The organism is Pseudomonas sp. GW821-FHT02H06 (genome assembly GCF_059421525.1).
Genome location: NZ_JBWKVD010000017.1, coordinates 57672 through 108207, shown reverse-complemented (window position 1 = coordinate 108207; position 50536 = coordinate 57672). Strand labels below are relative to the sequence as shown.

The 50536-nt window shown below is 61.0% G+C and carries 44 protein-coding genes (1 of these 44 running past the window's edge); 10 read left to right on the top strand and 34 right to left on the bottom strand.

Annotated elements, in window-relative coordinates; genetic code table 11:
* Window positions 1-196: 196 nt before the first annotated feature.
* The 9 genes from AC07VF_RS22465 to blaOXA all read right to left on the bottom strand — a co-directional run bounded on the left by AC07VF_RS22465 (window position 197) and on the right by blaOXA (window position 11214).
* Entirely contained in the window at window positions 197-1198 is a 1002-nt protein-coding gene (locus AC07VF_RS22465) for a lysylphosphatidylglycerol synthase domain-containing protein (protein ID WP_192174056.1), read from the bottom strand.
* Window positions 1195-2445 carry a cardiolipin synthase ClsB gene (clsB, locus tag AC07VF_RS22460; protein ID WP_495009566.1) on the bottom strand — a complete coding sequence of 417 codons (1251 nt, stop codon included), beginning with the start codon at window positions 2443-2445 and terminating at the stop codon, window positions 1195-1197. The genes AC07VF_RS22465 and clsB overlap by 4 nt, the downstream gene beginning before the upstream one ends.
* 5 nt (window positions 2446-2450) lie before the next feature.
* A complete protein-coding gene (locus AC07VF_RS22455) occupies window positions 2451-3245 on the bottom strand; it encodes an endonuclease/exonuclease/phosphatase family protein (RefSeq protein ID WP_407073251.1) in 795 nt (264 codons plus the stop codon).
* Window positions 3242-4159 carry a DUF72 domain-containing protein gene (locus tag AC07VF_RS22450; RefSeq protein ID WP_495009528.1) on the bottom strand — a complete coding sequence of 306 codons (918 nt, stop codon included), beginning with the start codon at window positions 4157-4159 and terminating at the stop codon, window positions 3242-3244. The genes AC07VF_RS22455 and AC07VF_RS22450 overlap by 4 nt, the downstream gene beginning before the upstream one ends.
* Window positions 4160-4301: 142 nt before the next feature.
* Window positions 4302-4937 carry a CGNR zinc finger domain-containing protein gene (locus AC07VF_RS22445; RefSeq protein WP_495009529.1) on the bottom strand — a complete coding sequence of 212 codons (636 nt, stop codon included), beginning with the start codon at window positions 4935-4937 and terminating at the stop codon, window positions 4302-4304.
* A 107-nt stretch (window positions 4938-5044) separates the two neighbouring features.
* Window positions 5045-8467, bottom strand: coding sequence for a PAS domain S-box protein (locus tag AC07VF_RS22440; protein ID WP_495009567.1), 3423 nt, complete (start codon window positions 8465-8467; stop codon window positions 5045-5047).
* Between the two features lie 262 nt (window positions 8468-8729).
* A complete protein-coding gene (gene glsB, locus AC07VF_RS22435) occupies window positions 8730-9638 on the bottom strand; it encodes a glutaminase B (protein ID WP_192174060.1) in 909 nt (302 codons plus the stop codon).
* A 190-nt stretch (window positions 9639-9828) separates the two neighbouring features.
* Window positions 9829-10326 carry an HIT family protein gene (locus AC07VF_RS22430; protein WP_495009530.1) on the bottom strand — a complete coding sequence of 166 codons (498 nt, stop codon included), beginning with the start codon at window positions 10324-10326 and terminating at the stop codon, window positions 9829-9831.
* 72 nt (window positions 10327-10398) lie between these two features.
* The gene (gene blaOXA, locus AC07VF_RS22425; RefSeq protein WP_495009531.1) at window positions 10399-11214 is read right to left on the bottom strand and encodes a class D beta-lactamase; all 816 of its coding nucleotides are present in this window, start codon (window positions 11212-11214) and stop codon (window positions 10399-10401) included.
* A 294-nt stretch (window positions 11215-11508) separates the two neighbouring features.
* On the opposite strand from blaOXA, the gene AC07VF_RS22420 reads away from it, so the two are divergent.
* Entirely contained in the window at window positions 11509-11961 is a 453-nt protein-coding gene (locus AC07VF_RS22420; protein WP_346625668.1) for a thiol-disulfide oxidoreductase DCC family protein, read from the top strand.
* A gap of 5 nt (window positions 11962-11966) precedes the next feature.
* Entirely contained in the window at window positions 11967-12362 is a 396-nt protein-coding gene (locus AC07VF_RS22415; protein WP_495009568.1) for a DoxX-like family protein, read from the top strand.
* Window positions 12363-12409: 47 nt separating this feature from the next.
* On the opposite strand, the gene AC07VF_RS22410 is transcribed toward AC07VF_RS22415, so the two are convergent.
* Window positions 12410-12892, bottom strand: a complete 483-nt coding sequence (locus tag AC07VF_RS22410; protein ID WP_495009532.1) for a hypothetical protein — start codon at window positions 12890-12892, stop codon at window positions 12410-12412.
* On the opposite strand from AC07VF_RS22410, the gene AC07VF_RS22405 reads away from it, so the two are divergent.
* The 3 genes from AC07VF_RS22405 (at window position 12876) to AC07VF_RS22395 (ending at window position 15759) form a co-directional block, all read left to right on the top strand.
* Window positions 12876-13763: a serine hydrolase domain-containing protein gene (locus AC07VF_RS22405; RefSeq protein WP_495009533.1), complete on the top strand. Its 888-nt coding sequence runs from the start codon at window positions 12876-12878 to the stop codon at window positions 13761-13763. The genes AC07VF_RS22410 and AC07VF_RS22405 overlap by 17 nt on opposite strands.
* Before the next feature lie 180 nt (window positions 13764-13943).
* Window positions 13944-14675, top strand: coding sequence for a carbon-nitrogen hydrolase family protein (locus AC07VF_RS22400; RefSeq protein WP_495009534.1), 732 nt, complete (start codon window positions 13944-13946; stop codon window positions 14673-14675).
* Window positions 14676-14988: 313 nt separating this feature from the next.
* Complete coding sequence (locus AC07VF_RS22395) at window positions 14989-15759, top strand: SDR family NAD(P)-dependent oxidoreductase (RefSeq protein ID WP_495009535.1); 771 nt, start codon at window positions 14989-14991, stop codon at window positions 15757-15759.
* Between the two features lie 33 nt (window positions 15760-15792).
* Here the strand turns inward: AC07VF_RS22395 and AC07VF_RS22390 are convergent, their stop codons facing one another.
* The 14 genes from AC07VF_RS22390 to AC07VF_RS22325 form a co-directional block, all read right to left on the bottom strand.
* Window positions 15793-16656 carry an alpha-amylase family protein gene (locus tag AC07VF_RS22390; protein ID WP_495009536.1) on the bottom strand — a complete coding sequence of 288 codons (864 nt, stop codon included), beginning with the start codon at window positions 16654-16656 and terminating at the stop codon, window positions 15793-15795.
* Window positions 16653-17642: an alginate O-acetyltransferase AlgX-related protein gene (locus AC07VF_RS22385; protein ID WP_495009537.1), complete on the bottom strand. Its 990-nt coding sequence runs from the start codon at window positions 17640-17642 to the stop codon at window positions 16653-16655. The genes AC07VF_RS22390 and AC07VF_RS22385 overlap by 4 nt, the downstream gene beginning before the upstream one ends.
* Window positions 17639-18304, bottom strand: coding sequence for an alginate O-acetyltransferase AlgF (locus AC07VF_RS22380; RefSeq protein WP_495009538.1), 666 nt, complete (start codon window positions 18302-18304; stop codon window positions 17639-17641). The genes AC07VF_RS22385 and AC07VF_RS22380 overlap by 4 nt, the downstream gene beginning before the upstream one ends.
* Window positions 18305-18312: 8 nt before the next feature.
* The gene (locus AC07VF_RS22375; RefSeq protein ID WP_495009539.1) at window positions 18313-20889 is read right to left on the bottom strand and encodes a bacteriophage N4 adsorption protein A; all 2577 of its coding nucleotides are present in this window, start codon (window positions 20887-20889) and stop codon (window positions 18313-18315) included.
* The gene (locus AC07VF_RS22370) at window positions 20886-22994 is read right to left on the bottom strand and encodes a glycosyl transferase family protein (RefSeq protein WP_192174069.1); all 2109 of its coding nucleotides are present in this window, start codon (window positions 22992-22994) and stop codon (window positions 20886-20888) included. The genes AC07VF_RS22375 and AC07VF_RS22370 overlap by 4 nt, the downstream gene beginning before the upstream one ends.
* Before the next feature lie 12 nt (window positions 22995-23006).
* Window positions 23007-25220, bottom strand: coding sequence for a hypothetical protein (locus tag AC07VF_RS22365; protein ID WP_495009540.1), 2214 nt, complete (start codon window positions 25218-25220; stop codon window positions 23007-23009).
* 38 nt (window positions 25221-25258) lie between these two features.
* Window positions 25259-26476: a non-hydrolyzing UDP-N-acetylglucosamine 2-epimerase gene (gene wecB / locus AC07VF_RS22360; RefSeq protein ID WP_423572722.1), complete on the bottom strand. Its 1218-nt coding sequence runs from the start codon at window positions 26474-26476 to the stop codon at window positions 25259-25261.
* Window positions 26477-27353: 877 nt separating this feature from the next.
* Complete coding sequence (locus tag AC07VF_RS22355) at window positions 27354-28151, bottom strand: hypothetical protein (RefSeq protein WP_192174072.1); 798 nt, start codon at window positions 28149-28151, stop codon at window positions 27354-27356.
* 415 nt (window positions 28152-28566) lie between these two features.
* Window positions 28567-29217, bottom strand: coding sequence for a LysE family translocator (locus tag AC07VF_RS22350; RefSeq protein ID WP_495009541.1), 651 nt, complete (start codon window positions 29215-29217; stop codon window positions 28567-28569).
* A 544-nt stretch (window positions 29218-29761) separates the two neighbouring features.
* Window positions 29762-30235, bottom strand: coding sequence for a hypothetical protein (locus AC07VF_RS22345; protein WP_495009542.1), 474 nt, complete (start codon window positions 30233-30235; stop codon window positions 29762-29764).
* On the bottom strand, window positions 30232-31341 hold the full coding sequence (locus AC07VF_RS22340; protein ID WP_282371722.1) for a saccharopine dehydrogenase NADP-binding domain-containing protein: 1110 nt from the start codon (window positions 31339-31341) through the stop codon (window positions 30232-30234). The genes AC07VF_RS22345 and AC07VF_RS22340 overlap by 4 nt, the downstream gene beginning before the upstream one ends.
* 153 nt (window positions 31342-31494) lie before the next feature.
* The gene (locus AC07VF_RS22335; protein WP_495009543.1) at window positions 31495-32673 is read right to left on the bottom strand and encodes an MFS transporter; all 1179 of its coding nucleotides are present in this window, start codon (window positions 32671-32673) and stop codon (window positions 31495-31497) included.
* Between the two features lie 46 nt (window positions 32674-32719).
* Window positions 32720-33418, bottom strand: coding sequence for a haloacid dehalogenase type II (locus AC07VF_RS22330; protein ID WP_495009544.1), 699 nt, complete (start codon window positions 33416-33418; stop codon window positions 32720-32722).
* A gap of 179 nt (window positions 33419-33597) precedes the next feature.
* Complete coding sequence (locus AC07VF_RS22325) at window positions 33598-34725, bottom strand: serine hydrolase domain-containing protein (RefSeq protein ID WP_495009545.1); 1128 nt, start codon at window positions 34723-34725, stop codon at window positions 33598-33600.
* Between the two features lie 144 nt (window positions 34726-34869).
* Between AC07VF_RS22325 and AC07VF_RS22320 the strand changes: the two genes are divergently transcribed.
* Both AC07VF_RS22320 and AC07VF_RS22315 read left to right on the top strand, forming a co-directional pair.
* Window positions 34870-35133 carry a hypothetical protein gene (locus AC07VF_RS22320; RefSeq protein WP_192174076.1) on the top strand — a complete coding sequence of 88 codons (264 nt, stop codon included), beginning with the start codon at window positions 34870-34872 and terminating at the stop codon, window positions 35131-35133.
* 49 nt (window positions 35134-35182) lie between these two features.
* On the top strand, window positions 35183-35422 hold the full coding sequence (locus AC07VF_RS22315; protein ID WP_346631072.1) for a PA2433 domain-containing protein: 240 nt from the start codon (window positions 35183-35185) through the stop codon (window positions 35420-35422).
* Window positions 35423-35586: 164 nt separating this feature from the next.
* Here AC07VF_RS22315 and cysC read toward each other — a convergent pair whose 3' ends face one another.
* The 6 genes from cysC to AC07VF_RS22285 are packed head-to-tail and all read right to left on the bottom strand — an operon-like array spanning window position 35587 to window position 40812.
* A complete protein-coding gene (gene cysC / locus AC07VF_RS22310) occupies window positions 35587-36189 on the bottom strand; it encodes an adenylyl-sulfate kinase (protein ID WP_495009569.1) in 603 nt (200 codons plus the stop codon).
* Between the two features lie 28 nt (window positions 36190-36217).
* Window positions 36218-37000 (bottom strand): class I SAM-dependent methyltransferase, encoded by a 783-nt coding sequence (locus AC07VF_RS22305; protein ID WP_495009546.1) that lies wholly within the window; start codon window positions 36998-37000, stop codon window positions 36218-36220.
* Window positions 36969-38171, bottom strand: coding sequence for a hypothetical protein (locus tag AC07VF_RS22300; protein ID WP_192174080.1), 1203 nt, complete (start codon window positions 38169-38171; stop codon window positions 36969-36971). The genes AC07VF_RS22305 and AC07VF_RS22300 overlap by 32 nt, the downstream gene beginning before the upstream one ends.
* Before the next feature lie 45 nt (window positions 38172-38216).
* On the bottom strand, window positions 38217-38948 hold the full coding sequence (locus AC07VF_RS22295) for an SDR family NAD(P)-dependent oxidoreductase (protein ID WP_192174081.1): 732 nt from the start codon (window positions 38946-38948) through the stop codon (window positions 38217-38219).
* Window positions 38945-39682 (bottom strand): sulfotransferase-like domain-containing protein, encoded by a 738-nt coding sequence (locus AC07VF_RS22290; protein WP_495009547.1) that lies wholly within the window; start codon window positions 39680-39682, stop codon window positions 38945-38947. The genes AC07VF_RS22295 and AC07VF_RS22290 overlap by 4 nt, the downstream gene beginning before the upstream one ends.
* The gene (locus AC07VF_RS22285) at window positions 39679-40812 is read right to left on the bottom strand and encodes a transaldolase family protein (RefSeq protein ID WP_495009548.1); all 1134 of its coding nucleotides are present in this window, start codon (window positions 40810-40812) and stop codon (window positions 39679-39681) included. The genes AC07VF_RS22290 and AC07VF_RS22285 overlap by 4 nt, the downstream gene beginning before the upstream one ends.
* Before the next feature lie 644 nt (window positions 40813-41456).
* Here AC07VF_RS22285 and AC07VF_RS22280 point away from each other — a divergent pair.
* On the top strand, window positions 41457-41999 hold the full coding sequence (locus AC07VF_RS22280; protein ID WP_495009549.1) for a cytochrome b: 543 nt from the start codon (window positions 41457-41459) through the stop codon (window positions 41997-41999).
* Window positions 42000-42031: 32 nt separating this feature from the next.
* Here AC07VF_RS22280 and AC07VF_RS22275 read toward each other — a convergent pair whose 3' ends face one another.
* The 4 genes from AC07VF_RS22275 to AC07VF_RS22260 form a co-directional block, all read right to left on the bottom strand.
* Window positions 42032-43243, bottom strand: coding sequence for a cytochrome c biogenesis protein DipZ (locus tag AC07VF_RS22275; protein ID WP_495009550.1), 1212 nt, complete (start codon window positions 43241-43243; stop codon window positions 42032-42034).
* Between the two features lie 237 nt (window positions 43244-43480).
* Window positions 43481-44596 carry an HlyD family secretion protein gene (locus AC07VF_RS22270; RefSeq protein ID WP_495009551.1) on the bottom strand — a complete coding sequence of 372 codons (1116 nt, stop codon included), beginning with the start codon at window positions 44594-44596 and terminating at the stop codon, window positions 43481-43483.
* Between the two features lie 119 nt (window positions 44597-44715).
* Entirely contained in the window at window positions 44716-46395 is a 1680-nt protein-coding gene (locus AC07VF_RS22265; protein WP_282371710.1) for an MFS transporter, read from the bottom strand.
* A gap of 94 nt (window positions 46396-46489) precedes the next feature.
* A complete protein-coding gene (locus AC07VF_RS22260) occupies window positions 46490-47662 on the bottom strand; it encodes an XdhC family protein (RefSeq protein ID WP_495009552.1) in 1173 nt (390 codons plus the stop codon).
* Window positions 47663-48121: 459 nt separating this feature from the next.
* Between AC07VF_RS22260 and egtB the strand changes: the two genes are divergently transcribed.
* Entirely contained in the window at window positions 48122-50269 is a 2148-nt protein-coding gene (gene egtB, locus AC07VF_RS22255; protein WP_495009553.1) for an ergothioneine biosynthesis protein EgtB, read from the top strand.
* A 245-nt stretch (window positions 50270-50514) separates the two neighbouring features.
* A protein-coding gene (locus AC07VF_RS22250; protein ID WP_192174091.1) for an enoyl-CoA hydratase/isomerase family protein crosses the window boundary here: on the top strand, window positions 50515-50536 show its beginning. It continues 1076 nt past the right edge of the window; the window shows 22 of its 1098 coding nt (coding positions 1-22); its start codon is at window positions 50515-50517; the stop codon falls past the right edge of the window.

Below are 50536 nucleotides of genomic sequence, written 5' to 3'. Positions count from 1 at the left end.
GGTATGCATACCGTGATGCTCCGCGTCACCCGACACCGGCTCCACTGAATGCACTCGATGTTTTTGTAGGACTGGCTTTAGCCGGGAAGGGGCGAGTCCGGGCAACACATATTTTGGACTGAATTGAGCGACTGATTTATTTACGACGCCTCACTGTAAATTCGTCAGTCCCCGAGCTCCCGCGTCACTCTCCCACTCACAACTGCTCTTCATTCCTGAGCCGCATGGCTTTCGCCCGTTTTTCCAAAACAACGTAAACCACCAGCGCAATCATCAGCGGGATGAGGAAGTAGATCACCCGATAGCCAATCAGCGCAGCCAGCAGTTGGCCTTTGCTGAATTGGTGTTGCATGAGGGTGATGAAGACGGTTTCGAGCACGCCGAGGCCGGCAGGGATGTGGGCGATGACGCCGGCGATGCTGCTGATGAGCAGGATCCCGAGCACAGCCGGGTAGAAGGCTTTTTCCGGCAGCAGCACGTAGATCAGCAGCGCCATCAGTCCCCAGTTCAATGCGCCCAGCAAGGCCTGGCGCATGGCCTGATTCAGCGATGGCAGCACAAACTGTTGCTTGCGGATGGTCCAGGTGCGTTTCTTGGAGAAGCGGCAGGCCAGGAAGTACGCCAGGCAGACGGCCAGCAGGACGAAGCCGATCAGTTGCAGCGTGGTGTCGCCGATCTTCCAGCCTTCGGGCAGGTCAACGAAATCACCCGCGAATACAAACCCGGCCAGCAGCATGTAGCCCAGCCAGTTGGTGATCAGGCTCAGGCTGAGGATGCGGGTGATGGTCGGCACGTCCAGGCCGAGCCGCGAATACAGGCGATAGCGAAGCGCGATGCCGCCGACCCATGAACTCAGGTTCAGGTTGAAGGCGTAGCACACGAAGGTCACGGGGATGATCTGTTTGACCGCCAATTTGTGTTCGGTGTAGCGCCGGGCCAGGACGTCGAAGCAGCAATACGTCAGATAACTGCCCGCAGCGATGACGAAGCCCAGCGCCAGGGTGCTGAGCTTGTAGGACTCCAGCGCGTGCATCACCTCGTTCCAGTCGAGGTTTTTCATCAGTGTGAACAACAACACAGGCACGGCGATGAAGAAGAACAGCGTGAAGGCGCGCTTGGCCCACGTCAGCCACGGACGATTCTTGCCCGTGTCGGCCGGTTTCTGCTCGTGTGTGGAAGCTTGGGAGACGCCGGTCATAGGGATTTCTCCTGATCGGCCGGTACTTCATTTTTAAGCGCAGCGGCTTCCGGCAGGGTTTCCGGCGCGCGCAGGGGTTTCAGGCGTGGGCCGTGCACCGGAAACAGGCCGGCAATCGCCGGGAAGTGCCGCAGGAAGTGGAAGCTCAGGAAGATCATCGGCGCGCGCCACCACTGCCCTTTCGCCAGGCCCTTGAGGTTGACTTGTTTGCTGTGGGCCACGGCCAGGTCGCGCAGGTGTTCGTGCAAGCGCTGGTTCAAGGCGTGGTCGCGGATGAACAGATTGGCTTCCAGATTTAGCGCCAGGCTCAGCGGGTCGAGGTTGCTGGAACCGACGGTTGACCACTCGTGGTCGATCAAGGCGACTTTGCCGTGCAGCGCCCGTTGTTTGTATTCATGGATGACCACGCCCTCACGCAGCAGCCAGGTGTAGGTCAGGCGCGAGCACACGCGCACGAAGGGCATGTCCGGTTGGCCCTGAAGAATCAGCGTGACTTTTACCCCGCGTCGGGCGGCGTTGCGCAGTTCACGCAAGAACCGGTAGCTGGGGAAGAAGTAGGCGTTGGCAATGGTGATGCGCTGAGTCGCGTTGCGCATCGCTAGCAGGTATTGCTCTTCGATGTCGGTGGTGTGATGGCGGTTGTCGCGTTCGGCAAGGAGCATGCGAGCGCTGCCAGCCTGACGCGTCACCGGCTTGAGCGGCGTAAAGGTTTTGCGCACGGCCGGGCCGAGCATGCTCAGCGTCGAGCGATAGATGTCGGCAACAATCGGCCCGCGCACCAGCACGGCGTAGTCCTGCTTGGCAGTGATGCCGGTGTCGGCCATGTGGTCGACGCTGTAGTTGATCCCGCCCATGAACGACGTCTCGCCGTCGATCACCACCACTTTGCGGTGCAGGCGCCGAAACAGGTTGGTGCGCATGCCCATCAGTTTCGGGCGCGGGTCGAACAGCTGAATCTGCACGCCGGCTTCGATCATCTTGCTGACGAAGGCCGTGCTCAGGTCACTGGTGCCGTAGTCGTCCACCGTGATGACCACGCGCACGCCACGGCTGGCGGCAGCAATCACCGCCTGCTGCAAGCCCTCGCCCACCCGGTCTTCGAAAATGATGAACGTCTCGATCAGCACCTCTTCGCGCGCCGCACGAATGGCGTCGAAGACTCGGGCGAAAAAGTCTTCGCCATTGATCAACAACTCTACTGAGTTGCCGTCGCGCCAAAGGCCGCACATGGCGCCCATCGCTCTCATACCCCTCATAGCGTTACCTCCACCGCCAAAGGCGCATGATCGGAAAGGTGCGACCAGGGGCGATTGGACATCACCCTGGGCGACCGGATGTGCGCGTTGCGCACGTAAATGCGGTCCAGCCGCAGCAACGGAAAGCGCGCCGGAAAGCTTTTCGCCGGCGCACCAAAGGATTCAACAAAGACCTCGCGCAGCCCGGCAGGATTCAACACGTCATCGGCCTTCTGCCGCCAATCATTAAAATCCCCGGCGACGATCACCGGCGCATCGGCTGGCAGACGCCCCACCAGATCGGCGATCAACTTCAGCTGCTGCTGGCGATGGACCTCTTTCAGGCCCAGGTGCACGCACACCGCGTGCAGCTCGCCAAAATGCGGCACGTCCAGCACGCAATGCAGCAGGCCGCGCTCTTCGGTGCCGTGGATCGAAATATCGAGGTTGTCGTGACGGAGGATCGGGTACTTGGACAGCAACGCGTTACCGTGATGGCCGTGGGGATACACGGCATTGCGGCCGTAGGCGAAATCCTTCCACATGCTGTCGGCGAGGAATTCGTACTGCGAGGTGGTCGGCCAGTTCTTCACGTTCTGCGCATGGTCCTGATGCTCGCCGTGGACTTCCTGCAGGAAGACGATATCGGCGGACACCGAGCGCACTGCGTCGCGCAGCTCCGGGAGGATGAAGCGTTTGTTGAGGAAACCGAAGCCCATGTGCATGTTCATCGTCAGCACGTTAAGGGTGACCGAGGCCGACGCGCTTTGTCGTCGGCCGTTGAGGTCTTCGGGGATCAGGGCACTGGTCACAACGTGGCTCCATGCAAATCGCCTGGCGCAACTTCCAGGTTTTCAGTGAGTTTGAAACGCTCAAGCAACCGGCGCGCGTCGTAAGGGGCGCGGACCTTGATGTCATTGTCGAAATAGCAAAAAACGTCGCGGGACTTCCGCGCGCGCAGGGCTCTGTCCACGATCAGTTGAGCATCCTTGGGCTGCGCGCCCCGTTGCCAGGCATCGATGCGGTCGCCCCAGTGCCTGATCGCCTCGTCGGAATAGCCGCTGGCGTAGAGTTCCTTGTCGCCGTGCAGGCGCACGTAGACGAAATCGGTGGCAAGGTCTTCCACATGGGGCCACTTGCCGGCGGTGTCCGCCACCACCAGCGCCACCTTGTATTTGCGCAACAGCGCGACGAACTCAGGCACCAGAAAGCTTTCATGGCGAATTTCAACGGCGTGACGCAGCTTCAGGCGTGCCGGGATGTCCAGATAACCCGGCTGCTGCAAGCGCTCAGCGCATTTGCTGGCGCAGGCCTTGGCGGCTTTACCGTCGTGGGGCAGCAGCTTCAGAAAATGCTCGAACCGATCGGCGTCGAATTTGAAGTTGGGCGCGAACTGCCAGAGGATCGGTCCCAGTTTTTCCTTGAGCTGGAAAACACCGGAGGCGAAGAAATTGGCGACGGGTTCGTCGATCTCTTTGAGGCGGCGGACATGGGTGATATAGCGCGGGCCCTTGACGCTGAAGACAAATCCCTTTGGCGTGTCGTCGTACCAGCGCGCGTACAGCTCAGGCGATTGCAGCGAATAGAACGAGCCATTGATTTCGATGCTGTTCACGGCTCTGGAGGCGAATTTCAACTCGTTTTTCTGCGTCAGGCCGTCGGGATAAAAATCCCCGCGCCATGGCGTGTAACGCCAGCCTGAAATGCCGATACGAATGTCGCCCATGCCTGTGCTCTCTGATGTCCTGCCGCGGCACCTGCCCCGACACTGGTGAACTAGAGATAAGAAGCTTGAGACCGTGGCAGGTTCCCTGGCTTTTTGCCGGCGTTGCGGCGCAATTTGCCGCAGGCTGCGCCACCCCCTGCCCTCAGGACTCGGCCGAGGCCCTTTTGATCTTTTCTCGCGCGCCGCAGATATTCATCTGGCACCAGCGGCGGCGACCATTTTTTGAGGTATCGAGAAACAGCCAGTCGCAGTCCGGCGTGGCGCAGGCCTTGAGCCGGGCCATATCGCCGGAGGTGAGCAACGTCGCCGCCTGAACCGCGAGACGACCGATAAACCCGGCCGTCATCGAGCTCAGGTCTTCACCGACACGCCAGCGCCAGATCACACCCGCCGGGGTCAACACCAGCAGGCGCTGGTCGGCAGTGTCGGCCAGCGCCTGATTCAACCCATGAAGGCTGGCAGGGTCGGTGTCATGGTCCAGCGCTATGGGCAGCAACAGCCGATACAGCGCTTCGCGAAAATCGATCAACTGTTGAAACGCCGTGAGCGTGTGCCAGGAAGAACGCCCCACCACGGCCATACAGTGCTGATGCTCTTCAGCATCGATAATCCCGGCATGGAAGAACCAGTGGACGATGTCCTCCAGGTTGCTCAGTTTGTCGACAACCTCCCGCAACCCCGTGCCCGGGCGGCGGCCGTCACAGGTATTGAGGTAATCCAGCACAGCCGCCCCGCCGACGAGGCGGATGGCATTGATCTTCAGTTGTCCGATAGACATGGCATGCCCTCAGTGTGCAGCGACGAGGGAATGATGACAGAGAAGTGAGGGGTTGCTTAGGTTTCGGACGGTTGTGGGGTGGGTCGCCGCCACTGGCCTCACCCTCCTTATAAAGACGGCCCTCCGAGCTGAGCAAGGCTCGCCGCCAGCTCGCTCTTGCGGAACGGTTTGGTCAGGCGCGGCAGGTCCGGATCAAGCCCTTCATGTTCGGCATACCCTGAGACCAGCAGGATCGCGGTTCCCGGCCGGGAGTTTCGGACCCGTCTGGCCAGGTCGGTACCACTGATGCCCGGCATGAGGTGGTCCGTGACGATCAGGTCGACGTGCTGCCCGGTGCTCAGCAGTTGCAAGGCTTCCTCGCCGGAGGAGGCTTCGATCACGCGGTAGCCCAGGTCGGCCAGCATGTATGACGTGCTGGCGCGCACCAGCTCTTCATCGTCGACCAGCAGCGCGATACCGCGCAGGGAGCGTCGGTCCGGCGCCTCGTCGATGCGCAAAGCGGCTGCCGGCAGGGTCATGGCGCGTGGCAGCCACAGCTCTACGTTTGTCCCCAGACCCGGCGAGCTCTGAATCGTCAGTGCACCGTTCAGCTGGGACGCCAGGCCATGCACCATCGACAGACCCAGCCCCGTGCCTTTGCCGACGCCCTTGGTGGAGAAGAACGGTTCCACCGCCCGGGCGAGCGTGGAGGCATCCATGCCAATGCCGGTGTCCGCGACGGACAGGCAGAGGTAGTCACCGGTCGGCAGCCTGGAGCGGTGACTCTTGCACACCCACTCGGTGCTCGCCGAGATCCGCATCGTCCCGCCTTCAGGCATGGCGTCGCGCGCGTTCACGGAGAGATTAAGCAGCGCCATCTCAAGCTGGTTCGGGTCCGCAATCGCGGCTGGCAGATCAGGTGGCGCATCGACGACGACCCGGATTTGCGGCCCGGTGGTGCTGGCGACGAGATCGCCCATGCCATTCACCAGCTTCGCCACGTCGACCGACACCGGCTGCAGCGGCTGACGGCGCGCGAAGGCCAGCAACCGCTGCACAAGTGTCCTGGCGCGATCGGCCGATTGCACGGCGCCGGAGATCAACCGCTGCTCACGTTCACCGCCCACGCCTCGGCGCTGGAGCATATCGAGGGTGCCGACGATGGGGGTGAGCAGGTTATTGAAGTCATGGGCCACACCGCCGGTGAGTTGCCCCATGGCTTCCATCTTCTGACTCTGGCGCAGCGCTTCCTGGACTTCTTCCCGCTCGGCGATGGCCTTGGCAATCCGCCCTTCGAGCGTGGCATTGAGTTCGCGCAGCTCTTCCTCGACGTCCTTGCGGGCGGTGATCTCAACCACCGTGCCGGTGACACGCAGGCAGCGGCCGGCGGCGTCGAACACGCCCCGCCCCTTGGCGGCCACCCAGCGAATCACGCCATCGTCCCTGCCGACGGTGCGGTAGTCGACGTCATAAAGCGCGCGGCGTTCGGGGTCGCTGGCTGCCTTGAACGCCGCGATCGTGGCGTCCCGGTCCTCGGGGTGCAAGCCGTCGTAAAAGTCTTGAATCGTGACTGGCACGTCAGCCTGAATGCCGAACATCGCCTTGGTTCTGGGCGGCCAGATCAGCGTGTCGTGAACGATGTCCACGTCCCAAAAACCGATGTCGGCGTGTTCGACGGCAAGGCGCAGGCGCTCTTCGCTTTCGCGCATTCGCACCTCGGCGCCCACCCGCTCCACATGCGCCCAGCAGCGCTCGACGACTTCCCTGACCAGCAGGACTTCCGAGGGCAACCACTCGCGAGGCTGATCCTGATGAACCGCCATCATGGCCGTCAGCCGGCCATTCTTGACCAGCGGGCAGCAGATGATCGCGTCGATGCCAATGCCCCGAAACATCTCCAGGCCCTCGCTGGCGCCGAGCTCTGCGCCCACGTCGCGCACGATCAGCGTGCGGCATTCGCGCATGTCAGCCGCCGCCCGTGGGCCGAAAAGGTCGAGGCTGTAGGTTCCGGCCGAGCTCTGAATGCCAGCCGCGTTGTAGTCGCTGCGAATCCAGAAGCGGTCATTGTCGACGTCGACATCCGCGTAGGCGCAGCGCGACACGTTGAGCCTGCGGCCGAGCATCTCGGTGGCGACGAGCATCGCGTCTTCGGCCCGGCGAATATTGAAAAGGCGGCTGTCGAGCTCATCAAAAAAGCTCAGTCGCGCCGCGCTCTCTTGCAGCGCCGCTTCGGCCTGGTGCTCGGCCGTGCGGTCGCGGAAGATTTTCACGAAGCCGCCCTGCTCCGTAGCCAGCGGCATCATCAATCCGGAGCCCCAGAAGCGCGCACCATTCTTATCAACGTGCCAGCGTTCGTTGATGGCCCGCCCCCGCGCCATGGCGAGTTCGAGTTCGCCCTGGAACACTCGCTCGGCCTGGTCCGACTCGGTGTAGAACAGATCGCCCTCACGCCCCATGACTTCGTCGGCACGGTAGCCGATCACGCGCTGGGCGCCGATGTTCCAACCGGTGACCGCACCTTTCGCGTCGAAGGTGATGATCGCGAAGTCCTCGGCGCCTTCGACGATCTGGCGGTAGCGCGCCTCGCTGCTGCGGATTGCGTCCTCGGCTCGCGCACGGTGCACGACGAGGCCCACCGTTTTGACCACGAAATCGCAGATCTCGAGATCCGCCGATAACGGCTCGCGCAGATCGGCGTGATACATGACAAACGTACCGAGCATGGCGCCCTGCGCCGACCGGATGGGGATTGACGCGCAGACGTGCAAACCGTGGCCGATGGCCTGCGCCCGGAACTCGGCCCACTGCGGGTCGTGGGCAATGTCGGACACGGACGCCAGTGGGTTCGGGGTCGTCGCGCGACTGCCTGAACCAGCACCTGGGCTGACCGTGATGCTTTCAACCGCGTTGATAAATGGAAGGGGCAGGCTCGGTCCGGCGCAATGCTGCAGCTGACCGCCCTCTTCGCTCAGAAGCAGGATGCTGCCCAGGAAGCGGGACGGCGACAGCGCCTCCACCTCGCGGACGATCGCGTCCAGGGCAACATTCAGCGGCGTTTCTTCAACAGCCAGTTCAAGGATACGGTTCTGCGCGGCCCCGAGCGCAGCCGCGCGATTGCGTGCCTGGGTCAGCCGTGCGTTCTCGATCGCGATGGTTGCCAGCCGCGCCAGGCTTTCCAGGCGCTTGACCGTGTCGTCGTCGTGACTGCGGACCTGCGACCAATAAGCGCCGAGCGCCGCGACCGGAACGGGTCGACCGATGGGTGCCATGACCAGGCTACGGACGAAGGTTGGCGCGTAGGCGTCCTGCGGAATGCGTGGATCGAGCCGGACGTCACGGATCGCAATCGTCTCGCCGCGACGCATGACCCATCCCGAAACGCAGTGGTCGGCCGTATAGGTCTGACCCTGCCAGAGCGGCGAGACTGCATCCTCCGCAATATAAGAACAGCGTCCCTCATCCTGAATGATGACCGCAACGCCATCCGCGCCGACCGTGGCACGGGCCACGTCGCGGAGCACGGCGACGACCTCGTCCACTGATTCCGCCATCACCAGCCGCTCACTGGCGTTCAGCACATGAGACAGGCGCTCATCGCCGCTAGGATCGACTGGAACAGTAGTCAAACGGATCTCCCGACATCGCCACGGCATCCCGCAGACTGGTTCGAACTGGACAGGGTAAAGCGGCATTGTATCGGGTAACTCTTCGCCCTCGACACGGCTTGAATCAGCTTTTTCGGAAAAGCGACCAACGCGCGCGCAGGTCATTCTTTTGAATGATTCCGCAAACGTGAAACGACGACGCAGGCTGTCAGAAAACAGACCAACCTATTCGCGAACTCAGCAACTCCAGCGCCGCCATTCCGGCGAGGGAATTCCCGGCGGCATTCAGCTCCGGCGACCACACGCACACGGTGAACTGCCCTGGCACGATCGCCACGATTCCGCCCCCTACCCCGCTCTTGCCGGGCAACCCCACGCGGTAGGCGAAATTGCCGGCTTCGTCATACAGCCCGCTGGTGGCCATGATCGAGTTCACTTGCTGAGTCTGGCGCGGCGTCAGGATCTGCTCACCGCTGTGCTTGCAGAACCCGTTGTTCGCCAGAAAGCAGAACGCCCGGGCCAGATCGAGGCAGCTCATCTTCAGCGCGCAGCAACTGAAATAACTGCGCAGCACGGTTTCGACCTCGTTATGAAAGTTGCCGAAGGACTGCATCAGGTACGCCATCGCCGCGTTGCGTGCGCGAAATTGATACTCGGAATCCGCCACCCGGGCATCGATCAAGACGTGAGGATTGCCCGACAGCCGCCGCACGAAATCGCGCATCGATAATGTGGGGGCGGCAAAACGAGACTGGTTGATGTCGCAAATCACCAAAGCGCCGGCATTGATAAAGGGATTACGCGGCCGTCCGCGCTCGAACTCCAGCTGCACCAGCGAGTTGAACGGCTGACCCGACGGCTCATGACCCAGGCGCTCCCAGATGGCCTCACCGGAATGGCCGATCGCCTGAACCAGGCTGAACACCTTGGAAATGCTCTGCACCGAAAACGGCTCCAGCGCGTCGCCGGCGCAGTAATAGGTGCCATCGTTGCCATACACGGCAATGCCCAACTGCTGCGCCGGCACATCGGCCAGCGCGGGAATGTAATCAGCCACCTTGCCCTGGCCGATCAAGGGACGCACTTCGTCGAGAATCTCGTTCAACAGCGTTTGCATGGAAGGTCCTGGCGTTGATCCCCTGACGGCAGCAGGGGTTAGGGTTCATGACGAATGCTGGAGGGGTGAGATCACACAATTGGACAGGATTTTGGTTTTTGTTGCGAGTGGGTGTGCACTTTTGGGTTGGCAAGCGTTGGCCGGCCGACAGCGCTTATGGGGCGGATTTTTTGGGAAGTTTGCCCTGCCATCAGATCGAGGTGTCGGGACTGAATGCTTGCCGCAGCGCCGCGATGGCTAGGTCAACAGATGGGCCTTCTATGGATGGCGGGTCAGGACGCTCACAGAACTCTCGCCATACGAACAGGGTCAGTTCTGCGCCGTCGGTTTGGTTGGAACCGTCAGGAAGCGAGCCGAAAGTTTGCAGCGATCTGTAGCGTTCGTCCTGCCAGAACAACGCCTCGACCCACGGGTAGATCGGGATGAAATGGAAGTGAATGGAGTGACCCGCGTCATGGCCGAAACGGCCGATGTAGAGGCGGTTGGGGTGCAGGTGGGTTTCGATGGCTTGCTGGATTTTCGCCTGTAATGGACCTAGCTCGGTCAGCGCTTCGTTTGGCAGGGTTGCCAGCGAGTGGGTCATCTGCTTTGCGCTGAGCATCAGGTAGCCCGGGAGGTGGCTGTCCAGGCGGTGGTTGATGAGCCAGTGGGTGGTTTCGTGGATGACGAAGCTAGGGGGTATATGCATAAGGTGGCCCTGTACGCTGATGACAGCTCTATAACGGTCAAGACGGATGCCGCCCGGCCCGCCGCGTTTCACTCATCGCTTCACCAACGATCTGGCCAGCTCGGGCCACTCATCCATTAACGCATCACGGACCCGTAGTCCTGCGGGCACCGGCTGCGCGTGGTCATCTTGAACGAGACGGGCGAAAACCAGGGAATGTTCGCCCTTCGTCGCCCAACCGACAAACCATCCGTATCCATGAGCCTCATCGCTTTTGCCGTCTCCCATCCGAGGAAATGCTGTGCCTGTTTTACCGTGAACATTCCAACCATCTGGCCGCAGCGCAATTTGCGAGATGCGGCTCGTCATATCGTAGGCATGAGGGCTCACGGATAGTTGACGGTTCACCAGTCTGTTCAGAAAGGTGATCTGTTCGCGAGGAGAGATTTTCAACGAGGAGCTGATCCAGGCACGGTCAAGGCCGTTGTTTTTCCCCGGATCCCCCGTCAGGTCGGTATTTCCGTAATCGAATGACTCGGCATATCGCTTGACCGTCGCCTCTCCAAGCGCATGCGTAACGCGTTGAGAGAACCACACCACGGAATACTGAAACCAGTGAGCTGCATCTGTCGGCTCCAGCCAGGCGGCTCCGCCCCAGTCAGGATCGCCGGGACGGTAGGGCAAAGTAGGAGAATGCTCGTTTTGCAGAAAGGCTGCGTCGAAGCCCATCAGGCTGATGGCGATCTTGAACGTTGAGGCGGGGGTCACTCGACTGCTGCAATCACCCTCTTCAAGCAACAGCTCACCACTGCTTGTATCAGCGACGATCGTGCAAATAGTCCCGGCCAATGCTGCCGAGATATTGAATCCCATAATCAGTAAACCTAACGCAACGCGGCGCATAAACATGAACTCTATTCCTTTAGGCGGTGATGCAAGAGCCTCTCCCGCGTGGGAAATATGACTCCGCAGTTCACGCAGACTCTCTCCGAGCCGCTTATCCAACATCAGCTTTCCTCAAGCCTGTTCGACGGCCCGCTCATAGCTGACCGAATCAAGTGCAAGGTAAGCGAAATTCCCTGCTCTGCGTATCAAAATCGAATCAAAGGTATTTGGTTGCACAGACGACTCCTTTGCCTTGACTGGAAACGCTACGACAGCGCGCCATACAATGCTTCCATCGCCCCCCGCAGAGAATCCAGCATGCCTGTCTCATTGGTCCGCCCTGCCCCCGCGCCGTTTCTGGCCCCTGGTGAAACCGTGGTGCTGTTCGACGGCGTCTGCAAACTGTGTAACGGCTGGGCGAAGTTTCTGATCCGGCACGACCGTCATCATCGCGTTCGACTGGCATCGGTGCAGTCGCCCGAAGGCCAGGCGCTGCTGGCTTGGGCAGGGTTGCCCGTCGATGCGTTCGACACCATGGCGGTCATTCGCGACCAACATTACTGGGTGCGCTCGGAGGCATTCTTCGAAGTGGTTACTCTGTTGCCGGGAGCGTGGCCAATGTTTCGGGTGCTGCGTATTTTTCCACAGTGGTTTCGTGACTGGGCGTACGACCGCGTCGCGCTAAACCGCTATCGTCTGTTTGGAAAACACGAGGTGTGCCTGCTGCCAACACCTGACCATCAACGGCGCTTCCTCAAGGAATTTTCGTGAACGGGATGCGCCAGGTTCACTGGCTGGCACGCGGCAGCCTGGCTTTCATGTTCGCTTACCACGGCCTGGTGCCGAAGCTCATCGCATTAAGCCCCGGCGAGCAGATGCTGTTGCAGGCTCACGGGCTGGAACACGCAACATGGGTGGTCCAGGCGGCGGGTGTGGCAGAACTGGTGCTGGCCGCAGTGTTGCTTCTCCTACCTCGGCTCAACTGGCCGCTGCTGCTCAGCGGACTCACCCTGCTCGGGCTGCTGGTGGACGTAGCCGTTATGCAACCTTCGATGCTTTTGGACGCGTTCAATCCGGTCACGTTAAATGTGGCGGGAATGGCGTTATGTGCCATCGCGTGGGCTACAAGGACAAGGGATCAGTCAACTTGGGGAAGTCGGGAACGCTGCTGAACAGTAAGAACTTTAGGTGACGACTGTCCGCCTGGAACGATAGCGGACTACTTGCCGGTCAGGAATGTATAGATGAACAAGCCGAAAAAGGCACCACAGGACAAGTAGGCCATTGCCATCAAGCACTTTCCTGCTTTCTCAGCGCTCCCCTTGCCCTCGCGATACACAATGCTCCCCGTCACCCCGAAGAAAATAACGGGCAACATATAGGCCCGAAAATGTGCGATCACTTGCGCCCGCTCAGGCAAAAACCAGATGAGAACCAAAAAAAACAGCAATACGCCGTACGCCAAACCAGCGAATGCGAAGGAGCCGCTGAGTGTTTTATTGCGTTTGGCTTGAGTCATATTTCCGCTTCCTTGCGCGTTGACGAACAGTCTGAATTCCGCGAAATATTCTACTCGATGGGGACGTGCTGACAGCAGGCTTTGAAAAACTTCAAAGGCTCCGGCGAAAAAGACTGAATGAGATATCTTGTCGAGCCCTGGATCTGCAGATAACCCAAGGACGCCAATGCTCAGTTCGCTCATATCAAATGGTCAGCCACAAACCCCCGCCCCATCAGAACTGCTGGTGCCTTGGTGGAGCTTTACGAAAACAGTCCTGGCGGCAACGGCCCTCTCCTTAGTGCGTGATGAGCTGATCGGACTGGACGACGCTATCCCCGATCAGCTCTTCACATTGCGCCAGCTACTGCGGCATGAGGCTGGGCTCGCTGATTATGGCGAACTGGCGGAGTATCACGCCGCCGTTGCTAAAGGCGAGTCAGCGTGGTCAGCAGACGAACTGATGCGACGTCTTGACGGCACTCGACTTCGATACAGCCCCGGAACCGGTTGGCGCTACTCGAATGTCGGCTACATGCTGATCGGCAGGCTTATTGAACGGCTAACTGAGCTGACGCTCGATGATGCGGTGAGTCAACGAGCACTTAACCCGTTGGGCCTGTCGAACGTCCGCTTCGCCAAAACGCGAGCAGACTTACAAACCACTCATCCAGTCAGCACTTCAAACTATGACCCCGCCTGGGTCTACCATGGCTTGCTCATCGGCCCGATTTCGCAAGCGGCGGTATTCTTGGATCGGCTCATGTCCGGTGGCCTTCTCCCGACAAACCTGCTTCAGGAAATGCAGGCAGCACGAGCATTGGGCGGCGCGATTCCCGGGCGCCCGTGGGTCACGGCCGGCTATGGCCTTGGTGTCATGCAGGGTTCGATTGACGGCGGCTTTACCCTGTGCGGACATACCGGCTGCGGACCTGGCAGCGTCATTGTCGTTTACCGTATCTGCGACGGTGACACATCGGCGTGTTGCGCAGCGTTTGAAGTGAACGCCAGTGAAGGAGCGGTCGAAGCCTTTGTTGCTGAACAGCTGATCCAAGTCCTGCGTCAGGGGACGTGATTGCCGAGAGGTACCTCAGCGCTCAGGCCAGAAGCGGCCATTGGCGTCGGTACACACTCACGACCACTCACTGTTCAAAATGCCAACGGTCATGCAGCATACGTTGACGTTAACAGCAGCGGCGGAACAACCGTTCAGTCGCTCTTCAAGTAAACCCTAAACAAGGACGCGAGACGGGAAATGAAGCTAATCGCTGCGCAGATTCTCCCTGTGCCGGGGGAGTACGAAAAAAACATCGCCAGACATATTGAGGTCATCCACTTGGCGGCAAGCCAGGGTGCCAATCTCGTGCTGTTTCCCGAGCTTTCCCTCACGGGTTACGAGCCGAGGCTGGCTGAGGTCCTGGCGGTGCATCCGAGTGATAGCCGTTTTGATGAGTTCCAGAGATTGAGCGACCGGTACGGGATGCTCATCGCTGTGGGTGCGCCAACCAGAGGAGCTAAAGGCACCGAGATCAGCATGATCAGTTTCCAGCCCGGGCTGGAGCGCACCTGCTATTCGAAACAGCATCTGCACCCTGACGAATTACCTTTTTTCACACCGGGCACTCGGAAGCGTGTGCTGAGTCAGGCAGATTTAGTCCTGGCCCCCGCCATCTGCTACGAATCACTGCAACCCAGCCATGCAGAAGAAGCCGCAGCGTCTGGCGCTCAGGTGTATTTAGCGAGCGTGGCGAAGTCTGCGAGAGGGACTGCACTGGCAAACAGTCATTATCCGATGATTGCCAAAAAGCATTCCATGACGGTGGTGATGGCGAACTGTGTAGGTCCCGCCGACGATTATGTCGCCGCAGGTGGCTCTTCTGTCTGGAACAGTCACGGCGAACTCATGTGCAGCGCCGATGCCGATAACGAGGCATCGGTGGCGTATGACATTCTGACCGGAGAAGCGAGCGTTTACAGCCTGGTTTGAAATCCGCTCATGCTCTCCCCCCGTCAGGAATGACGGGCGACTTTGGGTCGATGGCTTTCCACTGCGACAGGCGCTGATCGAGCAATAACGGTCGTTCGCAGGCTCGGCGCTGATGTCCTGGGTGTCGCTGTCGTCCAGGCTGTGGGAGTCGCAGCCGTCTCAGAGACGTACTTCAGCCACTCACCTGGCCAGGTGAACACTCAGCATTCGACCCGTTCGTTGAGGTGCCGACTTCCTGGCAATCGCCCTCCTGAACGTCATGCCCTCCTCCGAAGTCATAAAAACACTTCAGCCACGCCCATCAAGGTGCCTTATGCGTTTGATACCCGAACTGAACAGCGAAGCTCACGTGCTGATTTGCGGCGCCAGTCGAGGTATCGGCCTGGCACTCTGCGCGGCATTGCTGGCTCGCGATGATGTGGCTGAGGTGTGGGCAGTATCGCGAAGCGCCACCACCTCCACAGAGCTGGCAACCCTTGCAGCGCAATACGGCGACCGTCTGAAACCTGTCGACTGCGACGCGCGGGATGAGCAATCCCTCGAAGCGCTCGTGAGCGAGACGCTTGCCGGATGCGGCCATCTGCACCTGGTTATCAGTGCGCTGGGCATTCTTCATCAGGACGGCGCCAGAGCAGAAAAGGGGCTGGCACAACTGACCCTTGCAGGCCTGCAAGCGAGCTTCGCGACCAACACCTTTGCGCCGATCCTGCTGCTTAAACACCTGCTTCCGTTATTGCGCAAGCAGCCTGCTACGTTCGCGGCGCTCTCCGCGAGGGTTGGTTCCATTGGGGATAACAGATTGGGCGGCTGGTACAGCTACAGAGCCAGCAAAGCGGCGCTCAACCAGTTGCTGCACACCGCCAGTATCGAATTGAAACGCCTGAATCCTGCCTCGACCGTCCTGGCCATACACCCGGGCACGACCGACACGGAGCTGTCTCGGCCATTCCAGGCGAACGTGCCTGAGGGCCAACTGTTCGAGCCGGCGTTCTCGGCGGATCGCATTCTTGAGGTGGTCGGCGCACACGGGCCGGCCGACAGCGGGACCTTCTGGGACTGGAACGACAAACCTATTGTCTGGTGACATGTTCCACTGGCGAAGACATGACTTCGATCATTACTTCGCCAACGCTTTCACCAACGCCGGCGTCACGTAATGCGGGCCGTCGAACAGGTAGAGCGGGTAGCCGTCATAGGCGGCCAGCTGCGGTTTGAGTTCGGCGGCCGTGGCGGAGCGGAAGCCGCCGCCGTAGTTGGGGCGGAAGGCTTCGACGATGATGCGCACGCGGTCCTTGCCCAAACGTTCGCGCAGGGTATCGGCGTAGGTGCGGGCGACCGGTGCGGTGCGGGCGTAGACGCCAACCCCGTCCTGAAAGAACACACCGATGTCGTCTGGCAGCCATTGCTTGAGCCAGTCGGCTGTGGCGACCGGGCCGATGTTGGCGCCGTCATAGACGCTGATCCACAACGGCCGCGGAAGCTTGGCCAGCAGCGCGGGCAGCTCCTTGGCGCGGGTCCAGCTGGGGTCGACTTCAGCCGGGAAGTAATAGCCCGTCACGTGCAACGGCGTCGGCAGTCTGGCGATGCGCTCTGAGACGGCAGCCAGTTGCTCGATGTTGTCCCGGGAGCGGTTTTCGCTGAAGTACCCGGCCAGGCCGATGATTACATCCTGCGCCCAAGGCTCTTTGGCAATACGTGCCCAATCGGGCAGCACCGGTACGCTCGGCAGACCGGTGCCAGGCACGAACGCCTGATCGTCGACCACGGTCCACTGCACCAGCAATTCCCTGGCACCGAGCTGGTCCCATTGCCCCTTGATGCCGACTGTTTTGTTATCGGGCTGCCAGACAATTCCAACAATGCCCGGGTCCAGCCGTTTTTGCGTGGTGGCGTAAAACATGGCGGTGCCTGTGACCAGTGTCGCTGCAAGCAGCAGAACACCTAGAGTGGCACGCCGGGGGGTCCTGCCGAGAACTTTCAAGGAAGCGCCTTTTTGATGCGCTGGTGCCACTGATTCAGCGACGTCACGCCCTTGGCGTTCCATTGGGTTGCTGCATCGGGGCCGAGGTGGAACTGACCCTCGTTGAATTGCCAGACGATCACCTGCGGCTTGTGCTGAGCAAAGTCCGGTGATTCCAGGTACTGCAGCAGTGTCGCCCAGGGGCCGACGTCGCCGGGGTTCCAGGTCAGTGTGACCGGGCGGTCCAGGGCGTTGGACAGTTTCTGCGTATAGCCAAGGTAAGGCTGCACGAAGCTGTTGCCGATGACCTGAACAGGTGCCGGGGCGTCGTCGATCAGCAGGTCTTTCTCGACCTGATGGCGCACGGTGTAAATGTCTCGGCCGATGGCCTTGCGCTTGATGGACGGCAGAAAGTTGCTGGCCAGATCGCCGAAGGCGCGCTTGTCGAACCATTCCCCCAGCACTGCACCGCCGCCGGGCTCACCCTCCAGGCGATAGCGTGCGGTGATCAGTTTCGCAGTGGCATCGGCTGTGTTTTCAGCGCTCCAGGCGGTCCAGTGGTAGTCGGCCCGGTAAAACGCCGTCTGCTTGCCTTGCTCGGTGGCTTGCAGTATCGGCTTGATGTTCAGGGTCGTCAGGCCAGCCTTGGCCAGTTCGCCTTGCAAACGGTCATAGCGCTGCACCACGGCCGGGCTCAACGGATGGTCGGCGGGTAGCCGTTGGGCGTAGAACGGCGCTTTCATCGGCACCACCAGCACCACGAGCGCGATCTTCTCGCGCTCAAGTTGGTGTTGGACGTCCTTGATCAGGGCGATGTCGCGCGCAATGCCGGGGTTATCGACGGTGTTCAGGCTTTCCCACGCAGGAAATAACCAGCCGCCCTGCCCGGTGATCACTGCCGAATCGGCCTGGGCAGCGGTGCCGGACAGGCTCAGCAGCGCGCCGGCAATCAGGCCGGATACCGAAGGGCGGCGCAGGATGTGGCGAGGTTTTACTAGAAAGGTCATGGGGCAGTCTGGTCAACGAGGCCGATCAGGCGGGGGGTCTGGCGTGAGCCGACCAGGAACAGGCTGTAACGGTCACCGGCCTTGAAGGGCTCAAGCTTGAGCGGCAGGCTGGCGCTTTGATCGCAGCTGGCAATCAGGGTCGCCTGCACCGGATTGATGGTGCGCTGCGCCTGGCCATTGAGCGGCAGCTGGCTGAACACGCTGGAGCCGTTGGCCAGCTTGATCTCGGCTTTGTCACAGCCGGCGCTGAGGTTGTAGACGTTGAGTTCGGCGCGCAAGTCTTTGCCCCGCGGCTGCGGGTCGATCACCACCCGGGGGGCGGCCACCGGATCGCTGTTCAGAATCACCGTGACAAAGGCGTTTTTCGGCACGTTCAGGCCCTTGAGCTCACGCTGGTTGACCGTAATGCGCAGCGGTTGCCGCGAATCCACCACCTGGAAAGGACCGGCCACCACCGACTGCGCAGACAGGGCAACGCCGGGCTTGTTGTCCACGCTCACTTGCACGGCGCCGTCGGCGGGATTGACCACCCGCACCCAAGCCGAGCCCTCCGGCAGTTTCGGCGCATAGAGTTGAGCGATTTCCGACGCAGCCTGAGCCACTGTCGACGCCATGCCCAGGCTCAGTCCGAGCCCCATCAGCCAATACATACGAGGGTGCATATCCGTCCTCAATAGGAGTAAGTCAGGCGAGCGAAAACACCTTTGGCGCGGTCATCGCCAGACACTTTCACTCGGTATTGCAACGAAAAATCCACATAGGAGCGCGGCGCGTTGTACGCGTCTTCGCGGAACCAGTAGCGCACGTTGTTGCCCACGCCGACGCCCGCAGCATGGCCGGAAGCGTATTCGGTGCTGCCGTCGGAGCGGGTGTCGCTGTCCATCTTCGAGTCGTAGTCGTACGCGGCCACCACGTGGGGGAATGTCACCCAGCGCGAGCCGGCACCGCCAATGGCGTAGCTGCGACCGCCTTGCCATTCGCTGTTGATGTAGTTGCGCGAGTCGTTGACGTAATGACCGGTCTCGGCGAACAACTGCGACGTCCACCAGCTGGGGACATCAACCCGCAAATCGGTGCCGATGCTGGAGCCGTAACCCAGGCGCAACAGCCAGTCGCCGTCGATGTCGGAGGACCCCAGGGGAAAGGTCCGTTCCACGGCCGCCATGACGTTCAGCGAGGTGAACGGCTTGACACGCACGCCCAAGGCGCCTTGCAGCGCATCCAGGCCGGTGTCCGAGTCGCTGTTCTTGCTCCACAGCGTATCGGTGACCCGGCCATACAGCTCGACGAAACGGGCGTTGCGGTAACCCAGCGGACGCCACGACAGTTCGGTGCTGTTTTGCAGGCTGTCGTTGCTGCTACTGCCGCTCCCGTTATTGCCATTGCTGGTGCCGGTGCTGGGCGCCGAGCTCAAGCCACTGCTGGAACTGTTGCCGCGATAACTGGTGGTGCTGGTCAGGCCCCAGGTGCGCGACACATCGGCCACGGCGCGGCGGGTGTCGAACAGCTGCTGGTCGGTCATGTCCAGTTCGCCGGCATTTTTGGCGTCGATAACCCGCTTGAAATAACCCACAGCGTGTTCGTCGTCACTGACCCGCATCGCGTTGTAGGCCGCGTCCTGAGTCGCCGTCGGCGCTAGAGGCGTTGCGGCGTCAGCTTTGCGGAATGACTCATGGGCGCTGTCATCGTCGCCGGCCTGCACCGACAGGTAAGCCACTTGCAGGTCGCTCATGCCGTCCAGCTCGCCAGCGTCGCGGGCTACCTGCAAACGTTCCCGCGCCGTGCGACGTTGGCCCAGCTCGGCATAAAGGCTGGCTTCTTCATACGTGGGCAGGCTGCCCAGGGCCAGGGCCTGGGTGAAATCCTTGCGGGCACCGGCATCGTCACCGGTCTGCTGGCGCAACCGACCGCGCTGGGCCAGCAGGCGGGCGTCGTCGCCATTGGCTTGCAGGCCATCGCTGGCCGCCGCTATCGCTTCGGGCAAGCGCTTCTGCTCGGTCAGGGCGCTGACCAGCAGGCTGCGATAGGCCGGATTCTGCGGCGCCCGGCGAATGGCTTCGCTGGCCAGAGCCGCAGCCGAAGCGGCGTCCTTTCGGGCCAGCGCAGCGTAAGCCTGCACCGCCGTGTCCGTGCCGCCATCGCGCTGGTTGCCCGGCCAGATATCGCAGATCAAACCGAATGCGCTTTCCTGGCAGTTAAGGGCCGGCGCCGGAAAACGCGTCGCGGTTTTCAGGCCATTGTTCTTCTGGCGCAACGCGACCTGGGCGGCGGCGCGACGGCGGGCAACTTCACCGCCCGTATCGGCGGGCAGTTTTTGCAACTGGTCCAGAGCCTGTTGCGGCTCGTTGTTGGCCAGCGCCAGGTCGGCGGCGAAAAAGCGAATCTCGCGCACTTCAGAATCCAGCAAGCCTTCGATGGACAAGGCCCGGTTCAAGTCGGCCTGTGCCGCCTGAGTCTTGCCCTGACGATCCAGGGCATAGCTGCGCAGAATCCACGGCGCGGTTTCGCCATCGTCCTGGGCCAGCGCGCCGGTCGCGGCCAGTTCGGCGGCGCGGTAATCCTGGGTCGCGATCAGCGCGCTGATCAGCAATTGCTGGTTAGCGCCGATTTCCGGTGCCCAGGCCACGGCCTTGCGGGCTTGATCCACGGCCAGCGGCAGGTTGCCTTGTTCCAGCGCGCGATAACCGGCGATGGCCAGTGGCGCGGCCAGTTGGCGGCGAATGGCTTCGCGGCGCATCAACAAGGTGTCGTCATCTGGGAAAACCCGCAGGGCTTCGGTGGTGGCCTGATCGGCTTCTTCCAGATGCTGTTGGCGTTGCAGGGATTCGATCAGCAGCAGGCGATAATCCATGCGCTTGGGTGCCTGGGCGATCGCCTGGCGAGCGGACTGCGCGGCGACGCCGAAGTTATCGCGATCATAGGCCTTGAACGCTTGGGCCGCCGCGCTGAAACCGGGGGCCGGGCGCGACGGCGACTGCGAATAGCGCTTGGGGTTGTCGCGTTGTTCCTTGTCACGTTGTGCCTGCACGATCAGCCGGTTCAGACGGGTGACATCGGCCCGCTGACGCAAGGCTTCGCGGGCCTTGGCGATGGCCAGGTCGTAGTCCTTGCGGTCGTAGGCGCTGTAGGCCTCACTGGCCGCCTGGTAAGCGGGACCGGTCAACGGCAGGGGCAGAACTTCGCCATGGACCAGCGCAGGCAAAAGGGTCAGCCCCGTGGCCATGAGCGTCAGGAAGGGGCGGTTCATGCCGGGAGCTCCGTTGGGTAATGACTGTGCTGACGGGCCACGGCCTGTTCGATGGTGGTCCGAGGCAGCACGCCGCTGTCGACGAGATAGTCGCCAATGCGGCCGTGGTGCTGCGGGCGGTAATTGAGCATGGTGCGGTTGAACACGTCGCGGTCAAGCAGCCCCATTTCTATCAACAGGTCGCCCAGCATCGGCGCGCGGGCATTGGGCACCGGCTGGCCATCGAGCGCGTAGACGTTGCGCAATTGCGCGACGATCTCGCTTTCTCGGGCGATCAGTTGTACCGGCTCGCTGCCCAGCTCATCGCTGATCTGTTGCAGGCCTTCGGCGGACAGCGGGCTGGCGACAGCGATCTGCGCACGGCCTGCCTCGTTGGTCCCCAACGGCACAACACGCCAGCGCAGCGCAAACTCGTCGGCCAGCAGCGAGGCGTCGGCTTTGTGGGCGACATCGAACACCCGCGGCAGATCGTTCTGGAAGGCGATGGCTTCAGCCAGGGTTTCGTCATCCAGCCAGCCGTGGCTGAGCAAAATGCGGCCCAGTGGCATATGGCGGGTTTGTTGTTCGTCCAGCGCCGTTTGCAGGTTGGCGTCGTTGATCGCCTGCCAGGACAGCAACACGCTGCCCAGCTTGCGCGGTGCGGCGGCCACCAGATCGGTAGACGGGAAGTCGTGCATGGTCTTGTCCCAGACCAGCTTGCGATTGAGCGCCTTGCCCACCAAAAACATGCGCCACGCCCGGGAGGCGGCCATGAAGTTGACGAAGTTGCCCACCACCATGCGCGGGATCGACAGCAGACCGTGCTGCCAGCCATACAGCACCGTCGTGAAGTAGCAGCGGTGCAGGATGCGCCAGCCCAAGGCCAGACCGTTGGCAATCAACAGGTACTTGATCCAGCCGTTGGATTCGAACGGCGTCGGGAAACTCACGTTCCACAACCCGCTCTGGCGCAGGATAATCAGCGCTACCAGTTGCACCAGGATCACGTAGGCCAGGATGCTGACAAACGCTGTCACCACGCCCTTGCGGTCGCGAAACAGCAGGTATCGGTTGGCCAGCGAGCCGTTCCAGCCCATCTGCTCCCAGCCTTGCAGGCCGATGCCGAGGGTCCAGCGCGCTTTCTGGCGAAACGCCGTGCGGAAGGTGTCCGGGAAGAATTCACGTACACACAGTGGCATCTTCAGGGTGGATTCATAGGGTTTGCGGAACCACGACTTGCGCAGCACCCGGAACTCCACCGGGAAGCGTACGAAAATGGCGTTCATGCCGACTTTGGCCAGGCGCGCGCCAACGTCGTAGTCCTCGGTGAGGCTGTCGGTGTTGAACGGCTGGTTCTGGGTTTCCCCGGCCAGCACTTTCAAGGCCCGGTGCGAGAAGCAGGTGCCGACGCCGGCCGAAGGCACGGTATCGGTCATGCTTTCGCGGACCACCAGGTCCTTGCCATGCCATTCGGCAAACTCGTCCATGTAGGTGCCGGCTACCCATTCATACCAGTTGCGTTCCAGGGAAACGACCGGCAGCTGGATCATGTCCTTGCGCGGCAACAGGTAGTTGAACAGGCGCAGTTCCAGCGGGTGCAACACGTCCTCGCTGTCGTGCAGCACGACGCCGGCGAAGGTCATGCCGTGGGTCTGTTCATGCAGGAAAATCGCCTGAATCACCCAGTTCAGGCAGTCAGCCTTACAGGTCGGCCCGGCATGGGGGACTTCCACGCGATGCAATTGCTTGTAACGCCGACGCATGCGCTCCACCTCATCGATGGTGCGCTGGTCGTTGATGTAGGTGCCGACGAAGACCACGTAGTTCTGGTAGTCGAGGGTCGACACCATGTTCTCGATCATCGGCGCGATGACGTCGTATTCCAGCCAGGCCGGAACCATGATCGCCAGTGGCTGTTCGTCCCGGTCCAGCAATTGCCGGGCGGTCAGTGGCCGGTATTTGCGATCCGCAGTGAACTTGCGAAACAGGCGGCGAGACCAGTACCACAGGTCAATGAACAGATCGTCCAGGCTGGAGATCAGGATCAGCACCGCGACCACAATGGTCGCGACCTCTAGGAAGCTGTAGTAATGGGCCAGCCAGTACGGCCAATAAAGCGACGTCATCGAAGGGTTCCGTTACTGGCGATTGCGACGGGCGCTACGGCCAGCCAACATCAGGATGAGCACCAACAGGATGCCGCCGGGGATCAGCCACAACATCGAAGGTGTGCGCCAGGCGTCCAGGCCCTTGGGCTCTTCTCTGTCGATGAACTGGCTGCCGTTTGGATCCTGGGTATCGAAGGTGTTCACGACACCGTTGTCGCCCAGGATTGACACGTCGCCGCGGGTCAACAGCACCGGCTTGGCGAACACAGGGGCATCGTTGCCAAGAACGCGATAGACCAGACCGTGCTGACCACCGGCATCCACCGCCTGCAATGACGCCAGGTGGTTGAGCGGCGACAGGTCCAGCAGCGGCTGGTCCTTGTGGTTGATACGCAGGCGACCCTGGTCATCGACCTGAACCGATTCCTTGCTGTCCTTGAGCGGCAGCTCGAAGGCCAGGAAGTCTTTGTCCGGCGTGACCGTGGCTTTAGGATCGCTGCTGACTTTCAGTTCAGCGCGCAGCGGCGAAACGCCCGCCCCGTCAGCCACCGAGATCACCTGCGGCAAGCTGCTGGCCGGGTGATCCAGGTAAGTCTGGGGCACGAGGATTTGCGTGTTCGTTGCGTAACGGGCGGCCATGCCGGAGAAACCGTCATCCAGAGAAATCTTGTCCAGCACGATGTGGCTGGTCGGCAATACGGAAACCGGGAACGCTTGCGGCGTTTCCAGGCAGCGATCACTGACGGGCTGACGCTGGAACGAGACCCGCAGGACGTTCCTGGAACCCAGGGCGTAGCTCGGGATGCGCGCTTCGATGCGTTGCTTCCCGCCGTTGGCAAGCAACTGTTGCGCGCCGATCAGGTAGTCGTTGAGGAACAGTGACGCCACCGGAGCGGTGTCCGAAGCGCCAGGGGCGGCGGACACATCGATCACGGCTTTGACGGGCAGACGACCGTCGTAGGCCACGCTGCCCAGCGGGAACGAAGCGCTCCAGTCGGACTTGGCGAGCACGTCGATGGTGCCGGGGTTGCCGCCCAGATTGCTCAGGGCCACACGGCCGTCGGCACTCAGCGGCATCTGCGCTTCGCTGACGGTCAGCGTGCGACTGCGGGCCAGTTTGTTCCAGGCGCTGCTGAACAGGGCCATGGCCTTGCCGGCCGCGTCAGGGGCGATCATCAGTACCGGACGAGTGCCGAGCAGCGCCAGACGCACATTGTCCGTACCCTTGGCGGCCATACCGGCGTTCACGTGACGTTCGCGCCATTGAGTAAACGCACCGCCCGCTGAGGCATCCAGACCTTGAATCTGACTTTGCAGGGCGTCCAGGGATTCGTTGATCGCCTTGAGCAATTGCGGGTCGTTGATGGCCAGGTCGGCCTGCACATCGGGGGTCTGGCCGAGCATCAGCAATGCGCCGATTTCCGCCGGGTTGGCCAGCGTATGCGAACCCTTGCCGTTGAGGGCGGCGAAGGCCGGAATGCTCTGCAGTTCGGCCGGAATGCGCAGGGCGCTGAGGTCAACGCTGTCCTGTACGGCAGGGAACGACAGGATGCGCGCATGTTTGCCGATCCGTTCAAGGGCCACGCCCAGGCGCCAGGCGGCGTCGTAAGAGCCGGCTGCCAGGCTGCCCGGAGCGACCATGATGCCCGGCTTGCCCGGCAATGCGGTCCAGGCAGCGCCGACGTCTTGCAACAGGTTGGCGTCGTAGCTGTAATTGAGGCGGGTGTCGGGTTCGATGCGCAGCACGTTGCCAATCGCGCGTTCGTCTTCACACAACACGCGAGACACGATCGACGACCAGGCCACGCCCAGGCGCACCGAACCGCTGTTGCGAGCGGCTTTGTCGACGCCCAGCGTGGAGCTGGCGTTGCCTTGCGCTTCGCTGAGCCCTTCGGCCCGTACCGGATAACCGTCCAGGGACAACAGCAAGGTGTTGCGACCGCCCTCCCCGTTGAGGTAACTGGCGTCGAAGGTCAGCGACGCGTCGGTCAATGGCACACCGGCTGGAACCGGCAGGTACAGTTCGCGGCGCGAATCCGTGGAACCGAGCACGATGGGTGCATCGATGCCCAGATCGCTCAGGCGAATCTCCCGGTGTTGCTGGGTATCGGCGTTGAGTCGGTTGATCGCCTCGGTGAGCGGGCTGTCCGCCGCCAAGGCAAAGTTGGGCACGAGCGCGAGCAGGCTCACGCCACAGACAAGGGCGCTAAGCGCGCCCGTTTGGGTGGCAACGGAAGACTTCATTAAGGCAGATCTCAAGCTGATAGAGGGGCGGGCGGGCGTTATTGGTACGTGGAAGCCGGACGGTCGCTGTCCGGTGTCGGGGCGCGTTGCCCATGCTCAAGGTATTTGGGCACGTGCAACTGGCCGACCACGAAGTCGTTGACCGGGCGGCCCATCAAGGCATCGACGATGCGCGAACTGGCCTTGCCGTCGCCATAGGGGTTGGCCGCCTGGGACGCGCGTCGCCACAGCAGGTCATCGTCAAACAGCGCGTTGACGCCGCTGATAATCGAGTCCGGTGACGTCCCGACCAGCCGCACGGTGCCGGCGGCAACGGCTTCGGGCCGCTCGGTCACCTCGCGCATGACCAGGACCGGTTTGCCCAGGCTCGGCGCTTCTTCCTGCACGCCGCCGGAATCGGTAAGGATCACGTGGGCGCGCTGCATCAGGCGCACGAACGCCAGGTAATCCAGCGGTTCGATCAGGTGCACATTGGCCAGGTCGCCCAAGTGCTCGGTGACCGGGCCCAGGACGTTGGGATTCAAGTGCACCGGGTAAACGATCTGGATATCGCTGCGCTTGGCCAGTTGACGCAAGGCTTTGCAGATGTCCAGGAAGCCGTCACCGAAGTTTTCCCGACGATGGCCGGTCACCAGCAGGACTCTGCGGTCGCCCCGCAGGAACGAGAATTGCTGATCCAGCCGGGCACGCAGTTCAGCGTTTTCCTCAATGCGTCGAGCGGTCAACTGCAGGGCATCGATGACCGTGTTGCCGGTCACGAACGAACGCCCTTGCAAGCGCTCGCCCAGCAGATTGCGGCGCGACTCATCGGTCGGGGCGAACAGCAGGTCGGCACTCAAATCGATGCAGCGGCGGTTCATTTCTTCAGGCCACGGGCTGTAGATGTCACCGGTGCGAAGGCCGGCTTCGACATGACCCACAGGGATGCGGCGATGGAAGGCACACATCGACGCCACCATGGCGGACGTGGTATCGCCATGCACCAGCACGCGGTCGGGCCGGGTGATTTCCAGCACCGGATCAATCGCTCCGTACAGCGCGGCGGTCAGCGAGTTGAGGGTCTGATGCGGCGTCATCACATCCAGCGTGAAATCGGCTTTCAGATCGAACAGCTCCAGCACCTGCTTGAGCATGCTCTGGTGTTGGCCGGTGATGCAGATCTGCGAGTGAATACCCGGCTCTGCAGCCAGCGCTTTCACCAACGGCGCCATCTTGATGGCTTCCGGACGTGTACCGAAAATCGACAGGATTTTAATCCCGGAATGACTACGAGCGATGATGCCCTCCTCACACGGCTTGTCCGCGCCTTCTCGATGCTCCAGGCGTGATCGCCTCTTGAGCAAACAGAGATATTGAGTTTATGGGGCCGGGGACTTAATCAGAATGGAGGCTTGATATTTCACTTCGTGTGAGATGGCGCATTGCCTTGCTTCCCGGAGCAGGCCGGATTATTAACATTAATATCGATGACTGCAAAGGCAGATATGCAAAATGAATGTTTAATTCGCCAGTGTGAAACTTTCGAAGTAATGGACAGTCACTTAGGGGTTTTGTTTTAGTTGAGAAGGGTAACTTACGAAGCAACTAAACAGGCGTTTGCGCCAGTGTTTCCGGGGAAACGAGCATTAACATGCGCCGCTCGTCTGCAAAATTGGATCTTTTCTTATATACCGTTGTCGCGACGAAAGCTAGAGCAGGGATTGCATAGAGACAGTTAATCCAATGCACTTTCAATAGTCACCCTAATGGCGCCTGTATATTGTCGAAACCGATAGCGAGAGTGTCTGACAATACATGTCGAGTTGCAAGCCCGTTATGTATCGGAAAGGAAATATTTGAGGTCGCCGCGCGGTAGCTTTCATGCAGCGCAAGGCATCTTCGCTGTACTTACCTGTTCAGCGTGATGCCTTCGGGGGGGGGGGGAATTCGCTTCGAATGGTCAGGGTCAGGGTCGGTGTGCATTAAACCGTGCCTCGCCTCGATCTCGCGCGACCTTGTCGCCCGCCAACAGGCCATCCTGGAAGCCCACGTCGGGCGCAAAGGGGAAGGAAACATCCACAGCCGACGCGCGCCAACCTGACTGCCGCTCCTGCCAGGCATGCCTCCCAGAAAGAAGCATGCGGCAAGAATCGTTTAGAGCGTGCCCGCTACGGTGCGCACCTCTTCTGGTGCAGCTTTGGTTTCTGACAAGGCGCCGGCATAGGCGCCAGCCGCCATGGCTACCGGATTGCCGCCCCCGCCGATCAGGCCTTTGGCCCCACCTTCGGCGATATGCAAACCGCCTTCGACACCGCCTTTGAGTATCCCGCCAACACTGCCATCAGACTCACCGATGCCTGTCGCCACGCCACTCAAACCGGGGACCATCCACATTGCCTTGCCCACTTCGCCAGCGGCGGAAGCCAGGCCGTTCTTGTCAGCACCTTTCTCGTCCACATGGGCATCCCTGGTCTGACTCCGGGCAGAATCGCCGGCGGAATGCGCACTCGCCCCGCCGCCGAACGGCTGCAGCAGCGCCCCGATTAACTTATCAAGCAGCTCCATCAAGGGAGAAGACGGCTTCGACGCCTCACCGCTGTTGCTCAGCCCCTGACTTTGCTCAGCCAGCGACTTGTTTTGCATAACGGCCGGCCCGCCATTCCCGGCAGGGCTGCCATAGTTGACCGCGCCCGTGGCGGACTGCGTGGCGTACTGCGAATTCTGTGTGCTCTGATCAGCCCGATAAATCGCTGAGCCGCCGCTGGCCAGAGCCCCGGTGCCTTGAGCCACGTTGCTGAAGTTGCCGGTGGCTCGGCTGCCGCCGTTGCCGGAATCAGTGGGGGTGTTCGACGGCTTTGCAGCATCAGGGGTTGGTTTGCCGTCGGGCCTGGAGGCATGGGGAGTGATATCAGGTGTCTTGGGCGGCGAGGCGCCGAGTCCGGGTAATTTCACGTTTTTTCTCCAAACTGAAAGGTCGGTTGGCAGTGCCCCAAGCCCACTCATGACCGCTTGCACAGGTGCAGGCGTGCTGGATGTTGTAACGGGGCGATCGCTGTGAGGTTCGCGTGGTGAGTGGGTAGCCCTTGTGTGGCGCTGGAGAGCAGATCGGTTCCGGGGAAATAATGGGGGCGAAGGCTAGTCACCGTTGCGGTGCAACGGGAGACATCCGCACACGGGTGATCTTACCGTCGCGCACTTCTGCAAGATCGATACTGCTAATGAGGGGCGGGCCTTTGGCGAAGTCGCCAGCGTCGAACTCGATCCACATCCAACCGACCTGTGAAGATTTTTCCGCAGGGCTTTGTTGATCTGTGCGAATTGAAGGTAAGGCGCGGAGGAAGAGTAAACAGCACTCTCGGCAGCACTGTCAGACAGGGTTTGCTCCCAGAGCTTTGGTGTTCAGCAGACGTACGCCCAGACCAATGAAAATTGCACCCGTGATGCGCTTCAAACTTCGCACCCACCAGACGGATTTAAGGCGTTTGCTGAATCGGTAAGCCGTGTAGCAGTACACCGAGTGAACGATGATCACGGTCGCCGCGATAGTCAGGTACATGACGATAAACTGCCCAAGAACCGACCGATCGTGATCAATAAACTGCGGTAGGAAAGCGCAGAGAAAAATCAGCGTTTTGGGGTTGCTCGCTGAGACCAAAAACGATTCTGTGCCGATTTTCCAGTTCGATAATGGAGCGCAGGCGGTTTTTACTTCTGTTTCTGATTGGATCGCCGGGGTGCGGGCGAATAATTGACGCGCCCCTAGATAGATCAGATAACCGGCTCCTGCGATTTTTAAAATCAAAAATGCCGTAGGAATAGCGATCAGAATGGCGCCTACCCCTAACGCCACTCCACTGGTGACCAACATCTGCGCACTGAGATTGCCCAGCAGCGTTACGGCCATAGCGGGAGGGCCGTAACGCAACGCATTGCTCACGACCAAAAGTACGTTCGGTCCAGGGGACAGGGTCGTCACCAGATAGGCTAATGCGAAAGTAAACCAGAGGTGCAGTGTCACGGAAAGCTCCTTAATTGAGCGACCGACTTGCTAGAAGGTCAGCAATTCCATTTGCGTATTTCGGAGGCAGAATCTCATGGCTGACCCTGCGCAGCAAGCGACCGGAAACCTCCCCTTGGGGATGAAACTTGTATCGCCCCAAGGCCCAACGTCGCCCACGATATCGAGTAGATTTCCGTTCCGCTACGCAAACCAGGCCAGAAATCCCCACAGCTTTTTTGCAGTCTCAAATCTTGCATGGCTGCACATCAACACCGCCGGTAGGAACAGCAGGGCAACCGCGCCAAACATAAATGAACACTCGGTCCATCCTGCCCAGAAGCTAGCGCTTGAAACCAACACTGCAATTGTTCCTATCCAGAAGCCATGCCACCGGTCACGGGACTGATCGGGATATTTTCCAAACATCTACAATGCCCCCCTTTGCAGTTGCTTCTGCGGAGCACGATGCATTGCGATGCGCCTCAATGCACAAACTTCCAGGCAGTTACAAGGCCAAGGCCGCGTAGGCAGAACGACCAACGCCGGTCACAAACTTCTGCATTCAAAGCGCCGGCTCTTCGGCTCTACTTCGCAGATAGCCTGCCATCGCAGCGAAGCGGTTGCGGGTTTCCCATTCGAAGATTCTGTTCACCAGCGAATCGAGTACACGCCCTAACCACCTCGGCCGAAGTTGCACGCCAAACGTGTAAATCAACTCCGAGGATTTTTCATCGATGTCGCGATGCCGCATTGAAGCGGCCCACCAGTGAAAACAGCCAGCGGGCTCAACCAGCACCGCCGCTGCAACCTGTCCAGGTCGATAATTAACGAATCGGGTGCGCATAGCAAAAAAGCGCTTCCAGCCTCGCCCCTCATTCACCGTGATCGCACCTATGTAAGGGTGACTGCCCCCGCCCTCCACCGCTCCATGAGCCAGCAAAGTGTCCCACCGTTTGCGAACGGTGTGATTGTGAAAGGCTTCGAACACGTCGGCTGCGCAAGCCGGCATAACCAGAGCGATTCGCCGCTGTGTCATAGGGACTCCTCGGTAATGTGGGAGGTTATATTCCACCGTCGAAACTCAGCGTCGAAGTCCTCCAGTTTCAGAAGCCCCATGCACGGGATTGCACCGGTCAATGAAAGCTGTCCGCTCGCCAGCTTGCAGGCAAGGAGCACGGCCGCCATACAGGGGATTTCCGGACCGTTTCCTTCAGGGGCGGTAAGTTGCCAAGTCAAACGGCGTTGCTCGCCCCCCTCAACATTCCCAAGCACCTGAACCTTCATTGCACCAACGTCGGTTCCAAACCGGTCAAGGATGAGATCGGAAATCGCGTTCAAACGCGCCGCCCAGCGGTGCATCGGTAATGGCAGACCCAGTCGCCTTAACGCCGCGGCCAACCAGAGCGCGACATGTTGAACCCGAAGCTCCAATGCAGCATGGAACTCAACATCGCGCACCCCAGGATATCGCTCAGGAAACAGTGCAAGATCGGGAACGTCGCACGCGGCTCCCCAGCGCGGAGCCAGACCGGAAAACGTAAAGCGTCGGATATCCTGCCACCCGTACTGCACCCCCCAAGCCGCACCGTTCCATCGCCCAAATCCCAGTCCTGCGTAGCCGAAAACCGCACTGATCGTCGCCATGCCCCTCGCCGCCTGCTGGCCGGGAGCGATGACAGTGCTGATGGAGTTCACGCGTAGAAGCGAGTTGGATAGATGATCGACCACGGCTGAAGAAAGCCCCGGTACACTGCTGGCCCCTGACACGGCGAGGACTCCCGCCGCTTTTGCCGAGGCGTCGACCTGATCAGAGAAGTTTGCGACGAAGTCTCGACCGTCTGCGAGATCAAGGTAATGGGCGCCCGCAGCGCACGAGGCCAGCGCGACGCGATAATCTTGATTTTGAAAGGGCCCGGCGCAATGAATCACCAAACCGGGCGCGGCCTCAAGAAGGCGTGCCTGGAAATCGGGGGAGTTGATATCAAGGGCCAGAGTTGCAACGGTCTGGCCAGAACCGAACGTATGCGTGGAGCTCCCGGGCCTACGACTGGCTGCGACGACTGTCAAACCTGCGACTTGGGAAAGCCGCTGGCAAATCCGCGCTCCAAAATTACCCAAACCGCCGATGACGATGACACGCATTGCCTGTCCTTAGCCGAACTTTAGTGGCAAGAGTATACGGGTGCGGCATGCAATTCGATCAACAGCAAACTTACTCGACTGACTGTCTGGATTATCCAGTCAGCCAGTGCAAGTCCGCTAATTATGGATGGCCGTAGCAACCTCTGGGCAACCTCAAGAACGAAACCTCGCCCCAGAGATTCCACGCAACAAAACCCCAGAAGCCACAAACGCCAACGAAGCGAACATCACATTCGCAAAATACCCGGCGCTCAAGCCATACAGCCAGGCGCTCAACAGCCCACCCAGCGTGCCCCCTGTTTGATACACCGCATTGAGCGATGAATTAAGACTTCCTCTCCGCGACGCCTCAACCAGCCGCATGGCGTCGCCCAGTATCAGCGCCAGCATCAGGTCTCGTCCGAACGCGAAGGCCATGTAGGCCGCGCCTTGTACAAACGGCGAGCCTTCGCCCCATGGGATCACCTGAATCACCGCCGCGATCGCTACCGAGGCGACGGCGCACAAACGCAACGGACTGTTGAATCGGCTGGCAAGCCTCGCGGAAAGCATCGCGCCGAAGAGTCCGCCGACCTCGCCAATGAAGATGACCGAGCCGACGGTATCGACGCTGAATGATGAAAGTCCGTGTTGCACGAGCCAGCTCGGGTAAAGCCCCAGAAAGACGTAAACGCCAATCGACCAGCAAAAGTACGCCGCCATCAACGGGCGGGTTCCGGGGCTGGCCGACAGCGACGTCAATCGCTCCTTGTACATGGCCCGGCTAATTGTGGAGGAGGACAACGAGGCTGAAGGCGGTGCCGGGAAGGTGAGCGCCAGACCGGCAAGGGCGGCACAGACAACCGCCAGGCCGATGACCGTGACTTGCCACGACAGCAGCCCTCCCACAACGACGCCCATGGAGAGTGAGCACAGAAAGGCAATCGGCGCTGCGGTGGTGACATACCCTGCCGCCCTGGCGCGTTTAGGCTCGGGGACATAGTCCGCTAGCGCGGCGAAAATGGATGCGCCAATCATCGGCATGAACAGGCCTGTCGCCGCACGGCTCAGCACGATCATCGAAGCACTGTGGGATGCGGCGGTGAGCAGCAGCGTTAAGCAGCAAGCCGCGCCGCCCACGATGATGAACAGCTTCCTGCCGAGGCGATCAATCAGCGGGCCAAGCGCCAGGTTACTGATCAGCGCCACCACTGGAAAAGCAGCCAAAATCCACCCGGACTCGCTGGGAGAAAGGTGCAGATCACGCTGAATGAAAGGCAGCAGCGGAATCATCATCACCACGTTGAAGTTGATGATGAAAAACGCTATCCAGAGGATTCCGGTAACCAGCACGTGAGCCCCCCTTATAAGCGTGGTGTCCGACAGTCGAGCCGGCGTGTCAGGACGGCATCAGCAACTGCGGCAGTCCGGAAAGGTCCTTCAATACGGCGTCAGGTTTCCAGGCGGGATTGAGGGGTTCGCTCTCTCGATCAATCCAAACGCACCGAATCCCCAATTCCTGGCAGACCTTCAAGTCACTGAACTGGCCCATGGCGACATGGATCGTCTCCTCTTTTGTAACACCCATCGTGGCGTAAGCGTGGCGGAAAAGCGCGTGATCAGGCTTGTACGCCCTCGCCTGCTGGGCCGTGATGACGAAATCAATTGGCGTACCGATTGCCGTGATGGTGTCGGCGATAAGCTCATCCGAGGTGTTGCTGATGACGGCAATCCGGTAATGCTGGCGCAGCCGGGCAAGGGCTTCGGGTACGTCAGGGTGGGGCTCGATCCGCCTGAGGGTCGCGAGCAATGTCTCCAGGTCTGCCGCCGTGGCGTCATGACCGGTTTCACGCAACGCCTGGTTCAGGCTCGCATCGAGTACAGTTTCGTACTCAAGGAAAGGCGATTGTTGCTGATGCTCCATCGCTATCTCACGCAGGCGAGCCGCGAAACTTGCGATGCTTTCCTTCGAGGCCTTAACCGTCAGATGCCGCTCAAGGATGGAGGCAGCCGCTCGCCGTACGGCGTCATGCCATTGAACAAGGGTGCCATAGCAGTCAAAAGTGATGACTTCGGTGCGGGAGTCAAGCTCAAGCATGGACGTGTTCTCCGAGGCTTCGCGGTGAGGTCGCGTACTGATCAGCAATGTGCGGGTACGCGCTTAAACTCAGTAGCCAGCATGCTTGAAGAGTTCCGCGGGAATGCGCGTCTGAGCGGTCGAGCGATGATGTCCCTGCTCATGACTTGACCCAAATTGTTGCAACGACATTAACCGGATCACGCCCGCCCGAGCCTGCAGACTTCCTGCGCTTCCATTCCCAGCGTCGTCGATTCGAATATTCTGGAAGCGGACCAGGCATTAGGGCCGGAGTGCATCGAACCCACGTTTGTGAGGAGAGCCAGCACGCAGTCGGTTTCTTCGAACCACCACGTGGTTGCGCTAAACCCAAGCACATTCCCGCCATGACCGATCACAGGCCCGTATGGCGTAGAAGCACGGAAAATACCCAGCCCCATCTGCCTGCCGGGCTGAGCGGGGAGCCAGGCAAAAAACTGCCGTTGCATCATCGGGCCCAGCAACCGCCCGGACTTCAAGGCCGCCATGAACGTCACGATGTCCGATGCCGAAGACACGATGCCGCCTGCAGCCCACTCGACCGACAACTGACTGGATGAAACGTCCAGCAAGCCTGGGCCGACGTAACGGCAGGAAGGCGCGACGCCGGCCGCTTTAAGAAAACATTCGCTCGCCCAATGGTAGCGTCTGGAAATGCCCGAGGCTGTGAGTCCTTCAGCGTCTTCAAGACCGGTCGAGGTCATCTTGAGCGGGCTGATAATGCGCTGTTTCAGCACATGTTCAAGGGGCTGAGAAGTCACTGCTTCAATGAGCAAGCCCAGTAATGTGTAGTTGGTGTTGGAGTAATGGAAACCTTCACCCGCTTCGAATACGGCGCCCACGCCACGGATGTAATCCAGTGGCTCAGAATGGGCCCAACGTTTGCCGGGCGTCATGTGCTCGCCTCTCCCGTCACGAATCCATCGGGCGTCATCTTCCCAACTCGCGATGCCGCTGGAGTGGGACAGCAACTGGCGAAGGGTTACGGTTGCGGCATTCGCAATGCCTTTCAGCATCGGCACTGGGAGGTACTGAGCCAAGGTGTGATCGAGACCGATACGCCCCTCCTCCACCAGTTGCAACGTGACTACCGCGACAAACACCTTGGTTATGCTGCCCACGCCAAAGGTGCAGTCGGGATCTACCGGCATGTTCTGCTCAAGATCGACATACCCGGCAGCCCCTTCCCACATCACACCCCGACTGTCCCCGACGGCTGACGCAAGGCCAGGGACCCTGGCAGGCGCGAGGCGATCGATGAATGCTTGAAGATGCGAATGTGAAGTCATTGCCTGGGTCTTCTTGAGTCAGTTCCATCCGCAGCACCCGCGCCGTCGGTGGCATAGCCAAACTTTTTGTATCTTGCTGAACGTTGTCTACGCTGAAAAGCGATGAGGTCATGAGGACCTCGACGTTCGCTCAGGAGTATTACCATGCACAAGCTCGTTTCGTCTGCGCTCATCACGGCGCTGATAACTGCGTCCGTTGTTCCTTTGGCCCTCGCCGAAGACGAAATGGCAAAGGGGATTCGTCACGACAATCGTGAGCTGGACAAGGGCGTGGATCATGATGCCAAGGAAGCAGACAAAGGCGTCAAGCATGACGCCAACGAAGTGGATAAAGGCGTTAAACATGACGACGATGAGCGTCATAAAGCGGATAAGCATCTGGATAAGGAAGCCAAGAAGCATCTCTAAGTGCGCTAATTTCTGTTTATTAATGGCTGTTATTTGAAAGGAGTGGTCAATGCGTTTTCTTTCTTTATCTCTGCTTGCAGCACTTATCGTCGCAGGACCTGCGTTTGCCAAGGATGATCACCACGAGTGCGAAGCGGCACTCGAAAAGCTGAAGGCAGCGACGGAGGCTGACTTCACCTCGTCAGGTCACCATGAGCATCAACAGGCCAAAGCAGCCCATGAATCGGGCGACTTCAAGAAATGCGCCGACCAGGCGAACAAGGCGTTGTCCCACATCAAGGAGAAGTAACTGCGCGCTCAGCGGCTATGGGAGCGGCTCGTCTCAAGAAGGCCCCACCGGATGAATACGTTGATTTAGTGGGGCCGCCTTCAGCCGGGGGAGATCGATCTGGGCGAGGGGAATCACGGACTCGCACGGCGGGGGTGTTGGATCGCAACCCATGCGGCCATCGCCTACCCCCGCGCCAACAACCAGTCATCAATCATCCTCACCGCCCGCCCCACCTCAACCTGATCACTGCGAATATGCAGTTCCGGAAACACCGGCGGTTCATACGCCGAATCCACGCCGGTAAACCCCGGAATCGCCCCAGCCCGGGCCCTGCGGTACAACCCCTTCGGATCCCGCGCTTCAGCCACCGCCAGGGGCACGTCCACAAACACCTCCACAAACCGCGCACTGCCAACAATCGAGCGGGCCAACTTCCGAGCCGAGCGGGTCGGCGAAATCAACGCCACCATCACCGTCAGCCCCGCTTCAACCATCAACGCCGCGACTTCCGCCACCCGCCGCACATTTTCCTCACGATCCTCCGCAGAAAAACTCAAGTCGCGGCACAGACCGGTGCGCAGGGAGTCGCCGTCCATAATGCAGGTCGTCAACCCGCGTGCGCGCAGCACCGGGTTGAGGCTGTCGACGATGGTGGATTTGCCCGCCGCCGACAGGCCGGTCAACCAGATGACCCGGGGTCTGGCGACGCACGTGGCCGGAATTATCGGAGTGAACGGATACGGCACCAGATTGTGGTGCTGCGTCAGGCCAGGGGTATGGCTGATCATGACAATGCTCCTCCTTGAGTCAGGGTCAGGCGTGGGCCTGATGAATGATGAAGTCCACGTTCATGACGTCGTAGATCGGTTTGAAATCGCCGTACGCATGGGGCGCGCGGAAGCCGGCCGCGCGCAGTTCGTCCTGCAACTGGCGCGGACGAATCGGGCACACCCGCAGCCGATGCTGCGCCCCGTCGGCAAAGCGATAGACGAACTCGCACACCGACTCGTCCAGTTCGCCGAGGGTAACGCTGGCGGTGTCGCCGCAGTAGTAATAGCGCCCCGTTGACCTGAAGCGGCCGGCGAGGATGGCTTCGAAATTGCGCTGATCGATCAGCAGCAGTCCACCGGGTTTGAGCATCTGCCGAAACCTTTTCAGCACGGCGATGCGAGCCTCGCGGTCGAACACGTGGCACAGCGAACTGCCGAGGCACAGCACTGCGTCGAACTTCCCCAGTACGCGGGCATCCAGCGCTTGCCAGTCGCAACGATGGACCGGCACGTCGACGCCCAGCCGATCGAAGTTGCGTCGGGCCCGCTGCACCATGGTCGGGCTCCCGTCAGAGGCGGTGACGTCGAAGCCGGCCTTGTGCAACTGCGCCGCATGAAAGCCGCTGCCCGTCGCGGCATCCAGCACACGCCAGCCCCCCGTCCGGCGCAGCAGATCATAAAAGAACGACCCCTCGCCGGCCGCGCGTTTGTCCCAGTCGATCAATTCATCCCAGCGCTCGACGAAGTCCACGGCGTATTGCCCGGCATAGTCGTGATCGGCGACGGCCAGTCGGTCAGCAGGCGAAAGCGCGATGACCGGCGGCATGGGCGGCGACTCCTGTGTGGTGACCGCTGTTGTGCTGAGCGCCCTCGGCATACGCCAGGTATTTGCTGCCCAGTTCCTCCGCCCAGGCGGCGGCGTCGCAGACGCGCATCTCGGCCATGGCGAAATTCAGTTCACGCTGCATGACCTGCATCTGTGCCTCACCGAACACCGCCGTGCCGTCGGCGCGAATCAGTTGGATGCCGTCCAGCCGCTGCCCCGCTTCGTTGACCTTGATCGCCTCTTCCCGGGTCACGCCGTACGGCAGGTCGAGCAGCACCTTGCCCATGCCGACCTTGACCGGATAACCGCCGGGCAACCCCTGGGGGCCTGGACCGTGGACCCGCACCTCATGCTCGGCGTGGAGATTTTCCAGCACCGTCACGGCCGACATGGCGGTGAGATATTGCCCGTCGACGCCGCCCAACCGGCTGAATTCACGGGCGACGCAACCGAAAATAGCCTCCGCCGTGTGTTCGTCGGTGCGCTCTTCGCCATCAATCCAGTACGTCAGGTTGAAGCTGGCTTCGAGCCGTTGCGGCGGCAGGCCATGGCGGGGGACGCTGTGGCTGAAATAGTGGTGGCCAACGAGTTTGGCGCAGACCTGCGTTGGCAGGCAGCCGGACAGATGCGCTACGGCGCTGCGGGTGGCCGGAATCAGGTTGGCGATATTGCCGATGCCGATGTCCGGCGCCATGCCGACCTTGTAAAGAATCGGATTGACTGCATCGGGGAACGCCGCGTTGACCACCAGACTTTTCGGACAGGACTGTTTGACGGCTCGCATCAGCGCGTAGGCCGGCGCCAGGTGCATCGGCAGCCAGGGCCCGAGCTGCGCCTGATCAAGAGCAGCAAAGCGTTCGGCCGGCAGTTGCGTGATCACCCGCCAGGATTGCAGCGAGGCACAGTTGAGAATGATGTCTGGCCGGATCTGTAACAGCGTTTCCGCATTGCGGCTGATGCACGATTCGCGCAGGTCCATCTGATGGCTGTGAATCTGGACCGTGACGTTCTGTTGCAGCGCGGCCAGTCGGATCAGATTGCACATCCGCGTGGCCTTTTCGAGATCGCGACCGGCGACGTGGAATTCAAATTGATTGCGCGGGGCCAGGATCTGCAGGATTTGCAGGCACAGGTTGCCGCCGCCAACGATGAGCAGTTTTTTGCGGTGCATGGTGTTCTCCCTGAAAGACGTGAGGGACGGTGGTGTTCCCGATCACTAGCGCGGGTAAGCGCCGTTATCCACTGCGATGACTTTTCCGGTCAGGTGGCGGCTCTGTTCCGACAGCAGAAACAGAATGACGTCGGCCACGCCGTCTGGCTGGATGGGCTCCTTGATGATTTCCTGTCGCTCGTACTCCCTGCGGCGGGGATCGGGAATACGATCATGGATCGAGGTGTCGCGAATCAGCCCCGGGGACACGGCGTTCACCCTGATCCGGGGAGCGAAGTTCCAGGCGTTGGATTTGGTCAGGCCGATCACGCCCGCCTTGGTCGCGCCGTACCACGCATCCATGCTCCCGACTTCCCCTGCCACCGATGTGATGTTGACGATGCTGCGCGAGTAACCCGCCGCCGACTCCCGCCGCGCGAAGTCCTTGGACAGGAACCCCAGCGACTTGAGGTTGACGGCCCAGATCTCGTCCACTTCCGAGTCGCTGTAGTCGTAGACACTTTTGCCGTGATAGATCCCGGCGTTGTTGACCAGGGCATACAGCGCCCGGTGTTTGTGAAGGTCGTACAGGTTGCCGATAAACGACTGATAGACGTGCGCCTGGGAGAAATCCGCCAGGTGGGTTTCGAGTCGGTGCAGCGGCAGGCTTGCCTGAAGCGACTGCAGGCCCAGCCGGTCAATGTCCGCTGCGATGACGTAATAGCCGGCTCTGACGCAGGCTATGGTGGTGGCCTTGCCGATGCCATTGGCGGCGCCGGTGATGACGATTTTTTTCATGGCTGTCCCTGCTCGGTGAACTGATTCATACGCTCGTAGAAAGGTCGATGCAGCTGGTAATACGTCATGAGGTGGGGATTGGCGTGCAGAGGACGCTCATCGAAATCAGCACTGTCGGGCATGATCCTGGTGCTGTTCTCGGCCTCCTTGTGCCAGCTGCGCCAGGCCTTCCATTGCTCGGGGCACGTTGCACTCCAGCTCAATGCCTGGGGCATGAAATCCAGTTGCAGGTGGTCGCAAAGCCTGCGCACGGTGTGCTCCGGGTGGCTGGCCAGGTCCTCGGCGTTGATCACACAGGGGGTTTGGCCGGTCAGCCGCCTGACCTCGCGGAAGATTTCGTACAGCGCTTGATGACCGATCGCGTGCGCCGGCATCTGCGGGAAGATGGCGTGATGGGACAGAATCGCCCGGGCCGGATCGCGAATGATGAAGACGTTCTGTTGCTCCGTTAGAAACTCGGCGTCGGCCTTCAACCGGTCGAGGCAGTGATAGGCCATGTCTTTATGAAAAACATGGGCGCGCTGGCGGGTGTTACGCAACAGGGCCTTGATCGACTCGTAGTCACGGGGCATCCCGCAGTTGAGGTCCCCATGGGGAATGGCTGATTGTTCGTCGAACGCCATGTGCGAAAACGGCTCGTGGAAAACCTCGAAATCACCGCGCTCGATGAACACCCTTTCCAGCGCCGTCGATCGCGAGCGCGGATGGGCCCAGAGGCCAATCATGCGGTTCATGCCCGCCCCTCCACGGTCGCTGGACGACGCGCAATGCGAGGCGTGACACCTGGCGGATCCAGGGTGTCGTTGATGAAACCCCGCAGGCGCTGCACGCCCAGGCGTACGTCATTGCCTGCAGTCAGGAAGGCCGGATGACGGGCGTATTCGTCCGGGGTGAGGCCGCGTTCAAAGTACGCCTGGTTGAAATACGGAATGGCCAGGAGACGATCAAGGACTTTGCCGGGAATCTGCACCCATTCCGTCGCCGGGGCGATGCTGTGCCCGGCCTGCTGACGGCGCACGAGGAACTCGATGAGTTGGGGTGTCAGCGTGTACAGCGTGGTGTCGGCCCCGGTGCGCTGCAGGTGCCAACAATGCTCGCGTCCACGCGCATCGGTGTCGACCCTGATGCTGCACAACAACAGTTGCGCTGGTGTCTCGCGCCGCCGCATCAGGGCCTGCATCGCCTGATACACCGCCAGCTCGGCCCAGCGTTTATCCGTGCGGCTGAGGTGGATACGACTGCCCCGCGCTTGCCGCTCGAATTCCGCTTCCGCACCCAGCCGACCGATCATGAAGCTGACCACGTAACGCGCCCGCTCCGTGCTCACGCCGTTGGCGAGCGCCCGCTGACGCCCGGCGTGAATGGCCTTGAGGCAGGCATCCAGCTGGGAGACGGTAAAGCAGAAGGTGTTGTTAATTGAGCAACCCCGCGCCACCAATTGTTCGATGGCGCGATAGCCTTGGGCGCTGCCCGGGATCTTGATCATGATGTTCGGCGCCAGCGCCGCCAGCTCAAGCCCGCGGACAACCAGCGCGTCCTGATTCATCCAGTGCCCGCCCTCGATTTGCGCCGACAGCCAGCCGTATCGGGCTCTTGAACGCTTGAACAGCGGCAGCAACGGTTGGGCGCTGTCGATGACCACCTGGTCGTAGAGCTGTCGCAGCCGAGCGTCTGCCGACATCGGAGGGGGCAGGGTGTGGAGAAAATCACGGTAATGAGCTGCATTGCTCATGACCGCCTGACTGATCAGCGTCGGGTTGGTGGTGGCCCCGCTGACGCCGGCATCCGAACTATCCGGTTCATTGGGCAATAATCCGGTAATAAAATTGTGCGCATCCAGATAAGCCCACAGCAACTTCTTCACGCAGCCTTTATATACAGTCGGCGACGAATCAAACCAGACTTGCGCATCAGAGTTATGACGTTTTAAAAGGTGAACGAAGCCTGAAACATCCATGAAGATGCCCTTTCCTTTTCGATAGATTCACAAACTTCGAGGCCCCGGTTGCATATGGGCAAAATGCCAGCTTTTTCAAGCTGATAGTCAGGGATCTGAGCCGTCGAGGCATTAAGATGGATCCAAGCGGAAGACCTGTCAAACGGAATTCAACGGAATTTTAATGCCAAATCAGAATAAGTGACGGCGTTTTTTATTTCTAATGTGAATATGAAGGGATATTTAAAATTCTTCCACTATCTGAAGTTACTCAAACGAATGACATTAAAAATCAAGTACAGGAACATGTGCAGAATAGTATCGAGCGGAAATAAGCAAAATGTATATCGGCGCCACAATCTCTAAATTAGTTAGTCATACCATTCAAGTTGGTTAGACATTCGGAAGGAGCTGTTAACGGGACGGGCAGGTTTCAAGAGCAAGTGGGTGAGGCCCCAGGCGCCGTTCGAATTGCACGTTCTCCTCGACGGCCGCCAGACGTTGGGTTATGAAAGCGCTGCGGCAGTGACTGCGCCGCGCCAGATCAAAAAAACAGACCAAGAGACCTGACCGTGAGCAAACCTTCCGATACCGAACGCTACAGCTACAAAGCCCGCTGGTTTCACTGGGTGATGGCGATCCTGATTGTGCTCGCCTACGCGCTGATCCTGAGCCGTACCCAACTGGCCCGTGGCAGTGACGCGCGAACCTTCGTCGTGCAAACGCATTTCTGGGTCGGCATCGTCGTGCTGGTCATGGCGTTTTTCCGCATCGCCGAGCGCCACCGCCATACGCCGCCGGGCATCACCCCGCCCCTGGAGGGCGTATTGCGTCTGGCGGCCACGTTGTCCCATTACGCGCTGTACGCTTTCCTGTTCGCGCAACCCCTGCTGGGTCTGTTCACCGTGCTGCTGGAACGCGGCGCCCTGCCCATCCCCCTGACCTCCCTGAGCATTCCGGCGCCGTTCGACATGTCCAAGGACACCGCCGAAACACTGGAGCATTACCACATCCTGCTGGGCACGATTTTTTACTACGTCATCGGCCTGCACGTGATCGCGGCGATCTGGCACCACTTCGTGCGCAAGGACAACACTGTCAAACGCATGGTGTAAGCGCGACCTTTCATTCGTCAGCGCCTCTCGCTTCAGCCCTTTGAGTGGGCCTCGTCGAGCAGCTGGCGGATGACTTGCTCCTGGGTGTCGTAGGCGCCTTCGCCAAAGTGGGTGTAGCGGATCTGCCCCCTGGCGTCGATGAGGTAATGCGCGGGCCAGTATTGATTGTCGAAAGCGCGCCAGATGGCGTAGTCGTTGTCGATGGCGATCGGGTAATTCAGGCCCAGCCTGGCGACATGCTTGCGCACGTTGTCGATGAGCCGTTCGTACGGGTATTCGGGCGTGTGCACGCCGATGACCACCAGGCCGTCCTTTTCGTACTTCTTTGCCCATTCGTTGACGTAAGGAACGCTGCGCTGGCAGTTGATGCAGTCAAAGGTCCAGAAGTCGACCAGCACCACTTTGCCGCGCAGGGATGCCTCACTCAGCGGCGGCGAGTTAAGCCACGCGGTAGCCCCGGACAACGAAGGCATCGCGCCCTGGCTGGCGACGTCCGGTGCCGCTGCCGCTTTGACGCTGGAGACGACGTAATCGATGACTTTGGGCACGCCGCCGAGCAGGGCCTTTTCCACCGCTGCTGCGCCCTCGGATGAGGTGCCGGCAAGCAGTTGATTCTGCGAGCCCGTGGCGAGGGTCACGGCCACCAGCAACGCAGCGAAGCCAGCGCCACGCCGCAGCCAGGCAGTGACCGGTAACGACAGTCTCAGCCGCGCGAGCAACCCGCGTCCGGCGAAGATCAGCACCCCTAACGACACTGCGCTGCCAAGCCCGTACGCCAGCAGCAACAGGCTGGTCTGCGCACTGGGCCCTTGCAGCATGGCGCCAGTGAGGATGATGCCCAGAATCGGCCCGGCACACGGCGCCCACAGCAGGCCGGTGGCAACGCCGATCAGCAATGCAGCAAGCGGCCCGGACAAGCGCCGCGTCGCCGGGTCGAGCCTATTGCCGAGCGCCACCAGCGGCAGCGTTAACCAGTGACCCACGCGTGCCGAAAGCAGCGACAGGGCAAACAGCGTCAGGATCACCAGCGCGATATTGCGGCCGATACCGTTTGCCGCCACGACCCAGTCACTGCTGACCACGGCCAGGCTTGAGACCAGCGCAAACGTCAGCGTCAGCCCCAACAGGGTCATCAGCACCGACCCCGCCGTCCGATCGGCCCGGGCAAACAGAAAGGGTACGACTGGCAGGATGCAGGGGCTGAGCACCGTGACGATGCCGCCGAGAAAGGCGATCAGAAACATGGTCGGTCACCCACATCGCTGATGAGCGTGGCGGACAGAAAGGCGGTGGTGAGGTTTTTCCAGTTCATGGCGGGCTCCGGGCACTGGGCGCGTTGGTTGAAAGAGCGGCCGAGGCGTATTGCCTCGGAGCCGCCATTCAACGTCCGGGAGGTGTCGCCGGTGTGTCCGGGAAATCAGTGAATGAATCAGCACGTATCTGCCGTGGAGCGGGATACACGGCGATACAGGCGGGCCGATTCAGCGGCCGTTCACCGAATCCACCTTGCCATCCACGGGGTCCGGCGGCACGGCGCCGTCCTGGCTGGTGTCGATGCTGACCACCACCGACATCCCCGGGCGCAGGTGGTCCACGTCATGCTGATCGTCGTCGATGGTGATGCGCACCGGAATGCGCTGGGCGATCTTGACGAAGTTGCCGGTGGCGTTATCAGCAGGCAGCAAGCTGAACTCGGATCCCGCCGCCGGCGAGATGCGCTGCACCCGGCCGCGCATCTTCAGGTTTTCCAGCGCGTCGACGGTGAAACTCACCGGCTGGCCCAGACGCACGTTCGCCATCTGGGTCTCCTTCATGTTGGCGATAATCCAGCGCGGGCGCGGCACCAGCGCCATCAACTGCGCACCGGAGTTGACGTACGCCCCCAGGCGCACCCCGATCTGCCCCAGCTGACCGTCCCGGGGCGCAGTGATGCGCGTATTGGTCAGGTCAATGCGCGCCAGCTCGATGGCAGCTTCGGCATTCTTCACCGACGCTTCCAGCGAGCCGCGATTGACGATCACGGTTTGCAGGTCCTGACGGGAAATCTCCAGCGCCGCCTTGGCTTCGGCCAATGCTGCCTTTGCTTGTGCATCTGCCGCGCGGGTCACGTCAAATTCGCTTTTCGACACCGAGCCATCGGTCACCAGTGCCTGACCGCGGCGAAGGTCGGCAGCGGCCTTGTCACTCTGCGCCTGGGCATTCGCGATAGCGGCCTGACGTTGGGCAATGGTGGCCTCGGCGCTGCGCCGCTGTTGCAGATTATTGGCCAGCGCGGCCTGCTGAACGCCCAACTGAGCAATGCCCTGATCCAGGTGCTGCTGATAAATCCGGTCGTCGATGCGCACCAGCAGATCGCCCTGCTTGACCCACTGGAAATCCTGCACCGGCACTTCGTAGACGTAGCCGCTCAGTTGCGGGCCGATGATCGTGGTCTGCCCGCGAATCAGGGCATTCTCGGTGCTTTCGATCGGGCTGCTGAACGGAGGCAGCTGCCACGCGTACAGCACGACCAGCACACCCGCCAGGGCAATGCCGCCGAACAGAATCGCCGACACCAGGCGTATGCGCGCCGAACGCGGTTGCGTGGTGGCCGGCATGACCGCCGGCGCGGGCGCTGCGGAAGTTGCCTGTGACGGGGCGGCGTTGGGAGCCGCATTGCCAGAAGAGCCGCCTGAAGCGCTGTTTGCAGGGGTGCCAGAAGGTTTGCCAGGTTCTGTCATGAAGGTTGAGCGCCAGAAGGTGTTAAGGGAGATGCCGAAGGTGTGGCCGGCGTAAACGGCGCGACCGGCTCGGTGGTGATCCACAGCCAGGTGGCGCGGCTGGTGATCCAGATCATGGTCAGAACCGCGATGACTGCGATCAGCATAAATACGTCGTTGTAGGCCAGGGTATTGGCCTCGCGGGTGGCGGCGGTTGCCAGCGATCGAATGCCCAGGCTGGTACGCGCGGCCGGGTCGGCGATGGCCGAAATATACGCACCGCTCGCGCTTTGCAGGCGCGATTGCACCTGAGCGTCGATCAGCGTGACGTGCTCGACGATGTGCGCCGAGTGGAATTTCTCGCGCCAGACCTGAAAGGTGCCCAGCAGCGCCGAGCCGATCAGGCTGCCGACGTTCTGGGTGATCCCGAACATCACCGAAAAACTGACCATGTTGCGCGGGTTGCTGATCACCCCGCTGATGCCCAGCACCAAGGTCGGACCGAGGAAGAAGGTGCCGCCGAACGCCAGCAAAAACTGGCTGAAATACATCTGCGGTTCACGGGTGAGGCTGGTGGAGAAGCTGTCCATGCTCGAACCGATCGCCATCAATGCCAGGGAAATGATCAGCGGCTTGAACAGGTGTTGCGGATCAATCGTCAGCGCGCTGACCGCAAGGCCCGCGACGCTGCCCAATAGCATGAACAGGTACAGCGTGTGCAGCTGCTCGGTGCCCTGATTCATCCCCTGAAGAAAACCGACCGCGCCAGTGGATTGCTCCGACAGCACGATCCGCGTCAGCAGCACGCCGAAGGCGAAGCGGATCATCCGGCCACTGCCCAGCCAGCGGGTGATCAACAACGGTCGGGTGCGGTTGTGCTCGATACACAGCCCGGCGAGGATCAGCACGATTGACGACGCCAGGGCGATGCCGATCCAGGGCTCTTCAAGCCACCATTCAATCCGCCCCAGCGACAACGCCGCACAGAGCGCAGCGAAGCCTGAAGCGAGCAAGGCGAAGGTCAGGAAGTCGAGTTTCTCGAAGGCTTTGAAGCGGTCGCCTGGGGGCAGTTTCAGAATCAGCACGCAACCCAGGGACAGCAGGCACATGCCCAGTTCGAACAGGTAAAGCCCGCGCCACTCGGCAATCTGCAGCAGGTCTTCGGAAACCAGTCGCGCCAGCGGTGTTGCCAGCTGCGCGGTGCCGAGGCCCAGCACCAGGGCTTTCATTCGCCACTTCTGCGGGAAGGCCTGAATCATGTAGTACAGGCCCAGCGAACTCAGTGCCGCGCCGACCATGCCGTGGGCGGCGCGAACGGCGATGGCCGATTCGATGTCGTTGACGAACAGGTGCGCGAAGGTGACCAGCGCGTACAGCACCAGAAATACTTCGGTGAACGCGCGCAGACCAAACTGCTGGCGAAACTTCACCAGCAGCAGGTTCATCGACACATTGGTCATGACATACGCGGCGGGCAGCCAGGCGATCTCGGCCTGGGTGGCGCCCAGCGAGCCTTGCAGATATTGAAGGTTGGCGACCACCAGCGCGTTGCCCAGCCCGCCGGTCAACGCCACGATCACCCCGACGATGGCATAGGCCCAGCGCTTGGGCGTTGCGTGCAAGGGCGTCGACGGCGAGCCCGGCAACGTCGGTCGCTCGTGGGGAGCCCAGTCGTGGGGTCTGTACTTGTCGTTCATTGAGCGGACCTGATGAATGCCGTGCCGAGCCACTGAAAAGCGATGGGGCCAGCCGCTATGAAAGCGGCCGCCTGTGAAGGCTAGCTGATCATACTCAGCTAATCATTCTCAGCTCCCGCGCCTGCTCCAGTGTGACATCCACCGCATGAATGCTCGCCTGCCGGTGCTTGAGCATCCCGCCGCTGCGGCCGTTGAACACCGCGTTGATCTCGGCGAGGATAGACAACGCCACGCTGTGGGGCGCGTCACCGCCCAGGTCCAGCCCGACCGGGTAATGCAGGCTGGCCTGCGCAGCGGCTTCACGGGCCTGATCCGGCAGTTCGTTGAGCAAACGCTCGGTGCGGCTGCGTGGCCCGAGCTGGCCGATGTAGCGCGGCGTTGACTCGAGAACCTGCCCCAGCCAGTGGCGGTCCTGGCTCAGGCTGTGGGTCATCACCACCACGGCAGCGTCGGCGACCATCGCGTGGAGTTCGGGCATTGGCTGCAGCGGCGCCGACAGCACCTGATCGGCCTCCGGAAAACGCTGGGGACGGGCGAAATGCGAGCGCGCATCGATCACCGTGATGTGCCAGCCCTGCAGCCGCGCCATGCTGACCAAGGGCATCGCGTCATGCCCGGCACCGAAGATCACCAGCCGGCGCGGCGCGGCGATGTACTCCAGCAGCACTTCAACGGCGCCGTCCGCGCTGTCGTAGGTACGGGTGGCGGAGCGGCGGGCAGCGAGCACCGTTTTCAGGTCCTCGGCCACCGCCGTCGCCAGCCAGCGCTCACGCATGTCGATTTGCACCTGCCCGGATGAACGAATCGCCACCCGCTCGCCCAGCGCCGTATGACGTTCGCTTTGTGTGCCGATCACCGTCGCCAGCGCAGCGCCAACACCGCTGGCCTTGACCTCGCGCAACACGTCCGCCACCAGACTTGCCGCCTGGGGATCTATCCGTTCGAAGAGGATGTGCACCGTGCCGTTGCAACCCAGGCCAAAGCTGAGCTCGGCGTCTTCGAGTTCGTCGTCGTCCTCGCCGGTGCTGTACGTGCGCAGGGACGGCTTGCCATTGGCGGTCAGCCACCAGGCCTTTTTGCTGACGTCGCTTTCGAGGCAGCCGCCGCTGACGGTGCCGGTCGCCTCGCCCATCGGCGCGATAACCATCCGCGCACCCGGGCGTCGGTAAGCCGAACCCTCGACCTTGACCACCGTGGCGATCACCACTTCCTGCTGCCCGGTCTGCGCTTCATCAAGCGCCCCCAGCAGACTGGATAGATCATTCATGCGCGTCCCCAAAAACCGGTTCATTCATCTGGCGTGATTCATTTGTCACCTGACACATACCCTGAAAAGCCACTGCCATCTGTGACGCAAGTGCTGTTGTGCAGACTGTGAGTCGCCGCGCAGGTTCAGCTTTTGCCCGCGAAACACGTGTTGTGCGCCGTGCACTTGCAGCGAATGGCCAGCAGGTTACCGCAGACGGCGCGCAGATTGGCCATCGGTCACCGACTGCGCGAATCAGCCCGTGCCGGGACTACACTCGGTGCGTGCCGTTAAATCCATGCAAAACGCTGATGATCCAAGGCATCAACGTACTCGTGGGAAGTGGCCGTCCTTCATTTGGATATTTCGGTTGAACATTCCGCACAACGCACGCCTCAAACCCTGAATCGCCGTACCGCCTGGCTGCGTGGAATCACTCCACCGGGTCCACCGGGCATCGGCTACGCCGGAGAGCACCTGATGACGCGCCAATTACGCCAGCTTCGCGAAACATCCTCCACCCACACCCTGTGCCAGCGCTTTCAGAGCGTGCGCGACCGTACCGAATTTCTGGTCGAGCCCTTGAGCGCCGAGGACATGGTGGTGCAGTCGATGCCCGATGCCAGCCCGGCCAAATGGCACATGGCGCACACCACATGGTTCTTCGAAACCTTTCTGCTGGCGCCGAACCTGCCGGCCTACGAAGCGTTCGATCCGACGTTCGGCTACCTGTTCAACTCTTATTACGAAGCTGTTGGCCCGCGTCATCCGCGTCCGCAGCGCGGCCTGATGACCCGGCCGAGCGTCGATCAGGTCCTGGCCTATCGCAGGCACGTCGACGAAAACATGACGACGCTGCTGATGACGCCGCTCAGCGACGAAATGACCAGCCTGATCGAACTCGGCCTGGCCCACGAAGAGCAGCATCAGGAACTGCTGTTGATGGACATCCTTCATCTGTTCAGCCTGTCGTCGCTGAAACCGGCCTACAGCCCGCGCTGGCCGAAAGACCTGTCGGGCCGTCGTGGTCATTTCAAGCCGCTGAGCGCCGGCCTGACCGAAATCGGCCACGACGGTGACGGCTTTTCGTTCGACAACGAAGGCCCTCGCCACACCACCTATCTGCAGTCCTTCGAAATCAGCGACCGGCTGGTGACCAACGGTGAGTGGCTGAGCTTTATTGCCGACGGCGGCTATCACACCGCGGCCTTGTGGCTGTCCGAAGGCTGGACCCTGGTGCAGGAAAACGGCTGGAATTCACCCATGTACTGGCAGCACGACGAGAACGGCTGGAAGCGCATGAGCCTGCGCGGCCTTGAGTCGATCGACCCTTCGGCGCCGGTCACGCACATCAGTTATTACGAAGCCGCCGCGTTTGCGCTATGGGCCGATGCGCGCCTGCCCACCGAAGCCGAATGGGAAGCCGCCGCCCGCGCCGGTTTGCTGGAGCAAGTGGACGACGTCGCCTGGCAGTGGACGCAAAGTGCCTACAGCGCCTACCCCGGCTTCAAGCCCTCAGTGGGCGCAGTCGGTGAGTACAACGGCAAGTTCATGGTCAATCAGATGGTCCTGCGCGGCGGTGCCAGCGTCACGTCGCCCGATCATTGCCGCCTGACCTACCGCAACTTCTTCCACGCCGACAAACGCTGGATGGTTTCGGGCCTGCGCCTGGCCCGTGATAGCCGTCAACCCGGCGTGGTTGACCCGAACGACAGCGAATTCGCCCGCGACGTGGTGGCCGGTCTCGGCGCCGCTCAGAAAACCCTGTCGCCCAAGTATTTCTATGACGCTGCGGGTTCCGACCTGTTCGAAGCCATCTGCGAAACGCCTGAGTACTACCCGACGCGCGCCGAAACCGGGTTGCTGAAACGCATCGCCGGCGAGATCGCTGCGACCATTCCGGCGGGCGCAGCACTGGTGGAATTTGGCAGTGGCGCCAGCGAGAAGACCCGTCTGGTGCTGGATGCCGCGCCGCACATCGCGGTGTACGTGCCGATCGACATCAGTGCGACAGCACTGAACAAGGCCGCGCGGTCATTGCGCCAGCGTTACCCGGCGCTGATCGTCGCGCCACAAGTCGACGACTTCACCCGGGTGCTCACCCTGCCTGAAGAAGCCGACGGCCACACCCGCGTGGGTTTCTTTCCGGGTTCCACCATCGGCAACTTCAGCCACGAGCAGGCCGTTGATTTCCTCCACAGCGCCCACGATGTGCTGGGGGAAAACGCCCACTTCATCGTCGGTGTCGATCTGGTCAAGGATGAGCAGACGCTGGTGGCCGCGTACGACGACGCCGACGGCGTGACCGCGCAGTTCAACAAGAACCTGCTGACCCGCATCAATCGCGAGCTGCACGCCGACTTCGACGTGTCTGCCTTCGATCATCTGGCCGTGTGGAACGCCGAACAGGCCTGCATGGAAATGCACCTGGTCAGCCGCAAACAGCAAAGCGTCACGGTCGCCGGACACACCTTCCGCTTCGCCGCCGGGGAACGCCTGCACACCGAGAACTCCCACAAGTTCACGGTTGAATCGTTCACCGAACTGGCCGCGCGTGCGGGCTGGACCGTCAGCGAATGCTGGATCAGCGACGCGCCACAAACGGCGTTGTTCAGCTTGCAGGCATGACAGGGGGCAACGGAAATCCTTCAACTTCCAGGATTTCCCAATGTGGCTCGGCTACCACAGATGGCGCAGCAGACGGGGACCCTGTGGGAGTAAGCTTGCAGGCGTGACAGCGCTGATGTGCTCATCCCTGCCGGAAACTTCATTGTCATTTGCAAAATGGCGCTGGTAGCATCCGTTAGCACCCTCACGGACCCCGGCGGTACAGCCGGGGATTGAGTACAACAATAATCAACAGGGAGTCAGCGATGACGGCTCAGGTCATACCTG

What these genes read in the sequence shown, in the direction of transcription:
- AC07VF_RS22465 (WP_192174056.1), bottom strand. Translation starts at nt 1,198, where the DNA reads ATGACCGGCGTCTCCCAAGCTTCCACACACGAGCAGAAACCGGCCGAC.
- clsB (WP_495009566.1), bottom strand. Translation starts at nt 2,445, where the DNA reads ATGAGAGCGATGGGCGCCATGTGCGGCCTTTGGCGCGACGGCAACTCA.
- AC07VF_RS22450 (WP_495009528.1), bottom strand. Translation starts at nt 4,159, where the DNA reads ATGGGCGACATTCGTATCGGCATTTCAGGCTGGCGTTACACGCCATGG.
- AC07VF_RS22445 (WP_495009529.1), bottom strand. Translation starts at nt 4,937, where the DNA reads ATGTCTATCGGACAACTGAAGATCAATGCCATCCGCCTCGTCGGCGGG.
- AC07VF_RS22440 (WP_495009567.1), bottom strand. Translation starts at nt 8,467, where the DNA reads ATGGCGGAATCAGTGGACGAGGTCGTCGCCGTGCTCCGCGACGTGGCC.
- glsB (WP_192174060.1), bottom strand. Translation starts at nt 9,638, where the DNA reads ATGCAAACGCTGTTGAACGAGATTCTCGACGAAGTGCGTCCCTTGATC.
- AC07VF_RS22430 (WP_495009530.1), bottom strand. Translation starts at nt 10,326, where the DNA reads ATGCATATACCCCCTAGCTTCGTCATCCACGAAACCACCCACTGGCTC.
- blaOXA (WP_495009531.1), bottom strand. Translation starts at nt 11,214, where the DNA reads ATGTTTATGCGCCGCGTTGCGTTAGGTTTACTGATTATGGGATTCAAT.
- AC07VF_RS22420 (WP_346625668.1), top strand. Translation starts at nt 11,509, where the DNA reads ATGCCTGTCTCATTGGTCCGCCCTGCCCCCGCGCCGTTTCTGGCCCCT.
- AC07VF_RS22415 (WP_495009568.1), top strand. Translation starts at nt 11,967, where the DNA reads ATGCGCCAGGTTCACTGGCTGGCACGCGGCAGCCTGGCTTTCATGTTC.
- AC07VF_RS22405 (WP_495009533.1), top strand. Translation starts at nt 12,876, where the DNA reads ATGCTCAGTTCGCTCATATCAAATGGTCAGCCACAAACCCCCGCCCCA.
- AC07VF_RS22410 (WP_495009532.1), bottom strand. Translation starts at nt 12,892, where the DNA reads ATGAGCGAACTGAGCATTGGCGTCCTTGGGTTATCTGCAGATCCAGGG.
- AC07VF_RS22400 (WP_495009534.1), top strand. Translation starts at nt 13,944, where the DNA reads ATGAAGCTAATCGCTGCGCAGATTCTCCCTGTGCCGGGGGAGTACGAA.
- AC07VF_RS22395 (WP_495009535.1), top strand. Translation starts at nt 14,989, where the DNA reads ATGCGTTTGATACCCGAACTGAACAGCGAAGCTCACGTGCTGATTTGC.
- AC07VF_RS22385 (WP_495009537.1), bottom strand. Translation starts at nt 17,642, where the DNA reads ATGACCTTTCTAGTAAAACCTCGCCACATCCTGCGCCGCCCTTCGGTA.
- AC07VF_RS22380 (WP_495009538.1), bottom strand. Translation starts at nt 18,304, where the DNA reads ATGCACCCTCGTATGTATTGGCTGATGGGGCTCGGACTGAGCCTGGGC.
- AC07VF_RS22375 (WP_495009539.1), bottom strand. Translation starts at nt 20,889, where the DNA reads ATGAACCGCCCCTTCCTGACGCTCATGGCCACGGGGCTGACCCTTTTG.
- AC07VF_RS22370 (WP_192174069.1), bottom strand. Translation starts at nt 22,994, where the DNA reads ATGACGTCGCTTTATTGGCCGTACTGGCTGGCCCATTACTACAGCTTC.
- AC07VF_RS22365 (WP_495009540.1), bottom strand. Translation starts at nt 25,220, where the DNA reads ATGAAGTCTTCCGTTGCCACCCAAACGGGCGCGCTTAGCGCCCTTGTC.
- AC07VF_RS22345 (WP_495009542.1), bottom strand. Translation starts at nt 30,235, where the DNA reads ATGACACAGCGGCGAATCGCTCTGGTTATGCCGGCTTGCGCAGCCGAC.
- AC07VF_RS22340 (WP_282371722.1), bottom strand. Translation starts at nt 31,341, where the DNA reads ATGCGTGTCATCGTCATCGGCGGTTTGGGTAATTTTGGAGCGCGGATT.
- AC07VF_RS22330 (WP_495009544.1), bottom strand. Translation starts at nt 33,418, where the DNA reads ATGCTTGAGCTTGACTCCCGCACCGAAGTCATCACTTTTGACTGCTAT.
- AC07VF_RS22325 (WP_495009545.1), bottom strand. Translation starts at nt 34,725, where the DNA reads ATGACTTCACATTCGCATCTTCAAGCATTCATCGATCGCCTCGCGCCT.
- AC07VF_RS22320 (WP_192174076.1), top strand. Translation starts at nt 34,870, where the DNA reads ATGCACAAGCTCGTTTCGTCTGCGCTCATCACGGCGCTGATAACTGCG.
- AC07VF_RS22315 (WP_346631072.1), top strand. Translation starts at nt 35,183, where the DNA reads ATGCGTTTTCTTTCTTTATCTCTGCTTGCAGCACTTATCGTCGCAGGA.
- AC07VF_RS22305 (WP_495009546.1), bottom strand. Translation starts at nt 37,000, where the DNA reads ATGCCGCCGGTCATCGCGCTTTCGCCTGCTGACCGACTGGCCGTCGCC.
- AC07VF_RS22300 (WP_192174080.1), bottom strand. Translation starts at nt 38,171, where the DNA reads ATGCACCGCAAAAAACTGCTCATCGTTGGCGGCGGCAACCTGTGCCTG.
- AC07VF_RS22295 (WP_192174081.1), bottom strand. Translation starts at nt 38,948, where the DNA reads ATGAAAAAAATCGTCATCACCGGCGCCGCCAATGGCATCGGCAAGGCC.
- AC07VF_RS22290 (WP_495009547.1), bottom strand. Translation starts at nt 39,682, where the DNA reads ATGAACCGCATGATTGGCCTCTGGGCCCATCCGCGCTCGCGATCGACG.
- AC07VF_RS22275 (WP_495009550.1), bottom strand. Translation starts at nt 43,243, where the DNA reads ATGTTTCTGATCGCCTTTCTCGGCGGCATCGTCACGGTGCTCAGCCCC.
- AC07VF_RS22270 (WP_495009551.1), bottom strand. Translation starts at nt 44,596, where the DNA reads ATGCCGGCCACCACGCAACCGCGTTCGGCGCGCATACGCCTGGTGTCG.
- AC07VF_RS22265 (WP_282371710.1), bottom strand. Translation starts at nt 46,395, where the DNA reads ATGAACGACAAGTACAGACCCCACGACTGGGCTCCCCACGAGCGACCG.
- AC07VF_RS22260 (WP_495009552.1), bottom strand. Translation starts at nt 47,662, where the DNA reads ATGAATGATCTATCCAGTCTGCTGGGGGCGCTTGATGAAGCGCAGACC.
- egtB (WP_495009553.1), top strand. Translation starts at nt 48,122, where the DNA reads ATGACGCGCCAATTACGCCAGCTTCGCGAAACATCCTCCACCCACACC.